Below are 57671 nucleotides of genomic sequence, written 5' to 3'. Positions count from 1 at the left end.
AATTTATTGACAAAATGAAAATAAATGCTACTATAAATATATAATACCGTGAAAACGATTACAAATAATTTTCATAAATCGATTTATATATAGGAGGACGAATTGATGGTAATGGAATTTGGATGCCAAGGATCGACATGGGTACTAAATTACGATATTGAAGCGGATATAATGGATAAAATTATGGACGATGTAAAACAAGGCGGTTTTACTGGTCTAGATATGCAAGTTGCACTATTAGGTAGATATAAAAATGAACCAAACCGCTTCAAAGAGGAATTGGATAAAAGAGGTTTGAAACTAGCAGCTTTAACATTGCCACATGCATTTGATGGTGGAAAATCCTCTGAAAAGGAAAGAGAATTACAAGATTATTACTTTGATTATATTAAGCACTTCCCAGGTGCAATTTTAAATATACCTTCTCGTGTAGGACAGAACCGTGACAATCTCTTGCAAAGACAAAAAGAGATTATTAAGGGTGCTAATGAATTAGGGAAACGAGCATATGAAAATGGAATTGTGACTTCTTTCCACCCAATTTCCTATGAAACTTCTTATTGGAGATTCAAAGAAGACTATGATGTTTTATTTGACGGATTAGACCCTAAATATATGGGCTACACTCCGGATGTTGGTCATATTATTTTTGGAGGAATGGACCCTGTCGAAATTATTAAAGAATCACTTCCGCTAATTAAGCATGTTCATTTCAAAGATGCTTCGAAGCATCAAGAGTGGAAGAAGATGGGCGAAGGGGATATTGATATTCCTCAGTGTGTTCAAGTTCTAAAAGATTATGGCTATGATGGCTGGCTTGTTGTGGAAGAAGAAACACCAGAAGCCCAAACCCAAACGACTGAAACGATTGCAGAGATTGGTAAATATGTAGAAGAAAATCTATACCCAATCGTTAAAGGAGAGTAACGGTGACACATTTTATCCCTTCATTACTCGTTCCTGAAGTCTTTCATCCTATTAAAAGAGAAAGGAACTTCAATGCTAATTTACTAGAAAGCATTGTAGAAGCAAACTTTTACAAATCTGTTGAGCTAGGAGATGGATTTGATGAAAAAGAAAGAAAACGAATCCTAGCAGTTACAGAGAAAAATGGAATTGATGTTACACAATGGCTTACCTTTTTAATCGAGGAAAACAACCTAGATGTTTCTTCTTTGGATACTGCACTTCGGAAAAAAACGGTAAAGACAGTCAAAGAAAGCTTACCTTTAGCTGCTGAGATTGGGGCAAAAAATATTGCCCTTGTAACCGGTGATGACCCTGGTCCTGAACGCTGGGCTGAAGGAATCGAAGGGCTTTACGAGAGTTTATGTGAAATTGCCGAGGCAGCGAAAGAATATAATATGAATCTATTAATTGAACCACTTGACCGTTTTGCTCATAAAAAGCGAATCATTGGAAAAACCTATGAAACAGTAGATTTACTAACAAGGGTTCAAAAAGATTATGGAAATGTAGGGATTGCTTTTGATACAGCCCATGCAGCATTAAATGGGGAAGATATTTTCGAAGCGTTGGAAAAAGGGAAAGACCTCATTCATCAGATTCACTTTTCCAATGCGGTTCTAGATACGACAAGTAAATTGTATGGTGATTTTCATATGGAAATCGGCGAACCAGGATTTTTAACAGGGGAGAAAATCAGTGCAATTTTACAAAAGGCGGACGAGCTTGGTATTCAAGCAGAAAATGGGCTACGTGTTACAGCTGAGGTCCGTGGGAAAGTCGACAAAGAAAACTGTATAAAAAATGAATTGAACTTAAGGATCATCCTTGCTGAGGCATTACAAGGTCTGGCTGTTCGGTAGTTTTTATAAATAAAATTTACTTAAGGTGGCGAACACAATGAAAGTTGTAATTACAGATCATGAATATCCAAATTTAACATACGAAAAGAAAGTACTCGCTCACGATGGGATTGAATTAGAAATTCATCAATGTAAAACAGAAGATGAAGTTATCGAGGTTTGTCGTGAAGCAGATGGAATCATCAATCTATATGCACCAATTTCCCGTCGAGTAATCGAATCATTAGAAAAATGTAAAATCATCACTAGATATGGTGTTGGTCTAGACACCATTGATTTAGATGCTGCAACAGAAAAAGGAATTTGTATAGGGAACGTACCAGACTATGGAATAAATGAAGTATCAGACCATGCACTTGCATTAATCATGAGTCTTCTACGTAAAATTCCATTTGCCAATCAAACAGTAAAAAATGATGTTTGGGATGTTAATACAACAAAGCCAATTCGACGATTAAGTAAGTTGACAATAGGGTTGGTTGGATTTGGTAACATACCAAGAAGATTAGCAGAAAAAGTAAAAATACTTGGATTGAAGATTGTCGTTGCGGATCCTTTCTTACCAGAAGAAGTGGCCAAAGACCATGAAGTTGAGCTTGTATCATTAGAAGAATTATGCGAAAGAGCAGATGTTATTTCTGTTCATGCTCCTCTTACAAATTCAACGAAAGGCATGATTGGTAAAGAACAATTCAACTTGATGAAAAAAGGCGTCTACCTTGTGAATACTGCGAGAGGACCTGTAGTAGATGAAGAAGCATTACTAGAAGCATTACATAATGGTACCGTATCTGCAGTAGGACTTGACGTAGTTGAAAACGAACCCATTGATCGCAATCATCCTTTCTTGTCTATGGATAATGTCATACTTACACCTCATATGGCTGGGTATTCCGAAGAATCTGCTGAAGAAATGCGTTCAAAAACTGCTCTTGGAATAATTGACGTACTCGTATATGGACAATATCCAAAATACTTAGTAAATAAAGGTCTACAAGAGAAAGTAGATTTAAAAGCCTTTGAAATGAGAGAAGAATATAAATTCTAACAGGAGAATGGGGAGAGTTTATAATGATCAAAACAAATTTTCATGGGATCATTCCACCTGTATCAATCATTCTTGATACGGATGGAAATCTAGATGAAAAAGGGATGGCGACGGTAATCGACTTTTTAATTGATGCAAAAGTGGATGGACTATTTTCCCTTGGTAGTGGTGGGGAATTTTCACAAATGTCAGTGGAACTTCGCAAGGAAATTGCCGAATTTACGACCAATTATGTTGCTGGAAGAGTTCCTGTTTTGATTGGTACGGGAAGTTCAAGTACAAAAGAAGCTGTAAGTTTGAGCCAACATGCAGAAAAAGTCGGTGCAGATGGTGTCGTTGTAATTAATCCGTATTACTGGACACTAACGGAAGAGAATTTATTTGCTCATTACGCAGAAATTGCAGAATCTATTGAACTACCAATTTTGCTTTATAATTTCCCTACTTTAACAGGCCAAGATTTATCTCCTGAATTTGTGTTGAAATTAGTGGATAAATATGAAAATATTATTGGAATTAAAGAAACGATTGATTCCATTGCTCATATCGAAAGCATGATTTCTACGGTGAAAAGTAAGTACCCAGACTTTACTGTTTTCGCAGGATTTGATAACCATCTATTCAATACATTAACCCTTGGTGGGGATGGGGCAATCTGTGCAAGTGTAAACTTCGCTCCAGAAATTGCCGTCGAACTCTATAAGGCTTTCCGGGAAAATGATTTAGAACAAGCTGTAAAGTTGCACCGTAAAATAGCAGGTCTGCCAAAAGTGTACAACTTGGACTCACCATTTATTGGGGTAATCAAAGAAGCGATGAAGTTGAGAGGTCTAGATATCTCCACATACGTGTTACCTCCAACCCGTGAGTTGAGCACTGAAAAAAAAGAGCAATTAATAGAAATTTTAAAAACAGCAGATTTACTTTAAGAGAAGCGAAAGTACTGGAGCTTGACACTTAATTAATACTATCACAAGGAGTGTGCCTGAATGAAAAAGCTGATCAATGATAAGAAAAATGTCGTTGAAGAAATGATTGATGGTTATGTAAAAGCCCATCCAGAATATATAAAGCGTTTGGAAGAAAATGATCGTGCATTAGTTTCAGCAAAACCGAAAGAAGAAGGAAAAGTTGCTATTTTAATTGGTGGTGGTTCAGGTCATGAGCCAGCATTCATGGGTTATGTTGGAGAAGGGATGGCCGACGGTGTAGCTGTTGGGAATATTTTTGCTTCTCCACCCCCAGCGCCAATTTTAGAAGTGACAAAAGCGATAGATAAAGGTGCGGGTGTCGTTTACCTATACGGGAACTATGCAGGTGACGTGATGAACTTCGGAATGGCTGCAGAGATGGCGGAAATGGAAGATATTGAAGTAGAAATGGCGCTTGCTTCTGATGATGTTGCATCTGCACCAAAAGAAGAAAAAGAAAAACGCCGTGGGATTGCTGGAGAATTTTTCGTTTATAAAATGGCTGGAGCAGCAGCTGACTTAGGATATAAATTAAAAGAAGTGGCAGATGTCGCACGTAAAACAAACGATAATACTCGTTCCATGGGTGTTGGTTTAACTCCTTGTTCCTTGCCACAAACAGGGGAACCAAGTTTTGAAATAGGTGACGATGAAATGGAAATTGGTTTAGGACACCACGGAGAACCGGGAATTCGAAAAGCTCCTTTAGACACAGCCGATAATGTTACAGATCAACTATTGGAACCAATTTTCGAAGATATGGAAATAAATGAAGGAGACGAAGTAGCTGTTCTTGTCAATGGGTTAGGATCCACTCCTCGAATGGAACTTTATATAATGTTCCGTCGTGTGGAGCAAGTGCTAAGTGAAAAAGGTATTAAAATATACCGTTCCTATGTAGGAGATTACATCACCTCCCTTGAAATGGGTGGAGCATCCATTACGTTAACGAAACTTGATGATGAAACAAAAAAATTAGTCGACCATCCAGTTAATACACCAATGTTCGTACAGAAATAAAGGAGAATTTCTATGAATATAACTGCAAAAGAATTAATTAATTATTTTAAAGAAGTTGTAGAAATAATGGAAAAGGAAAAAGATTATCTTTGTGACCTTGATCGAAAATTAGGCGACGGGGACCATGGGGTTACCATGTCTATTGGTTGGCAAGCGGTAAACGAACAGCTGAACGGAAAACTTGCAGAAGAAACAGACTGTGGGAAAATTAGTTCTACTGTTGGAATGACATTCTTGAATGCAGTTGGGTCTTCTGTTGGTCCACTTTATGCAACTGGTTTCATGCGCGGAGGAAAAGCCGTAAAAGGTAAATCTGTGTTAAACAATGTAGACCTAGTTGCATATTGGATTGCATTTATTAATGGTGTGCAAGAACGTGGTAATGCAAAAGTAGGGGATAAAACAATGATGGATACATTAATCCCGGCTTTAGAAGCATTAGTAGAAAATTTTGATCAAGAATTTATTCCTGCATTTGAATCGGCAGTAGAAGCTGGAGAAAAAGGAATGAAATCAACAACTGATTTAGTATCAAAAATTGGCCGTTCTAGCCGTCTTGGTGAACGCTCGAAAGGTGCTCAAGACCCAGGAGCAACTTCTGCTCACATGATCTTAAAAGCATTCTTAGATTTTGCAAAAGTACATGCATAAAATAAATACGAATGAAAGAAGCTGTTCCTAATGGTGATATGATACCCTTTGGAACAGCTTCTTTTTTCCTGTTTATCGGAATATACTTTTCGGGGTATTTTATCGTGGCAAAATATAGTAATGATTTAATGATAAAAGTAGCTAAGGAATATCAACATGGATATTTAGGAATTAGACAAATAGCTAAGAAACAGGGTATAAAATCTAAATCGTAAGTCGGTAGATAAATACAACTATATGAGAAATTGGGTGCTGATAGTTTAATAAGTACAAATTGTAAGCAAACTTACTCTGTTCAATTTAAGCTAGATGTATTAAGCTTTATAGAGTGAACAGGTTTTCAGAGATGGAAACAGCCCTTCGGCATGAAGTATCCCCCTCTCGAACTCAAAGAAAAATTCAAATTAAAAGATGTTTACACGTAGTCGGTATCCCTGGAATGCTCTTACCATTATCATCTAAAAATGATGAAGGAAGATAACACAGATCAAGTACTGGAAGGCTTATCCAAACCATTTTCGATGAAAATAACGGAAGTCATGGTTACCGTCGTATTCATCTAGAATTGAGAAACCAGTTCTTACAAAGGTACTGTTGGTATAGTTGCGAAAATAGAACCCTTAGAAGAAGCACTGGTAATCGTAAAAGACTCAAAGTACAGACCAACTATACATTCTGATCAAGGATGGCATTATCAACATAAAAAATAGATAAAAACCCTTAAACAAAATAAAGTATTTAAAAAGTATGTATAGAAAAGGAAATTGTTTAGATAATTCACCAATAGAAAACTTCTTTGGCTTACTAAAACAAAAGATGTATTACGGAGAGGCATGTGTTCTTTTGAAGAACTAAAAGGCAAGATTAAGAGAAATATAAATTACTATAATAACAAACGCATTAAGCAATAATTGACTGGTATGAGTTCAGTTCAATACCGCAATCACACCAGCCAACTAGCTAAAAAAGGCATAATTCTCTTTTTATTGAGAACTATGCCTTTTTTCATGAGGACTTTCAGTGGCTTCATAGTCACTGGTCCTCTTTTAATAAAAAGTTTATCGAGATAACTCTCGAAATTTATTTAGTTATGGGGGAATTTATACTACCCTATTACTCTACTCTATTATTGTGCATCTTCAACTGCTTGATTTATTTCTTCTACTAAGTCTTTACCAATTGTCTCTGAAAATTCTTCGATTACTGGTTGTACTGCTTCACGCATTTCAGCTATTGCTTCGTCAGACATCTCTGTGAACTCAACGCCTTCATCGATTAAACCTTGCTTGTAATCTTCGTTTGCTTCACGGTTAATTTCTCTTTGGTATTGACCAGCTTCAACTGCTGCACTTCTTAAAATTTCTTGGTATTCTGCTGGTAGACCATCATAGAATGGTTTACTTACTAAGAATACAAACGGTGTATAAATATGGTGTGTGTTAGATACATAATCTTGTACTTCATGGAACCCTTCTAAATAAATAGTAGAAAGTGGGTTCTCTTGTCCATCAACAGTTCCTTGTTGTAATGCTGTGAAAAGTTCTGTAAATGCCATTGGTGTTGGGTTTGCTCCTAATTCACGGAATGCTGCTAAGTGCAAATCATTTTCCATTGTGCGGATTTTTAAACCATCAAAATCAGCAATGGATTCGATAGGACGAGTACTATTGGACATATCACGGAATCCATTTTCCCAATATGCTAGCCCTACAAGGTTTTGCTCATCTAACATTTCTAAAAGTTTCGTACCAACTTCTCCATCAAGAACCGCGTCTGCTACTTGTTCATTGGGGAATAAGAATGGAATATCAAATACTGCATATTCAGGAATAAAGTTTGCAACAGGTGCTGTAGAAGGAACCGTTACTTCTTGTGAACCAAGTTGTAAAGCTTCCATCGCTGTACGGTCATCACCTAATTGACCACTATGATATGTTTCTACTGCAACTGCCCCATCTGTTTCTGCTTCTACAATTTCTTTAAATTTCAACAAACCTTTATATTGTGGATGCTCAGAGTTAAGTCCAATACTTGCGCGGATTGTATATTCCGCATCACCCGCTGCTACATTGCTAGAAGCTTCCTCTGCTGCTTCCTCACCAGTTGCTTCACTATCATCGCTACCTTCACTATCAGATGAAGCGTTATCTCCACCACATGCTGCAAGTAATAATACTAGAAATAAAGTTGTTAAAAGAAATGCTAATTTCTTCATAATGTTCCTCCTAGAAAATGTTTTTATTTTAAAAAATTATCTTTCAATAAATTCCTTTTCACCAAGTTTTTCTAGTACTTCTTCATAACTTGGTAATCCCTCATTGTCTCCAACAACACTTACAACCATCGAGCCAATAGCGTTGGCAAATGTAAGTGTTTTTTCCAATGACCAATTTTGAACAATTCCATACAAGACTCCAGCATCAAATCCATCACCAGCACCCACGGTATCGATTACATTGCTAGCTTTAATAGCAGGAGCTTCCACAATTTCACCATTGTAATATCCTACAGAACCTTTATCGCCCTGCTTGATCGCTATAAAGGAAACCCCCATGTCCTTCACTTCACTAATGATTCTTTTCGGGTCTTTTTCACCAATAATGATGTCCATTTCCTCGTCACCAGCTAGCAAAATATCAACCTTTGGAAGTAAGTTTCGAAGTACTTCCCTCGCTTCTTCCTTACTCCACATTCTTAGACGAATATTTGGATCGAGTGAGACTTTGACACCATGTTTTTTTGCTAAATCAATCGCTCGTTCTATTACTGGAATATTCACGGGATTTATTGCAGGGTAAATGCCCGTTAGATGAAGAAGTTTCGCTTGCTTAATATAGGACTCATCTAAATCCTCTGGCCTTAAAGTTAATATTGGTGACTTATCCCGATAGTATATCGTTTTTGTCGTCCCATCTGCCCTGATTTCTTTAAAGTTCAGTGATGTAGGATAATCATTGACTAAGCCTATTTGGGAAACATCCACCCCTTCACCGCGAGCGAAATTTAGAATATACTCACCAAAATCATCTTTTCCAAGTCTACTGATCCATCCTGTATGAAGACCTAGACGAGAACAACCAATCGCAACATTTAGTTCCGCACCACCTACCTTTTTTTCAAAGGTATTGGCAAACTTTAATCTTCCTTTAACACTGGGACTAAGTGTAACCATGGACTCGCCAATGGTAATCACGTCATGCAAGTTTACACCCCCTTTCAAGCAATCATTGGGTAAGCTAAAGCTACTTCGTTAAAACCTCTACTTCATCTTTTCTACCAATGATCACCTTATCAACCATATTGGTAAAAATACCTGTCTCAACAACACCTGTAAGCCGTTTCAATTTTTCATGCAGCTCTTCCGGTTCGGATATTTTGTCAAACTTACAATCCAAAATATAGTTCCCATTATCAGAAATAAATCGTTTTTCGTCTTTAATTCTTATAACAGGATCCCCACCTAATTCTGCAATCTTTTTGGCTGTGATTTCCCAGCCAAATTGTAATACCTCTATAGGTAAAGGGAATTCACCGAGTTCTTCAACTACCTTCGATTGATCGACAATAACAATGAACTGATCCGCATTTACATCGACTATCTTTTCTCTAACTAAAGATCCACCACCGCCTTTTAGTAAGTTTAGATTTCTATCTATTTCATCAGCTCCATCAATCGCTATATCAATACGATCAACGGAAGCAAAATCAGTCAATGGAACACCTACTTCCAGTGCAAGTCGCTCTGTTTTTTTCGATGAAGGAATTCCTTTAATATTAAAGCCTTCCTTTACCTTCTCACCTAATTTACGCACCATCCAGTTCACGGTGGAACCAGATCCTAAACCAACCACCATCCCATCTTTGATAAAATCAACGGATGCCTCAGCTGCTAATTTCTTTTCTAGATCTATTTGTTCCATTTGTAAACTCCTTTAGTTTTGTATGATTACCATTCAGCGACGCTACCGTCAGCATGGCGCCAAACTGGGTTTTTCCATGAATGTCCGACTTCAGCAAGTTGGCGAACAAAATCCTCGTCAATTTCTACACCAAGTCCTGCCTTCTCAGGAAGTTGCACATAACCATTTTCAAATTGGAAGACACTTTTATCTACAACGTAATCAAGGAGGTCATTTCCTTTGTTATAGTGAATTCCCATGCTTTGTTCTTGAATAAAGGCGTTATGTGAAACCGCATCCACTTGTAAGCATGCCGCTAATGCAATCGGACCTAATGGACAATGTGGAGCAAGGGCTACATCATAGGCCTCAGCCATAGCTGCTATTTTCATCGTTTCCGTAATTCCTCCTGCATGAGATAAATCCGGTTGAATGATGTCCACTGCACCTTCTTGCAATACCTGTTTAAAATCCCATCTTGAGTACATTCTTTCTCCTGTTGCAATTGGAACAGAAGAGACTTTTGCTAACTCTTTTAAGGCTTCATTGTTCTCTGGTAACACCGGTTCTTCTACAAACATCGGTCGGTAGGGCTCTAATTCTTTCATCAAAATCTTTGCCATTGGTTTATGAACGCGGCCATGAAAATCAATACCTATTCCGATATCAGCCCCTGCTTCATTCCGAATCGCATCTACCCTTGCAATAGTTTCATCAACCTTTTTATAAGAATCAATGTATTGGAGCTCTTCAGTCGCATTCATTTTTATTGCAGTAAATCCATTTTCTGCCGCCTGTTTTGCAGCTCCACCAACATCAGATGGACGATCCCCACCAATCCAAGTATAGACACGCATTTTATCTCTTACTTTACCGCCTAATAATTCATATACCGGTGCGTCATAATACTTTCCTTTAATATCCCAAAGTGCTTGGTCAATTCCAGCGATCGCACTCATAAGGATCGGACCACCCCGGTAGAAGCCGGCCCGATAGAGAACATTCCACGTATCCTGAATATGGAGTGGGTTCTTTCCTATAAGATAATCTTGCAAATCCATTACTGCTGCTTTTACAGTTTGTGCCCGTCCTTCGATAACGGGCTCACCCCAACCAATAATTCCTTCGTCTGTCTCAACTTTTAGAAAACACCATCTTGGCGGAACTAAAAAGCATTCCAACTTTGTTATTCTCACACAATCCCTCCTAGTTCGAATATTAAGCTATTACTTCCCTATCAATATGAGCGATAGTTGCGGGATATAGGTAATAATTAGTAATGTAATAATCATTACAAAGATAAATGGTATGATTCTCCTCACCAGTGATTCAAACGATACACCGGATATACCTTGTGCAACAAAAAGGTTTACTCCAACTGGTGGTGTAATGAAACCTACCGATAACCCGATAACCATGATGATACCGAAGTGAATTGGATCAAAGCCTAGGCTTGTCACAATTGGTAATAGAATTGGAGTCAGGATAATAATTGCTGCAAGCGTATCCATGAAACATCCAACAATTAAAAGTAAAATTAGAATTAAGAGCATGACAATAGTTGGGCTATCAGAGATAGATAGAATCCACTCGGCAATTTGATTTGGAATTTGTTCAACTGTAAGTAGTCTTCCAAATGCAGTCGCAGTTCCGACAATAATTAACACGGTTGCTGTTGTTAAAGCTGAGTCAATAAAAACGCGTGGCAAATGTTTCCATTTTAATTCTTTATAGATGAATAACCCTGCTATCAGTCCAACGAATACCGCTATAGCTGCAGCTTCAGTCGGTGTGAAAAATCCACCATAAATACCACCTAAAATAATAATTGGAATGGAAAGTGCCCATTTCGCATCCCAAATAGATTTAAGAATATTTTTGAAAGAGAACTTTTCACCGCTCCCTTTATATCCATTTTTCTTCGAGAAATAATATGCATAAGCACTTAAAGCAAAACAAATTATGAGACCAGGAATAATACCAGCCATAAACAGATCACCAATGGATGAAGCGGACGATGTTCCATAAATAACCATTGGAATACTAGGAGGAATAATTACACCTAGTGACCCTGCCGCCGCAACAACTGCCGCAGAAAAAGTACGATCATAACCTTGTTTTACCATTGCAGGAATCATGATACCTCCAATAGCAGCAACCGTTGCAGGAGCAGATCCTGAAATAGCTGCAAAAAACATACACGTAACAATGGTAGCGATTGCAAATCCACCGGTAATATTACCTACCATCGAGTTAGCAACTTTAAATAGTCGTTCAGAAATTCCACCTTTACTCATGATTCCACCAGCAAGAATAAAGAATGGAACAGCCATAATGGGGAAATTATCAACCGAAGTAACTAAACCTTGTACCAAAAATTCAATTGGTACAGATCCAGAGTAAACAATTGTTACTAAAGTAGATATTCCTAAAGCAATCCCAACTGGAACACTTAAAAGTAAAAATAAAACAAAGCTTCCAAATAAAACTGCAATTGTCATATGTATAACCTCCTTTGTTTATTTTTGATTTTTATCCTCTATTGTCTCTTCCATTACAAAATCTTGCTCCGTCTTCACTTCGAATTCCCGTTTACCCATAAGTGTTAATATTTGATAAAAAATTTGTTGGATAAGACGAATGGAAGTTAAAGCAAAGCCAACAGGTGTAGCCATATAAACAAACCCCATTGGAACATGTAATGCAGGAGAAGTCTGTCCCCAACCTAAAAGTTGTTGAGCAATGTCATATCCATATACGATAACTAATAGTGAAAAGGCCAAAAAGATTAAGTTAGCAATAAGGCCCAAAACAACCTTCTGTTTGTTTTTTATAAACTGCAATACAACATCCACTTTAATGTGTTTTTGCTTTTTCACACCATAGCTAATTCCGATATAAACTAACCATATGAAACAATAACGAGCTAATTCTTCGGACCATGATAGTGAGGAGTTCAACGCATATCGCATAAACACTTGTATAGTTATTGAAGCGGTCATTACAGTACTTAGAACAATTAATAACGATTCCTCTAAGTGTTCATCAAGCCATTTGATTATTTTCATGGTTATCCTCGCTTTCAAAAATAGTTTAATAGAACAAGCTTATTAGGGAAGGTAAACATTCTAGTACATCCTTTCTTCTTCAGAAAAGATTTCAAGAAAACTTCAGTAATAGCTATTTGCACTACATTTTCCATACAATTAATTTTTCACACAGTAATCCTTTACATTACACACCGTTATATTTTTTTCCGTTGCATCTTGTACATCAATTGTGTTGAAGCCAATTCCATATCGTGCAATTACCTTACAATCTGTTAAACTTTCAATAACCTTTCTACCTAGTGGTGCATATTGATTAATGATTGCATCAATATCTTTGGCAACTTCGATAACTTCTTCTGTCCGACATTGGGCATAAACAAACTCAACATCAGGAATTTGTTCTCTAATTAAGCTTTCTTCTATTTCGAGAGAGTCATACTCGAAATCAGAAAACAATACTTTAAACGCCATTTGAGACAATTCCTTTTTGTTTTAACTCAACAAACTTGTCGGCATAGAGTTTTGCTCGAGTTGTTAATTCCATTAATTCCTCAGGTGTAGCAGTCATATTTCCTTTCACCAAGGAACTACCTATACCAACACCAATAGCACCAGCACGGAAAAATTCGTTCATATTTTCAAGTTCAATTCCTCCAGTTGGAAGGATTGGGACTTGAGGTAATGGTCCACGTACATCCTTGATATAACTTGCTCCTAAGCTTCTTGCAGGGAAGAGTTTGATTACATCGGCCCCCGCTTCATAAGCAGTTAAAATTTCAGTCGGTGTCATTGCAGCAGGCATACTTAACACTCCGTAACGCTTCGTTAGACGAATTGTTTCAACATTTGTAGTCGGAGAAATGACGAATTTCGCACCACTGTTAATAACAAGCTTTGCAGTTTCAGGGTCTAGAACAGTTCCTGCACCAATATACATTTCATCGCCAAACTCTTTAACTGCTTCTTCAATAGCAAATGTTATTCCAGGCGTGTCAGCTGTAACTTCTACTGTACGAATGCCCCCTTTTAAAAGCGCTTCTAGAATATATACAATATTTTCACGTTTTTGCCCACGGATAATAGCAACAATCCCATTCTCTTTAATTCTGCTTATACCATCCATTGTTTCCCCTCCAATTTCAGCCTATCTACTAACATCTTCAATATGTGACTGGTATTTCGTTAGCTCACTTCGATCCGGTAATCCTTCGACATCCCCATCGACTTTTACAACAACGGAACCGATAAGATTACCACGAGCAACGCTTTTTTTTATCGATAATCCATCCAGTAGTCCAGAAAGTAGGCCTGCACAAAATCCATCTCCTGCACCAACCGGGTCACTTATTTCACTAGCTGCAACAACAGGTACATGTTCTGACTTTTCTTCTGTTACGTAGTAAGCGCCTTCTGAACCCGTTTTAATTACCGCTAATGATGCACCAGTTTCTAAAATACGTTTCCCAATTTCAATGGGATCTTTCGTACCGTAAAGAAACGCTCCTTCTTCCACCCCGGGTAGAACGATATCAGCGTATGAAACTAGTTCTTGAAGCACTTCTCTTGCTCTTTCTTCTGGCCACAAATTCTTTCTCAAATTCGGGTCAAATACTACCGTAACACCATTCTTTTTTGCTAATTTTATTGCATAAACGATCGCTTCATAACAAGATTCACTCAAAGCAGGGGTAATTCCTGTAACATGTAAATACTTAGCTCGTTTCAAGTAAGCCTCATTTATGTCGCCTGCACGCATTTTGCTTGCAGCGGAACCTTTACGATAATACTGAATTCGGAACTCAGATACTGTACGTTTTTCTTTAAAGTACAAGCCTGTCGGCGCCGCATCATCATATTGAACTTGACTGACATCAACACCTTCTCCCCTTAAAAAGGACAGAATTGCTTTTCCAAATTCATCATTCCCTACTCGGCTAATCCAACCAGCTTTATGTCCTAGCTTGGATAATCCGATAGCAACATTTGTTTCAGCTCCACCGAATCTCCTTGAAAAGTTAGATGCATATCGCATATGCCCTTGGGTATTTGGGGTGAATAGCACCATCGTCTCACCAATTGTAATCACATCCATGAATTGTCCCCCCTCCATGTGTTCTGCATGTTTCCATTATCTATACATCTAATTCGATTTTTACAGAAGAAAATCTTCTTATTAATTCTGGTTCAAACCGGTGAACATTCCCTTTATCAAGTTCTTTTCCATTTATTTTTTCAATTAATAATTCAGCTGCTCCTGCTCCAATTTCAAAGGTTGGCTGGGCAATCGTTGATAAAGAAGGAGTGTAAATATCAGCAAAGGAGATTTCATCAATTCCAATGAGGGCTAAATCCTCTGGTACTTTCAGATTGTTAACCCTTACATATTTTAGAATTTCCATCAATGTTAAGTCGTTGGTTGCAATCAACGCTTCTGGTCGATTTTGTGATTCCATTAAGTTTTCTAACCTTATCTGCATTTCCTTAATTGGAGAAGCAATAACATAATCTCCATTAGTATATACTCCATATTCCTCCACTGCTTTTTTATAACCAACGAGACGTTCCCTTCTTGGAGTACTCGTTGCAGGAGTCATTGTCATAATAGCGATTTTTTCATAACCATTACCCGCGAGCTCACCGACGCATAATTTAGTTGCTTTTTCATTATCTAATAGCATGGTACTAACTTTCATATCCGGTAGAATCCGGTCAATAAAAACAAGTGGAAAATTTCTCTTCCATAACTTTTGATATAGTTCAATATTACTACTGGTTGGCATCGCTATAATTCCATCAACTTGTTTGGATAGCAGCATTTCAATGTAACGTTTTTCTTTTTCTGGATTATCGTCTGCATTACAAATAATGACATGATAACCTGATTCGTTACATATATCCTCAATGGCCCTCATTACCTTTGTATTGAAGCTATACAAAATATTAGCTAAAATTACTCCAATCGTTGTCGTCTTTTTCTGTTTCAGACTTCTAGCAATTTTATTTGGATTGTAGTCTAGTTCTGCAATTATCTTTTTAATCCGTTCTTTCGTTTCTACGGCCATGTATTCATAGCGACCATTTAAATATTGAGAAACTGTACTTTTAGAAACTCCAGCACGTTTTGCTACATCACCAATAGTTACCGTCTTCATTGATTACCTCCAACTGGAAACGCTGTCACTTCCCAGAAACCAACTATTGAGAAACTGTTATCTAACACTCTCCCATACTTATTAAATAGACAATAGATTGATAGCTTACTAAACCGATTTACTAAAAAATCAAATTATTTTTTAAATCGAATTTCTATTAAATATAGTATAATTTCTTTGTAAGCGTTTTACAAGTCTTTTTTTTACTTTTTTTCACTTTTTATCACATTTTTGTATAAAATGACTGTTATTTATCTTATATAGTAACAAACACTAACAATAAAAAGGTAAAGGAAGGATTAGAAAATTAAATCGACAATATTTAAGTAACTTAAAAGTTTTGCTACTTTTAGAGGAGATACCTTTGCTGACCACGCTCGGTAGCTCAACAGGAGAATGATGTACCGAATGGAATGGAAATCTCTTCATTCGGTCACTCATGGGGGGTGAAGTACCGAACAAGGCAAACAACTCCCCATTCGGTAACTTATACCACTATCTGAAGGCTCATTTACCTCCCTAGCCAGCCACCATCAACAGATAATAGATGTCCATGTACATAGTTAGATGCATCAGAAGCTAGGTAAACAATCGTTCCTTTAAAATCATCTGGTGCACCCCACCTGGCCGCTGGGATTCGCTCCATAATTTGTCTGCTACGGGTATTATCATGAATTAACGCCTCATTCATATCCGTTGCTACGTATCCTGGAGCAATTGCATTCACATTCACATTGTGCTGTGCCCATTCATTAGCTAAGGCTTTCGTTAGTTGGGCTACCCCTCCTTTTGCCGATGCGTAAGCAGGAATCGTAATCCCACCTTGATATGAATTTAAAGAAGCGATGTTAATAATCTTTCCTTTCTTTCTCGGTACCATATGTTGACCAGCTTTTTGCGCTAACATCCAGACTGCTTTCAGGTTGACATTAATGACATCATCCCAATCTTCTTCTGAAAACTCTGTTGCAGGTGATCTCCGTTGAATCCCACCATTATTGACTAAGATATCTAATTTGCCCATTTTCTCAATTACTGTTGGAACAGCATTTTTTACTTGTTCCATATCCAATAAATCACATGGTATGATTTCACATTTTCTCCCGAGCAACTCAATATCTTCTTTTACATTGACTTGGGATGGATCTCTTTGCAGCAGCGCAATATCTGCACCCGCTTCAGCTAAACCGATAGCTAGCGAACGGCCAATCCCCCTAGTAGCACCCGTTATAGCCGCTACTTTTCCTTCTAACGAAAATAAATTTAGCATTTTCATCCTCCCTCTATATACTTTAAATTTCTTCAAAATACTACTCATGATATCTTATAATTACTCGTAAGTTTTTTTGTACCGTAATCATTTATTTTCATATTATATTTAACAAAAAAACTCCCGGGTAGATCTGTTATAACCTATAGGAGCTTTACAATATAAAATTATTTTTCTAACAAGTCCTCAACATGCTTCACAACATTCTCAACCGTGAAACCATATTCTTGCATCACGCGATTCCCTTCTCCGGATGCACCAAAGGTATTGATACCAAGAATGCTTCCTTCATCCCCAACATAACGATCCCAACCAAATGGAGAGGCCATTTCAACAGCTAGTCGTTTTTTCACGTTTGGTAAGAGAATGGAATCTTTGTATGCTTTGTCTTGTTCTTCATAGCGATCCCATGATGGCATGCTGACAACCCGCACATCCACACCTTTTTCTCGTAGAGTAGTCTGAGCTTTCACTGCCAATTGAACTTCTGAACCAGCCGCAAGAATTAATGCATCTGGCATTTCTTTTGCAGATTCACTTACAACATATGCACCTTTTTTCACACCGTCATATGCATTTTCTTTCGTACCTTCTAATGTAGGTAGGTTCTGACGGGTTAGAACCAATGCAGTTGGTTTATCTTTTGATTCGACAGCCAATCTCCATGCTGCTTGTGTTTCGTTCGCATCAGCAGGACGAATAAGTGATAATCCTGACATTACGCGATAGGATGCTAAATGTTCAACAGGCTCATGTGTTGGTCCATCTTCTCCAACCGCAATCGAATCATGTGTCCACACATATGTCACCGGTAACTTCATTAAAGCAGAAAGTCGAACAGCCGGACGGAGGTAGTCACTAAATACGAAGAATGTTCCTCCAAATACATTTACCCCGCCATGAAGCGCCATTCCGTTTAATGCTGCTGCCATCGCAAATTCACGAACACCGAACCAAATATTTCTACCAGCATAGTCTTCTTTTGAAAAATCAGCGACATCTTTAATTGTTGTTTTATTTGAACCAGCTAAATCTGCACTTCCGCCGATAAAATTCGGTACTGTTTTTGCAATCGCATTTAATACTTCACCAGAAGAAGCGCGTGTTGCAAGAGATGACCCAGCCTCATAAGTAGGAAGTTCTGAATCCCAGTTTAATGGCAATTCTCCATTAATTGCTAATTGCAATTCTTTGCCTTCTTCTGGGAATGCTGCTTTGTAATCTTCAAGCAACTTGTTCCAGTCGTTTTCAGCAAGTGTACCTTTTTTCACTACTTTTTCATTGAAGTCTGCATATACTTCATTTGGCACATGAAAAGTCTTATGCTCCCAGTTGTAATTTTCCTTTGTCAGTTTTACTTCCTCTTCACCAAGTGGTGCACCATGGGAATCAGAAGAACCTGATTTGTTTGGCGAACCAAAGCCAATCACCGTTTTCACTTCAATTAATGTTGGTCGCTCCAGGTTACCTTTTGCTTGCTTGATCGCAGCTTGTAAGTCATCGACATTATTCCCATCTTCCACACGAAGGACTTGCCAACCATATGAGCTAAAACGCTCTCCTATATTTTCTGAGAAGGATCTGTTCAAATCCCCATCAAGAGAAATGTCATTGGAGTCATAAAGAACAACAAGTTTCCCTAAGCCAAGATGTCCAGCAAGGGAAGCTGTTTCATGTGAGATTCCTTCCATTAAATCGCCATCACCAACGAGTGCATACGTAAAGTGATCAACTACTGGAAAGCCTTCTTTATTATACGTTGCACCTAGATGTGCTTCTGCCATCGCCATCCCAACAGCAGTCGCAATTCCTTGTCCAAGCGGTCCAGTCGTAGTTTCTACCCCATCTGTATGATGAACTTCTGGATGTCCTGGCGTTTTCGAACCCCACTGACGGAAATTCTTTAGGTCATCCATGGAAACATCGTAACCAGATAGATGAAGCAAACTATATAGAAGCATCGAGCCATGACCTGCTGAAAGGACAAATCGATCACGGTTAAACCATTTTGAATGTTTCGAATTATGAGTCATAAATTCCGTCCATAGTGTGTACGCCATTGGTGCTGCACCCATTGGTAAGCCAGGATGTCCTGAGTTTGCTTTTTCGATGGCATCAATGGAAAGTGTACGAATTGTATTAATTGACAATTGTTCTACAGAAGTCGTTGTTGGCATTTTTACCATACCTTTCTATTATAAAGTTTCAGCCTTTTTCGGAACCTTTTCCCAATCTGCTAAAACTATGTAATTCCGTTATCTGTTAACGGGTGCTTCCTTAACTTAGGTAAAAGCGATCCTGGAATTGTCGCAATATCCGCACCAGCTAATGCAGCTTTTTCTAAATGACCAATCGTTCTGATACTAGCAGTAATAATCTTTGCTTCTTATCCATAGTTTTGTAATGTTGTTTTAAGATTTTAGATCAGTTCAATCCCATCTTCCCCAATATCATCAACTCTTCCGACAAACGGACTAACATACGTTGCCCCAGCTTTTGCAGCCATTAACCCTTGTGCAACGGAGAAAACAAGTGTCACATTCGTTTTGGTTCGATACAAAATGCGAGGTACCATGGCATTAATCTATTGAAACTCAGGCGCCTTCTATGCTATTTTTGGGCTAAATGCCGATGTTCACAAGAAATTCGCTGAAGTTCACATTTTTTTTGCTGATGCTCATAAATATATCGCTGATGTTCACAATTAAAACGCCAAAGTTCACATCTACAGGAAAATACTGAAACCAATCTGGATAGAAAAGGCATAAGCTTCGAGAAAGTAGTGCTTACATTTCCCCAAAAACAACCTTTTTCTAGATAGTGGCCTTTGAAGAAGTAAGCTGCTTAACTGGATACGTACTTTTCACATATCTTACTTGCTTTTCTCTACCATTCACGAGAATTGAATGGGTGATGTAGTTGTTATATTGCGTTTCGATTCCATCAATTATAAGATTGTCTGTGATTCCTGTTGCAACAAATACACAATCATCTGTACGAACTAAATCCCTATGAAGTAAAACGCTCTCATGATTCGTTATTCCCATTTCCTTACATCTTCGTATTTCTTCATCATTCCTCGGCAAGAGTTTCGCTTGCATCTCTCCGCCAAGACAACGTACTGCAACCGCTCCTAATACCCCTTCTGGAGCACCGCCGATTCCTAGAAACATATCGACATTTAAACTTTCGATACAGGTAGCTGTTGCATAAATGACATCCCCATCATTAAACAATCGAACTTTAGCTCCTGTTTCTCGAATTCTATCAATATCATCTTTATGTCTAGGTCGATCTTGAATAAGGACATTTAATTCTGTTACGGCTTTTCCATTTGCTTTCGCCACAGCTTTTATGTTCTCTTCAATTGGTGCATCGATATCAATTTTCCCTTTCGCCTTAGGACCAACAGCAATTTTCTTCATGTACATATCAGGTGCATGTAATAACGTTCCTTTTGGTGCTGCAGCAATAACTGTGATGGCATTGCCCTGACCATTAACCGTTGGCGTTGTGCCTTCAATTGGATCAACTGCAATGTCCACTTCATGCGCTCCACCTGCACCTAATTTTTCTCCAATATAGAGCATTGGAGCTTCGTCAATTTCCCCTTCACCAATTACAATTGTGCTATCCATTTTCATCTTGTTTAAGTTTTCACGCATTGCATTCGTTGCAGCCCCGTCGGCAGCAATTTTATCTCCGCTACCAACCCAAGGCATTGCAGCAACTGCTGCTGATTCGGTTACTTTTAGAAAATCTAATAACAAGGATTGCATGACACCACTCCTCTTGGTTTAATTGACACTGCAATTACTTCCCGCTACTGCTTCTTTAAAATTTTGGCTAACAAATTCTTGTTCTTTTTCTACTATTTTATCAACCTTGCGTTTCGATCCTTCTGCCCAGGTTACGTTCAAGTATGCATTTACAACTTTTTTCGCAACTTCTGGTCCAATAATTTGTGAACCCAAAGTGATAATTTGTGCGTTATTACTTAACTGTGCTCTTTCTGCTGAATAAACATCATGTGCTAGCGCTGCACGGATACCAGGATATTTGTTTGCAGCAATACAAACACCAATACCTGTTCCACAAATTAATATCCCTCTGTCTATTTTCCCTTCGCTAATAGCCGCGGAAACGTCAAACGCCACATCCGGATAATCTACTGCATCTTTCGAGTGGCATCCATAATCTACTACTTCATGTTCTGTATCTGCTAAAAACTCTTTAATCACTTCTTTCAAATCAAAGGCATTGTGGTCACTACCGATAGCTATCTTCATTTTAAAAAATCCCCTTTCGTTTCACAAAAATGTGTTTTCGTTACCAATCTAATTCTATTATATTCCTTCGTTTTTTACAACCTTTTTATTCATTTACTTTCAAAACAAAAACAAACGATAAATTATACTTGTTGTTTATTCGTTAAAAACTTATTAAATATCTGTTTTCTTCAATAAAACAAAATTTAACTTTTAATTATTTTGTTTTATTTTCATTTACTGGTATGATATGATAGAAATATTAAACTCGATATCGGATATAAGAGGTGACAAGATGGGCAAAATGTTTGCCGAAGAGAGAAGGGGATTAATTTTAACCCAACTTCAAAAAGAAAAACGTATCACAGTAAAAGATCTAGCCAAAAATTTAAACGTATCAGAAGCTACTTTACGAACCGATTTAAAAATCATGGAACAAGATGGATTATTAACAAGAACCCACGGTGGAGCTGTTTTAAATGAAAGTTCTACCCCGATGAATAGCTTTTCTGAACGGGCAACGAAAAACATTGATTATAAAAAATCCATCACAAATAAGGCAATCAACTTAATTGAAAACAAAAATAGTATTTTACTAGACGCTAGTACAACTACCTTAGAATTAGCACGCCGACTAAAGGAAACAGATATGCGACTAACCGTTGTGACAAATGGATTAATGACCGCTATGGAGCTGAAAGAAAATCCAAATGTGAACGTCATTCTAATTGGTGGTATTGCCCGAATGGGGTCCATGGCATTGGAAGGTCTTCTTGGCAGTTCCATTTTAGATAAAATTAATATCGATGTTATGTTCACATCAGCCAATGGATTTACAATTGGCGAAGGTCTCACCGATTTTAACGTATACGAAGTAGAACTAAAAAAACAAATGGTACAAAAAGCAGACAAAGTCGTCGCGCTTATAGACCATACCAAAGTTGGAAATAGCTCCATTGCATCTTTCGCAACAATCGGTCAAATCGATACATTGATAACAGACAAAAAATTACCAACAGAAATAGCAGATGAGCTAGCTTCTTATGATATGAAGATAATTGTTGGAAAATAATATGTAAAAGGGATAGTAGAAACAAGTATATGTTTCACTATCCCTTTTTATTTTGGCTCTTATCGGTTAAAGGAATGGAAGGAAGATATTCTGTCTACTTACTGATAATTTAAAGTGTGGCACGACTTTTAAGAGTTCTCACCAAACTTTTTAGGGCTACCCCCACACATACACATCCGCCTGGTGCAATCCAAATGGGTATACTATTTGTTTTTATATTCATTACTTTCCTTATTTATTTCTGAAATCTTTCATATATATTTTTTTATTTTCGAAATGAAGGTATTTTATATACATTTAACAAGATTTGTTATAGAATGAAAGTGTAAGAAAACATTTTCATAGGGGTGGATTACATGAAAGTCGGATTTATTGGGTTAGGTATTATGGGGAAACCAATGGCAGGTCATCTTATTAAAAAGGGATATGAAACATATCTTTTTGATTTAAATACAGATGCTGTAAACGAATTAGAAGCAATAGGCGGACATTCTTGTGGATCAAACAAAGAACTTGCTGAAAATAGTGATGTTATTATTACGATGCTTCCAGCAGGAAAACATGTTTCACTCGTATTGTTCTCAGAAGAAGGTATTGCTGCAAACTGTAAACCAGGAACGATTATCATTGATATGAGCTCTGTTAAACCAGAAGAATCGAAAGAGTTTGCTACTAAACTAAAAGAATACGATGTACACTTAATTGATGCTCCTGTTAGTGGCGGAGAACCAAAGGCAATAGAAGGTGCACTATCCATCATGGCTGGTGGAGATCAAGAGCATTTCAATAAAGTACTACCTTTATTTGAAGTAATGGGCGAACATATTGTTCATATGGGGCAAACGGGAACTGGTTCAGCAACAAAATTAGCAAACCAAATTCTCGTAAGTAGTCACCTTGCTGCACTAGCAGAAGCTTCTGTATACGCTAGTAAAGCAGGAATTGACTTGAACAAACTTTATGAAGCAGTTCGGAGCGGACTAGCTGGTAGTGCAGTAATGGATGCAAAAATGCAACGTATCGTTGACCGTGATTTTGAACCAGGCGGTAAAATCGAAACAAACTTCAAAGATTTAGGAAACATTCAAGCATCTGCAAATTCGCTTGGAGTACCACTTCCAGTAACAAACTTAGTTAAAGAAATATTCGGTTCTGAGATCGCAAATGGTAACGGCGGAAAAGACCATTGCTACATTATTGATTTCTTTGAGAAAATGGCAAATCACCAAGTAAGCGGAAAATAAATTAGAATTACTTTAGTGCATGCCTTGGCTTGCACTTTTCTTTTTGTTTTAAAAGGAAATTTTTTACTGTTTTCTGATTTTGTTGTCTGTTATTCATGATAGACTGTTCCAATTCTATTCTTTTTTCTTTTGTCTATCATCCACCCCAAAAAGTTAGATTTTTACTCCAACTTTTTGGGGTGCATTACATTCCTGTCCCCCGCGTATCCCCTAATAAATGTACCAGTTCCATTAGTGAATGAGACTGGTACATTTTATTATTGTGCTGTTCATTATTCTCCAGAGATTTCAATCAAACTAACCTGACTCTGATTAAGAAAGCGTACCGGCGCAACACTTGTGCCAAGCCCACTATCAATATATAGAAACTGGTTTACAACAAATTCGTATGTTCCTTTCTCCAACTTGGGAAAGAAACCTTGATCTGGAGCAACTAACGCTCCGATGAATGGGATTCTCACTTGTCCACCATGGGTATGACCGCTCAAAAATATATCTGCTGGAATAGGCCTACTTTTTTCAAAGATAGTTGGTGTATGCGATAGTAGAATCGTATAGCTTTCTTGATCCACGTTATCAAACGCACGATCTAGATTATCATGATTGGTTGAAGCATTATCAATTCCAACGAGATTCACCTTTACATCGTCTATGACAAGTTCCGTATGTTGATTGTTTAAAATGGTTACATTCCTTTCTGCAAGACCATCTAAAAGGGATTCTCTAAAAGAGTTGTCCCATTCGTGGTTACCGGAGACAAAATAGACATGCTGATTTATTGCTTTTATTCGTTCCACTAACGAAAAAACGTGATCGAAATTATCTGTCCGTCTATCCACAAGGTCACCCGTCAATACAATGATGTCCGCATTTGTGCTTTCCACCGTTTCTATCAATTCTTCGTTGTTACTTCCAAAAACTTTATTATGTAAGTCACTAATTTGAAGTATTGTAAAACTAGAATCCCCTGGTATTTTATCCGAGTGAAACTGGACTGAATTTACTTTAAAACTATTGGTATCAACGTATATTTTTATGGAAATAGCAAAGATAAAAAGAACAGCAAAAAAGATCCTGAATCTTCCCCCTTTCTTACGCTTTCTATCATTTCCAGTCTTTTGTTTCTTTTGTTTCCATTTAAGTAACACGAAATGGATCATCTCCCTCGGGTAGTATATACTCTTTAATTTAATAGAAAGGCTAGATAATCACACTAAAAAGAAGAAATACGTGGCAGGAAACCCTAAATAATGAAAAACGGAATCATTAATAAAGTCGCTCGGTTTACCATATTCTTTACTATGCGGTTTATTGAAGGGGAAGATAAACATGAGGAAGCGATCGAATGTAAATTATATTTTTATCGCTGTTTTTGCCATCGTTGTGGGTATTGTAATCTTCGTTTTTCAATTAACATGGATTTCTCCAAGCCAGCAAGCAAAAAATGTAGTGAATGAGTTTTATGGCTATGAACAGGAAGCTGCTTTTACTGCATCCTGGGAGTTATTACATCCCCTTATGCAAGAGAGATGGAGTAAAACGGCATACATAACAGATCGCGCACATGTATTCATGGGACACTTCGGCGTGGAAACCTTTGAATTTGCAATTGAGGAAGTTGGAGAGATAGAAACTTGGAAAATGGCGGAGGATTCACCATCCTTAAAGGAAGTTTACCTCTTCAATGTGACCCAATCCTATCATGGAAAATATGGGAAATTCCATTTTTCACAGGTGGTGTATGTTGTAAACACAAAGGACACCTGGAAAATTCTCTAGGACTATAATGGCGGATAGGTAAATATTAATAGATAAAGTTACAGGAGAAATGCTGCTGCAACACTTCTCCTGTAGCAACCTCTACCGTCAGGGACGTGGTTGTCAATATATTTAATTCTTTTCTTAAAAAACCACCCTTTTGCTTGTGACGGCGTAGGGTGGTTTTCTTGTTTTCTAGTACAGTTTTTATATTCTTCCTGCATCACACTCCACGAAGATTCGACAGAACTCCAGGGAGTGACAGTACCTCCCCAAAGGAAGCAAAAGAACCGTCCCCATGCTTCCTATTCGACATAATTCGGGGAGTGACAGGCACCACTACGAAGCTTGAGTTACAGGAACTTCATTATTCTTCACTTTTTTCTGTTTGATCAATCTACTTACAAACCATATTGCAACAATAACCCAAAGGATCGAACCGAGTATCATGGAGATGCCATAATCCATATTAAATCCTTCTGGTGCGTAAAAGACATAGCTACATACAACTGCTGTCATAAATAATGCTGGTATACTACAAATCCAGTGGAACTTGTAATTTTTCACTAAATACATCGCACCTGTCCACAACATCACCGTCGCAACAACCTGGTTTGTCCACCCAACATAGCGCCACAAGAAATTATAATCAATCATGGAAAGAAACAGCACTGGCAATGCTACAGGAATGATAAGTAAAGCAACTGTCCCTTTCTTTTTCAAATCCTTTTTCGTGATTTGTGTTAATAAATCTGCAAGCATCATTCTCGATGATCGAAGTGCTGTATCACCTGTCGTGATTGGTAGAATGATGATTCCAAAGATTGCTAGAATTCCACCGAATGTGCCAAGGGTAGAGATGCTGATTTCACTTACAACCCCACCAGGACCACCTACAGCTAGGGCTTCTTGAAGACCACCTGTATTGCCAAAGAATGTCATACCTGCTGCAGCCCAAATTAATGCGATAACACCCTCAGCAACCATCGCACCGTAAAATACTTTCCTACCTTCACTTTCCTTTTTCAATGTACGTGCAATGATCGGACTTTGTGTAGAGTGAAATCCAGATATTGCACCACAGGAGATCGTAACCATCAACAACGGCCATATCGGCATATCCCCAGGATGTAGATTATTTAATGTTAAATTAGGTATCGGTGTTTCGAAAAAGAACATCCCAATCCCAATGGATACAGCCATAAAAATAAGAATTGCACCGAAAAACGGATAAAGCTTACCAATAATTTTATCAACTGGTAGTACTGCAGAAAGCAATAAATAAACAAAAACGAGAAGCAAACATGCCGTAAAACTAAGTGGCGTTATCGAAGAAACCAATTGAGCAGGTGCCGCTGTAAATGCTGCAGCCACTAAAATCATCAAGCAAATGGAAATAATCGTAATGAAAAATTTCGCATATTTCCCTAAATATTTCCCTACGAGTGTTGGGAATTGTGCCCCACCATGCCGGAGTGACATCATGCCAGAGAAGTAATCATGAACAGCTCCAGCAAAGATGCAACCAACAACAATCCAAATAAATGCGACCGGTCCGTATAGAGCACCTAATATGGCACCAAAGATTGGTCCAGTTCCAGCAATGTTTAATAGCTGGATCAAACTCCCCTTCCACCATTTCATTGGTACAAAGTCTAAACCGTCTTGTTTGGAATAGGCAGGTGTCTCCTGTTTATCATCAATTCCAAAAATTCGTTCGACTACCTTGCTATATATCGCATAACCAACAATTAAAAATAAGATAGACCCGATGAATGTTATCATTGCTGCAACCCCTTTGCCTATTAACTAATACGCAATATATTACACAATATTTCTACAAAAAGCAATGTATTTAATGAAAATTTTCTCATAATTTGTAATCAAGCGTTTTCATTCGTTTATTACTTACTATTAGTCAATTATTTATGAACAACAATCCTGTTACTAATTGGGATAACTTGACAAACATGGAATTACTATACGATATATTGCGTTTATATTTCATAAGATGCCCATAGTAGTATGGCCTACGAGGGACATAGGGACAGGCACACTGAACCAAATACATTTTTGATATTTTTATAAAAATAGACCAAGTGTCTTTAACACTCAGTCTAAACCAAGGAAATATTCTGGGAAGCACTACATACCTGTCCCCGTGTCTCCTCACATGTATTGTAAAAATAAACCTTATAAAAACAGAAGCTGCAAGAATCAATGGGATTAAGGACTTTTGAATAATAAATAATCGGAATATACTGTATTCAGTTTGGTTATATGGTGAATATAAGTCAAATCTTTCGAGTAACTCCTGTAATAAACGATAAATATATTTAGTCCATCCTATATAATTAACTTTACTCCACCAATAAAAAACTAAACGGTGTGAGTAAGAGTGCACGCACTCTCACTTCACCGTTTAGTTTACATTTTAAAAAAATATTGAAACAACAAAAGCCTTCTTCAAGTCAAACGCTTTTCATGTGCTCACAAATTATGCTCGCGGAAAGTTTTTCTTTAGTTGCTTCATCTTAAATGCATACTTAAATCCCTAGTTCCTTGCATTAGTAAAATTACAATACTGTCATAGCTGCATCTACTCCTGCACCTCGTTGTACCTTGAAACCTTCTGCTGTTAATGCTAGTTCAAGGGCAGAGAGTAAAGTAAGAACATTTTCAGAGCGGGCATTGTATCCCATGAGACCAATTCGCCACGTTTTCCCTTGGAGTGGACCAAAACCACCAGCAATTTCAATATTTTGTTCCAATAATCGAGAGCGTACTGTAGCTTCATTTATACCCTCTGGAGCATTGACAACATGTAACATGGGCAAACGGTGTCCAGCTGGGGTGAACAAAGATAGGCCCATAGCTTCTAAACCAGCAACAAAAGCACGATGCATCTTACTATGTCTTTCGTAACGCGCTTCTAAGCCTTCTTTCAAACAAAGACGCACTGCCTCGTGTAACGAATACACTGAAAGAATAGGAGCTGTATGATGAAACGCTCGCTGTTGCAAGCCTTCATCCCAATATTGTAAGAGCGTCGAAAGATCCAAATACCATGATGGAACGGGTGTCTTACGTTTTTTTATACGCTCCCAAGCATTGTTGTTAATCGTTATAGGCCCTAATCCTGGTGGAGCTGCAAGGCATTTTTGCGTACAAGATCCAGCTGCATCTACACCAGTTTTATCAATGTCTACAGGCATACCCCCAAGAGACGTGACACAGTCAGCCACGAGCAACGCTCCATAACGATGAGCGACGTCTGCCATTTCTTTTAAAGGCTGGCATGCTCCAGTTGAAGTTTCTGCGTGGACCAGCGCCACTACATCTGCAGGTTTGCGTTTCAGTTCCTCCTCCAATTGATCTGGAGATAATATTTCACCTAATGGAGCTTCAATTATACGTACGTTTGCCCCAGTACGCTTGGCCATGTCAACCAACCGCTGTCCAAAATAACCAATAACTCCAACAACACATTCATCTCCAGGTTCCAATAAGTTAGTTATAAGTGCTTCGAGACCAGAGCTTCCAGTTCCAGAAATAGGAACTGTATGCACATTTGTTGTGCCATATACTTGCCGTAAACCGTCCATTGATTCGTTCATAATCTCAAGAAACTGAGGATCTAAGTGACCAACCAAAGGAGCTGATACCACCGATTGAACTTGTGGGTCTAAATTTGACGGTCCTGGTCCCAATAATAACCGAGGGATTGGTGCTAATCTTGTCATTACCAACTACAACCACTCCTGACATCTATTTTTTATACAATACAGATATATCCACAATTCCTGCATGCTTCCTAAGTAGCATTATGTAACGTACCAATTAAAATAAGATAGTTTCATTAATTCTTACGATTGCCAACGTACCACTTTATTTAAGTTTAGGAAGCCTTTTCTACATTCAAAGGGATTATTCTGTCTATTGTTATTTGTATCATAATTTAAAAACTTTTCAATATAAAACATGCATTCTTTAATATTACTTAGAAGGATTTAATTCTAGGGAAAAAGACAAAAGATTTATATTCTCCTTTGAGAACAGTTGATGTGCTTGTACCTCCCTAAAATTTATTTAGAATTCCATGCTGTCTTTTCAGCATCGCTCACAAATTATAATTCAATAATTAATTAACAGTATAGTTGATATCTATCGCAAAAAGAATAATAATGTATCATAGTTAAGCATATAAAATCAAGACCATAGAAAATACCCCTTTCAAGTAACGATGGCATTGTTTAACCCTACCAGTCTACTTGAAAGGGGCGCATTATATCTTCCTTATTTTCTTTATTCAACCCTCTAGCTTATTCCCTTCTGCAGGTATTGTATCTTCCTTCAATATATTAGCCAAAGCACCCTTCACCCTCGAGTAAACTGAATCCGCATGATGAAAACAATCCCCATCACACAACTCCACTCTACTATTCTAATTTCCGAGTAAGATCAATCATCTGATTACGGATCATAAAGTTAAAGTAGGTTGCTAGCGCCCCTTGATCCAGTTGGTAATTTTCGTATTCACTCCACATAGCTACAAGTCCTTCCTAATAAAATTCCTGATGCGGATCTCTAATGTTCAGTCTCTATATCTGATAATGAATTATCCGCTCATTTTCCTAAAAAATCTCCTCAAATGTCACTTTCTCCCTATCCACATGTCCTCTCCCTTACCATCTAAAAAGCAAAGCTTTTTAGATGGCTTTATCTTTATAGTCACAATCGAAATGACATCGCATTTGGTGGCATAAAATTAATTAAAATTAATCCACTTAAAAACACCCCCTCTTTCAACTCATTTCGATTGTAGTTATAGAAATCAATTTCATTCCAGTTTCAAACCAAAACAAACCCATCACCACCCCGATACTCCACCAGCCGCCTCTCCACACGCTCCCTCAACATTGCCAAATCCCCCTGTCTATCAACACCACGCTCCCGAAACCAATCCGGAACCACCTCCGCAGCACCCTTACTACCATCGCTATAACTTACCGCCCCAAGCGACTTCGGACGATGTTCCCTGCGACGTCGATACTCCACTTCCTCTGCCTTCGCATCTTCCACACACAAAATCCCCTTTTTCACCCATGCATCAAGAATCGCCTTCACATAACCCCAGTTCGCTCTTCCGCGTTCCAGTGCACGTTTCATGGCATACAAAAAGAGCGACTCACCTACGTCGTTAATCCAATGAATCATATCTTCCGCAACATACGGGCTCACCACACCGAAATTCTCCTGGGAAAATTGAATCGCATCGGTTGGATTTGTTGTAACGTTTTGTTTTGTTTTCTTTTGTTTAATTAATGGGTCAGCTTTCCCGCTCACAATGTGGTTCATCTTGTGGTCCACATTGCGGTCCATAGATTGGTCCATATGGGATGTTGCATGATCGGATGCACTGCTTCCCTCACGCTCGTTCATCCCGAAAACCGTCGCATTCGCATCCTCATTCCCCATCCGATCTAACGAAATAATTTGATAAGATGCTGCTCGATTTCCACCTCGTGACGTCACACGAATATATCCCTTCTCCTGCAATTCCCTCCGTGCCCGTTTAAATGTGCTATCTGTCAAGTTTGCTTTATAACAAAGCATTGGCATTGCAGCGGTAAACTCCTGCCTCCATCCTGCACGATTATTGACATGTATCAGCACATGCCAAAGATTCGCTGCCGAAGCTGACAGCGGATTTGTTTCCAAATGATTATAAAAAGCATTGACTTGTTTGATGTAATTCATCTTTTCCACCCTTTCAAATTAAATCATTCTCTATCATTCCGAGCCCGCTAGAAAAATGCTTCCAAAAACGCCACATTCTTTCTAACAAACTCTATGAACCTATTAACTATTCCTCCAAGGAAGCAAAAGAACCGTCCCCGTGCTTCCTTTTTAGTTTTTTTCTGGCTTGTTTTCCCCAGCTTTTGACAGCTTCAGGGGTAGTGTTTTCTTGGATGCGATGTCTTTGATGGACATGTCTCCTAGGATGTGAAAGTAGATCCACTTCCACTAATTTTCGGTTAGTTGCGATTTAAGTTGCCTCCATTGAATGGGGTCGTCAACTACGATGTCGGGTACATTCGGATGCGGGTAGGACGCATGACTTTTGCGGATATAATTGCCGTCCTGTAATTGCGTCTTCGCTTGTTCGCGGCTTTTCTCTTCTCTTGGAGTGTTCTTGATTTCTTGCGTAGTACATCGATGAATCGATTGCGGATGGTGTAGTTTAAGTAGGTAGCGAGGGGGCCTTTGTCTGGTTGGGTACTTCTTATAAGCCATCCACATGGCAAAATGCGATTTTCCCTGGGGATTTTTAAAAAAACACAAACAACCCCCACCCAAAATTCAATTTTCAGCGGGGGTTCTCGAAATTAGACACTTTTTTATTTAAAATAAAGTTGCATTCATCCACTAAAAGGGCTCTATAGCACGTGGCTCCTTCCCTGTTCTACCTAGATATAATAGGCCTAAAAAGGGAGAAATACATTGAAAAAATCCGAGCTATTCAATCAGTTACTAGCTAAACAATGAAGAATCAAGCGACGTCAACAGATGAAAATGTTGCAGAGATTAGCGGAAGATGCGGACGTAGATGATAAGCATTTAGGACGTCTGGAACGGGGGGAAGTTCCTAATGACAAAATTTCCTCCCATACCATTCTTGTCCCGCTTTCAAAAGCTATCCACACACCTACTACATAGCTCTTAGACTTCTGCTTTTCTGTTCCATCATCCCCATAAAGGAGTGCCCGATCCATGAATGAAGTTTTATCCGACTATCGCATTAACGAAAAAACGATGGCCTTGTTACCTGCCTATAACGTAGCATACGATACGATTGTATTCGAGCAGGGCAAACGGTACTTTATTCGAAAAACAGCCATCCAACTCATCAACCGAGCCTGTATGGAGAACAATTCCTCCTATGAAGAAGGAGGGAATCCGTCATCCATCTAACTGGATTCAAACGAAAGGTCCCCATTCCTATCCATCCTGGCAAAAACATCTACACCTTTCCAACCCACGCAACAACCGATTACGATTGCAGCTGGCTATTCTACCATCATCTTCTCCACAGTAAAAAAAATCACATAAAAACTGAATCACATATGGGATCAATCATTACCTTCTTAAATGGTGAAAAAGTGTCCATAGACATTTCTTGTTATACCGTGGAAAAGCAAATGGAGCGGACATTAGCATGCATCTTAGCATTTTATTCTCATAGTGGGAACGCTGTATATGGCATGTAAATCGATGTATGGATTGACTATTGGCCTCGCATCAATCGACTTAATATAGTGTTATTTTTTTCTCCGAAGTCATAACTGGCAGTCCATATTTATAATCAACCGTATAACTTTGATTATTATTTTTGATTATTACCTTTTTCGCTTTAATCCTATTACTATTAGTAATCACTTTAAAATCCACTTTCTCCAAAACATAATCAAAGAGCTCTAAAAAGTTAGCATTCAACCCATGTCCAGTCGAATAGAACTTTTTATTATCCACCTTTTCCTCGTCAATAAGATTAAAAATAGTATTATTAACACCGTGACAGAATTCTTCCTTTTCTTTAAAATCAACCAAATTATCTGTTACACCCTGAAATGACCAAATTAATGACTTATTGTCAAATTCATCATATAATTTACGCAAACTCAAAATATCTTTATTATAATCAAATTTCTTAGCAAAATAATCGAATTGCGTTTGCATCATCATCTTATCAATAGTTTGATTTAAATAGCGCGAAGATGTCAGATATACAGGTTTTAGCCAAGCTGAATTATCAATGATCAAGGAAAAATCATTCGGTGCTAATCTATTACACAAATATGCTAAATAAGCCCCGTGCGAATGCCCATATGCAATAACCTTATTTCTATTAAAGACAAGTTTATTATCGTCTAATATTAATTTAACCGCATAAAGTGCTGTTAATAAATCTAATGCTTGCATAAAACCCATATCATTAAACAATTCCTCATCTTCATTCAATAACTCGGTAACCTGTAACACACTTGAGTAATTTGATAACACCTTAATAATAGTATTAAAATTCTTGGAATCATTCTGTAAAATATTAAAGTCATCATTTGAAAGCAAATTTTTATAATCTTTAACATCCATAGATAGATTTATTTTATTAGAAGTCTGCATAAACTCGCTACCAAAATAATCACATTGTATTACAATTAAATTATATTTATCTGCAAATTCTAATCGCATTTTTTTATAAACTTTTGATTGTGAATTCCCACCAAATCCTGGAATTAATAACAATATACTAGTTTCTTCAGTAACGCCGTTCTCAGGTTCTGAAAAATAAATATCTAAATTGCGATTATTATTTTCACCTGTATATATATTATGATGTGCTGGTATCGTGAAATGGTTTTCCTTTGCCAAAATTATGTATCCCCCTTAACTATTTATCAGACACATCCGTTAAACTAGAATCTATTAACTGCTTTAATTCTCTACTCCCTTGTACACAATGTCTAACAAAATTCCCAAACAGTTGCACAATCCTCTCTCCACGTACAAGCGGATCTTTTTCTTTCACAGCTTGCGTTAACTCATTCACCATAAATTCCACCTGTACACGAGTATAAAAAGATAAAAAGTTTGTATAGTACGTATTTTTATTTAACTCTGCATATAATTTATCGAACTGAACAAATAAATTTTCTATAGATGATTTATTCCTCATTTTCACAGTATTTTCCATCGATTTTAATAAAGATTCAATTTGAGTTACTAATTGATCATACTTAATAATACTTTGCGTCAACTGTTCTTTTTGATGTTCAAATTTGCTCTTATCATAAGCATTACTTTCATTCCACCATTCTTCCTTTTCAATCGGCTGGGTTAATAGACTTTCAATAACCTCTTCAATAGGCAGAAATGGAACACCCTCTATTGCCGCTCCACCCTTTGTTGTATTAATATAATTTCCAGCATATAACTTAGCATAGCTTTCAATTCCAACACGCATATTATTAAAACCTAAATTGGTTTTAATTTCATTTCCGAAAACATCTATTGTTGTAATTGCGTTTTCCATTTCATTCACAGAAACCTCAGATTGAACAAAGTCATATTCGATTCCCTCTGAATATCTCCTATCATATAGATAGCCCAGGTTCTGCCCTGCAAAAATTATTGGGCCAGTACCTAATTTATTTAATAATTGGAATGTCATGACGGCAATTGACGGTGAATCGATGATAAGATCCTGATTTGTATCCAGTTGCTCGTCTAAAAAATATGTTGCAGTCTTATCCTGTGATGTAATAAAGTGAACTTTTGGACCTTCATAGTTCCTTAACGTTTCATATCCAACACTAGATCCAAACAGCATAGGAATATGATCAATATTGTTTTCGATCATATTTTTAAAGACTAAATGGTTTTTCTTTCCTGGGTCATAAGTGCACACCGCATCTGGCAATACATCATACGCTATCAAACTATTAATCGCCGAGCCAACTGAAAAAAGATATGCCAGATTATTTTCCTTAATATACCTTAGATGCTCTATATCTTCTGCGAGCGACGGACCTGCCGAAACAATAATTGCTGGTTTACCAGCAAATCGGGACCGCTCTATATCTCGCAACATATTAGGTGTATGTAAAACTTCCTTAAAATTAAGCAAGCTATTGATTACCCACAACTTTTGGAAGCTAGTGTTTGTTCCTAAAGAAGTGCGTCTGCTTTGTACAGCATTCTTGATTTTTCCATTAAATCGCTTGATCTTTTCGCCTATAATATTTTCATAGCTAGGTAAAATAATAATTTGTATACTTTTATTATATGTATTAAATTCTTCTAGATAAGCTTCAGACTCCGTACCATGCGTATCCATATAAAGCCTTCTAGTTTTTTTACCTATGACTGAACCAAGCAATATGTGCTGTGACATTGCTAAAAAAACCTCAGGAACTGGCTCGTATACTGAATACGTATTATTTGGAAACAATTGCTGGAACTTCTTAATATGATATCCCATGCCTATCCCATAAAAGAATACATGTGTATCCTCTTTTATACTTTCTATATGAGAAGAAATAATCCTTTCCGCTTCTCGTATCGGATCATACTTGCTATGCACCATTAATTGTTTCTGATCGTCAGTTTCAAATTGCATTGTTTTGACTCCAGCTTTAGAATCGATGGTAGTTACTCTTTCCGTTTTTATCGCGTTCTCATATTCACGGAAATACTTACGAGCCTCTGGATAATGTTCTCTTAAAAACAATGTATTATCAATTAACATCTTCCAAAAACCCCTTATCTCTAAGCGATACCGCTAACTCCTTTTCTAAGGATACAAATGATGGAGTTACTTCGTATGACAAAATATCAGAAATTAAAATGGTATCTTTCACTTCAACTGCTTCTAACAATTGGGCGAAGCTTGTTTCACATTGTTGCAAACTCTTTTCTATTGCTTCCCAATTAGCGGGTTGTTGTGGTGCTGTTTTGGTAACAGCCGTAAACTGTAAGACCCATTGCATTCCCTCTGCCAATTGATTGATCCCTTCCCAAGATTTACTTGAAAAGTTCTCATAGCTTTCATCAACAAGCTCCGTTAAAGCAGGGACTGCACGTTGCAAATAGGAATGAATCGACTCCATTGTTTCCCAGATCATTTCCTTTATCTTTCGTGTCACAATTTCTATCGTTTCGATTTCAATCAAATGCTCTTTCATGTATTCCTCATGATTTTCATATACTTCCACATCATCTATTAATAGATGGCTGAAAACAATATTTTTATCTCCTAATAATTTATTAATTTTTATATAGACTTCATTTATCGAAGTTTCGACATTATCTATATTTATTTGCTCATTTTTATGTATTAATTGCATAGTAACCTCCAAAAAGATACGAACTAGTATTTATAACTTACTATTATTATCGGTTGAATAGTGTCGGTTTTCAAGTAGATAATTTTCAACATATGATATACTTTGAATTAAACTCATAGTTCTTCATGCATTTGGACTACGATTAAATAAACAATTGTAACGCGAGGAGTTGATTTAATGAAAATATCAATCATCGAAACGAAAACAGTTCCTACAATTAAAATTGATGATAATGACAAAAGTATAATATTTCATAGTAAATATGACCCAATTCGTGAAGTGAGTGCATGGTGTAATAATGCACTTAAAGAAATAAATGATGAGGCGGAGATAGTTATCATTGGCCTTGGCACAGGTTATCATATAAAACAACTTGCACGATCCATACCTGAGAGAAAAATAACTGTAATTGAATTTAATAATACCTTCCACAGTTGGTTTCATGATAGTCTTTTCTACAAAAACATAGAAAGCATTAAAAATGTAAGTATCAACCTATTTAGTAATCTTTCATCTGTTGAGCAACAAGAAATGTTGACATCTATCAAATCATCGAATTTATTAATACATAAGAGTGGTTTAGATACTCTACCCTTAACATACAGCAATATCAGATTTATTCTAGAAGATATGCAGTTCAAAAAAAATTCCATAGCTAATCAGATTGATAATATGAATACGAACTTTTCAAAAAATCTACAATTGAAGGATACAGGTATTGGAAATCTTAAAAATAAATATGAAGGAAAACCGATGATATTAATCTCAGCCGGACCTTCTCTAGATAAACAAATGACATTATTAAAAAAGATTTATGACGAGGATGAAGTTATATTGGGTGCAGTAGGAACTGCTATAAAACCTTTGTTAAAGAATAAGATTATCCCACATTTCTTTTCCATTATCGATCCTAATCCTGAAACATATAGTCAGTTGACAGAGACTAGTTTATCGAATACAACATTATTCTATTTGAGCACGGCTTATCATGAAACGGTATTACTACATAAAGGTCCAAGACGGATTTTGTGGCAAGAAGGTTTTGCAGATGCAGAAAAGGAGGCCAAAGAGTTAGGTGATCCCTTAATTCAATCTGGTGGTTCTGTTGCCACGGCGCTCCTTGACCTTATGATTTATCTAGGAGCTGGAAAGGTAGCCCTCGTGGGGCAGGATTTAGCATATACTGATGGACGTAGTCATGCTAGCCATGCACACGCACAAAAAAACATTAACCAATCTACCGCAGAATACAAAACATTGAATTATTATCAAAAAGGGGAAGTTGCAACGGCAAGAAATTTAACCATTTATAGAAAATGGTTTGAAGAGTATGCTAGGATTCATCCAGATTTGGAGCTTTATAATTGTACAGAAGGCGGGGCGTTTATTAAGAATTGGAGACATATTAGCTTAAATAATTTTTATGAAATGGTTAACTAGCATTTAACAGATATAAAAAAACGCGTCCGAATTCTCGGATCGCGTTTTTTAGGTTAATTATTGAAGAAGTTGTAGAACTCCTTGTGGCTGTTGGTTAGCTTGAGCTAGCATCGATTGTGCAGCTTGAGAAAGTATGTTATTCTTCGTGAACTCCATCATTTCTTTGGCCATATCAACGTCACGGATACGTGATTCAGCAGCAGTAATGTTTTCCGAAGCCGTTCCTAAATTATTAATAGTGTGATCCAAACGGTTTTGTACAGCACCTAATTTTGAACGTTCAGCAGAAACACTATCAATTGCAGTTTGAATAGTTGTAATTGCAGCATCTGCTCCAGATTGACTTGAGATATCAACTCCACTACCAGTAGTAGTTCCAACACCTAATCCACTAGCATCCATTTGAGAGATCTCAACTGATAGATTTTGTCCAGTATTTGCACCAACATGGAAAGTTAAAGCACCTGAACCACTTAGAGATCCATTTAATAATTTTTTCTCATTGAATTCTGTATCATCTGAAATGTCATTTATTGCTTGTGCTAATTGATCTACCTCTTTTTGTAATTCGGCGCGATCTGAACTAGTGTTTGTATCATTAGAGCTTTGAACAGCTAACTCACGCATACGTTGTAAAATTGAATGTGTCTCATTCAATGCACCTTCAGCAGTTTGAATTAAAGAAATACCATCTTGCGCATTCTTTGAAGCCATTTCCAAGCCATTAATTTGTCCACGCATTTTCTCGGAAATTGCTAGACCTGCAGCGTCATCTCCCGCTTTGTTAATAGCTAGACCTGAAGAAAGTTTCTCTAAAGACCCTTGTGTTGCGTTTTGGTTTGCACCTAGTTGACGATGTGCGTTGATTGCTGAAATATTGTGATTAATAATCATTTTTCCTTACCTCCATGTTTTTGTTTTCTAGCAAGTCACGTCCATTTGGCTTGCTGATATATAATAACTCCAATTACTTGGAATCACTACCATTGTAAATCTCTCCACGAATTATTTGAAATTCTTGCGGAGCATTAATTCGTAACTGTGTATAGTTACTCAGCTTCTCTTCCCGTCTTACTACTTCAATTTCAATCTCTCGTCCCTGATCGTCTATTAAATAGACTTTTTCACCGGGCTTTCTTCCTAACGTTAGGGCCATGGCTCTCATCCTCCTTGATGATCTATTATTTATATCGGTAGTAGTTTATGATTGTTTAATGTTTTTTGAAAAAGTTTTTAAAAGAATTAATTCTTTCCTTTTACAATTTACTCCTTTACTCCAGAATACTATAGTATAATGGCTGTTGTTATCGTTATTAAAACAGTTTATAATTTATAATAGAGGATATTCATAGACACCTACTATGAGAGCCTAGTAAAACAATTGACTTCTAAGAAGATTATTAACCACTATGAATATTTATTCCATTAATAATAACTAGAACACACAGAAGGAAATGATATCCTAATGAACATATGCTTTCGAGCTGACGCCTCTACCATTATAGGAACAGGTCATGTAATGCGCTGTCTAACCTTAGCTGAAGAATTAAGAAAAAATGGCCACAATGTATATTTTATTTGCAGATTACATAATGGTCATCTAAGCGAACTAATATCAGAAAAGGGATTCCATTTATATAATCTTGACGAGCCTACTCAAAATATGAATTTAAATGATACTAAACATGCTCCATGGCTTGGTGTTACTCAAAAACAAGATGCATTGGATACGCAGAAAGTACTATTTTCCAATAAAATACAATTTGATTGGATGATAATAGATCATTATGCCATTGACAAGTCATGGGAACAAAATATAAAACGCTATGTTCCAAATATAATGGTTATTGATGATATCGCAGATCGAGAACATGATTGTAGTATATTATTGGATCAAAATTATTACCAAAATGCAAATGATCGCTATACAGATCTAGTTCCTTCTACTTGTAAGTTATTATTAGGACCTCAATATGCATTATTACGAGATGAGTTTATTGAATTTCATAACACACCTAAGAATATTAATAATAATAAAGTAGCTTTAATTTTTTATGGAGGCAGTGATCCTACTAATGAAACATTGAAGGCAATTGACGCCATAAAAGATAAAGATATTCTTGCACAAGTTGTAGTTGGCCCATCTAACCCAAATAAAGAAACCGTAAAAGAAAACTGTGATAATGAAAATATCATTTTCCACTATAATATAAATTACATGGCAAAATTAATACATGAAGTAGATTTCGCTTTATGTGCAGGGGGAAGTACTACCTGGGAGAGATATTGTGTTGGCACTCCAGCAATAGTAACAGCAGTTGCATATAACCAAGTAGAACTTTGTGAGAACGCGAAGCATTTGGGGGTTGACCATTATATTGGAATTCATGATTCTATAACTCAAAATGTAATTGAAAATGAATTAGAATCATTTCTAGCGAAAAATGACATACCACAATTAAATAACAGAGCTAAAGAGATTGTTGATGGTCATGGAAAAAATCGCATTTTAGAATTGCTAAATAATATATAAACATCAAGCCCTATTGAATTCAATTCAATAGGGCTTGATGTTATAACAAGCTTATGGGATCCCCAAAATTAAAATCTCTTCCCGCTTCCTTACCTAAAAGACCCTTAAAGTATTTCGGTTTCAATCCATATCCGGGTCGAACAATCCGTATATTCTCAGGAGTATATTTTTCTCCTTTTTTAATATCCTTAGCAGCATAGATAGAACGTCTAAACTGTAATGAGTTCTCTTCAGCTTTTGTCGGTCCATATTTTACTGTCCCTATTGCCTTCCATGCTCTTTCAGTTTCTTCAACTAATGCTTTCATTTCGTGAGGTTCCATTGAAAATGCGGAATCGACTCCACCTTCTGTACGATCTAGTACGAAATGTTTTTCAATCACAGTTGCCCCCAATGCAACACTTGCTACGGATACACCCGTTCCCATTGTATGATCAGATAACCCCACCTGACAATCAAAAAGATCCCTCATATGGGTTATGGTAGAAACATTTGTATTTTCAGGTGATGCAGGGTATGTACTAGTACATTTTAAAAGAACAATATTATCACAACCTGCTGCTCTTGCTGCACGAACCGTTTCATCTAATTCAGCAACTGTAGCCATACCGGTTGATATAATCATGGGTTTTCCAGTAGAAGCTACTTTTTCAATTAACGGTATATCATTATTTTCAAATGAAGCGATTTTGTAAAATGGTATATCTAACTCTTCTAAAAAATCCACTGCTGTTTCATCAAAAGGGGTACTAAAAGGAATTAACCCCAGTTCTCTAGCCCTTGTGAATATAGGTTCATGCCATTCCCACGGAGTATAGGCTTTACTATATAAGTCATATAGTGACTCTCCATTCCACAAACTTTTTGGATCATTGATTACAAAATCTCCACTTTTTATATTCAGTGTTAATGTATCTGCAGTGTATGTTTGTATTTTTAAAGCATCGGCTCCAGTTTTAGCGGCAGCTTCAACTATTTCTAATGCTGTTTCTAAAGATTGATTATGATTACCAGACATTTCAGCGATTATAAATGGTTTATGGTTTCCACCAATTAATCTATCACCAATCTGTATATCCTTATACATTAGTAAAACCCTCCATTAGTAGTACTTTATTATGCTCCCAATTTTGCTTAAATTGTGCATACAAATGAACATCTATAAACTTCTCGTTTCTTAGAATTTGCTGTTTCAAGAGACCTTCTTGTAAAAAGCCTACTTTCCGATGAAATCTAAGTGATTTTTCATTAATACTTAACACCTGAGCAGATAATTTTCTAATACTTAATTCATTAAATATATAATTTAATGAATGATAAGCCAGTAAGATTCCTAGTCCTTTTTTATAAGAATCTCCGATATAGAAGCCCCATTCTGCAGTCTGATAATCCGTATTAATCTGATTAACTTGAACAATTCCTCTCGGTACATTATCTTCCATAAATACCTTAATCTCATTTTTCATATCACTATTTATTGAATTAAACCAATTTACATGTCTATCCCATTCAATCACATTATCACTAAACATAAGCTTACGTATTTCTGATTTATTTCTCCAGGTATATATTAATTGAAGATCATCATTTGTAACTGGACGTAAGTAACTATTAAAATCATTCATTACGACCACACCTTTAAACGTTTTTCTGACTTACATTTGCATTAATTTTTTGCCACTCTTTATTTTTATCCAACAGCTCCATCACATCATTATGTGAAAAGGTATTATTTACCTTATATAGAGATGTAAGTATTTTTTCTATTAGCAAAAAATCCTCTTTTGTATCAACTGTAAAACGACAATTGCTATTATCTGATTCATTCAACACCTGATCTATTCTAAACAAATTAGTTTGTTGATATATATACGGTGTTACGTGTTCTCGCTCGAATATTTCCCTTGCATTTATATATGCATTTTCCAAAGTTCTAAAAGAGAATACTTCTGTATCATACCCTCTAGGGTAGGTTCTTTTCAGCGTATTTGATACATAATCATAATCACTATTGTTGTTCTTGTAATATCCTATAACCGAATCAATAACAGCGGGGTCAATTATTGGGCAATCTGATGTTAAACGCACTACAACATCTGCACTATATTCTTTTGCCGCTTCAAAATATCTTGATAATACATCGTCTTCGGATCCGCGATAATATAGTATAGAGAACTCATTACAAAAGTCTACAATTGGTTGCTCTATTTCATTAGTAGTAGTAGCAATAACAATTTCATCAATTAGTTTTGATCGTTTTACCCGCTCTATCTGATACTCCAACAATGGTTTGTCTAATACTTTTTTTAATATTTTCCCTGGCAACCTTGTCGATCCCATTCGCGCTTGTATAATTGCAACAACTTTCATATACTCACCTACTTTACCTGGGTTTTATAGCTATATTTTTTACTGTATCAATTACATACTCAACATCTTCATCTGTCATTGCTGGGAAAAGTGGCAACGTGATAATTTGTTCATACAATTCTTCAGCATAAGGATAATCCCCTTTTTTATATCCAAGCTCCTGATAATAAGGTTGTAAATGCACTGGAATATAATGAACGTTTACACCGATACTAGCTTGTCTTAATTCTTCAAAAAAGTGCTTTCTATCAATAGAAAGTAAATCTTTATTTAATTTAATCACATATAAATGCCAACTAGAATTTCCATCAGTTTCTTGATAAGGGTTTATTACTTCGTTCATATTACTAAACCCCTTATTATATTGATCAACTATATTCCTACGTCTTTCAATAAACTTATCTAATTTATCAATCTGACTTGCTCCTAATGCAGCTTGTATATCCGTCATGCGATAGTTGTATCCTAAAAACTGCATTTCATAATACCAAGGACCATGGTTTTCTTTTAATAATGATTTATCTCTAGTAATTCCATGCGTACGAAACTGTGTTAATTTTTCATATAAATCTTTGTTATTCGTAGTTATAATACCACCTTCACCAGTTGTAATATGCTTTACTGGATGAAAGCTAAACATTGTCATATCAGCAATAGATCCAACCCTTGATTCTTTGTAAGTTGCTCCAATTGCATGAGCAGCATCTTCAATTACAACTAGATTAAACTCTTCGGCAATTTTTATAATTTCATCTAATTTTACAGGTTGCCCTGTGAAATCTACCGGAATAATCGCCTTTGTTCTATCTGTAATTTTTTCTTTTATTTTATTTGGATCAATATTGTATGTCTGTGGATCAATATCGGCAAAAACAGGCTTTGCACCTTGATACAGGATACAGTTTGCACTTGCCACAAAAGTCATAGGTGTTGTTATTACTTCATCCCCAACCCCAATATCTGCAGCGAAGCAGGCACTATGTAATGCTGCTGTTCCATTCGAGAACGCAACAGCGTACTTAACCCCAACATAGTTAGCAACCTTTTTTTCAAAATTATCTACGGCTGGCCCTGTTGTTAGATAATCACTCTTTAAAACATCAACAACTGCCTGAATATCTTCATCATCAATTGATTGGCGGCCATATGGAATAAAGTGATGTTTCGAGTCTGTCATATTAGTTCACACCTTTACTTGTTTTAACTAATTCACGTAACTCCTCTACAGATAACCAATCTTCATTAGTATTGCTTACATAACTAAAACCATCTTCCAATTTTTTTCCGCCATGGGAATACTCAGCTTTCCACCATGGGAATTCAGGTTGGATAACATAATAGTCCCCCATATCCAATGTTCTACGTGCATCATCTTCCGTGATCATTGCTTCGTGAAGTTTTTCACCAGGTCTAATTCCAACAAATTCCATTTGGCATTCTGGAGCAATTGCTTCTGCCAAATCAGTTACTTTCATACTTGGAATTTTAGGAATGAATATTTCACCTCCATGCATCCTCTCAAAATTATCAATTACGAACTGTACACCTTGTTCTAAGGTAATCCAAAAACGAGTCATGCGCTCGTCTGTAATTGGAATTTTTCCTGTTTCTTTAATCTTTTCAAAAAAGGGTACAACACTTCCACGGCTACCAACTACATTTCCATAACGAACAACTGCAAATGAAGTGTCTTTATCCCCTGCGTATGAATTGGCTGCAACAAATAGTTTATCTGAAGCTAACTTCGTGGCACCGTATAGATTTATTGGACTAGCAGCTTTATCTGTACTTAACGCTATTACTTTCTTTACACCTCTATCAATTGCTGCTTCAACAATATTTTGTGCTCCATTGATATTTGTTTTTACAGCTTCAAACGGATTATATTCACATGCTCCTACGTGCTTTAAAGCTGCTGCATGTACTACATAGTCTACACCATCAAATGCTCTATATAACCGATCTTTGTCACGAACATCGCCAATGAAGAAACGCATACGACTATCAGTGAATTCTTTTCCCATTTCATATTGTTTTAATTCATCGCGGCTAAATACGATTACTTTGCTTATATTTGTTTTTAATATTTTCCTAATAAATTTCTTTCCGAAAGAACCTGTTCCACCTGTCACTAATATTGTTTTATTTTCTAAGTTTATCATTTTAGTTATCCTCTTTCTTTATTTGAATATTTACATGGTATTTAGTGTACTATTCATATCCATATCAGTATATATGAAACCAAAAATGCTATTGCAGTCAACAGGCTTGCTCCTACTGCATACTTTTTCCTATTGGGGGTTCTGACCCCAGAATAAACCTTAAGTATAATTTTAATTAACGCTGACAGTTCCCTTAATTGGAGTTGAAAGCAAATTTCCTTGCGTTAAAACACGGTGAGCTTATTAATGTCTGTGCTGTCTCTATGAATCTATACTTATTTTATCGGCTAGATCTAATAAAAAGTGTTCTTCTTTTTACCTCATTAATAAGTAAACCTTCCCAACTTCCAAAATTGGTGGTATTTTCTTTTGCTTTTCTTCTGTTTTGAATATTGATATCACAATTGTATCCGTATCTTCATATAATTCTTTTAAGGTATTTGAGTTTATAAATTAATTCACACAATTCAACTGAGTGAAACATTATAGCTGAGCGATAACTCTCATTAATGTAAGACTGGAGAACTTTTTTAAAGGCTCTCCTTTGTTTTGGGATGATAAATTTGTTCAGCGCCTTGCTCAATAAAATACAATAACATACCGTTTACTACTCCAAAAATCTATGTTGAAATGATAAAACATATACTTTAGCAATTCTATCTGCTACAAAACCTATCATTTCTTCAGTAATTATTGGGTTTTCTTCCTTTGGGTATTTTTCAGACATTCTCCTAATTGCATTTGTTGTAATTTCACTTATTCTTTAAGTAACTATATTTATCCACCCTCTGCAGAAGATGCTGCAACCATTTTTGAAACTTTTTAGCGTCAATAATTTAGTCTTGTAACGCTTAATTGCTACAGTAGAATCTTCACTGGTTCATCATATTCTACCACATTATTAGTAACAACATTATTATGATAGCTTTTATAAATTGGCTCTCCTTTATATTCCTTATTTATAAAAATATCATAAGCCCATTAATGAAAATTTTTGCCGCTGCACAATTGGATAAGTGGGAATCTTATGAGGATATGGAAGAAAGGCTTCGAGTCAATTCGGAATTTTGTGAATCTATTAATCTGCCAAGTAACAAGACATTTCCTTTGTTGTCCGAATTACCTAGAATATTAGAGCCGCACCTATTGAAACATACGAGGGCGACAGAAAGTCCCTCTACCCAAGAAAAAGGAGTCGAAATTTGAAGGAAATATAGCCATTATCAAGCCACAGAAGAAGAAGTAACGCTTATTTTTTTTTGATAATTTAATATGAAAAAAATGGGTACTAGGTCTATATAAGACCATGTTCCCATTTTTTAATTTTAAAACTGAAACAAAGTGGTAAAATTTAAATCATTTGGAATCTGGTTCCATTAATGCAAGGCCAAAGGGTCTGACCCCAAAATCCCTACCTGTTAAGGTAATAAGCTTGATGAAATGCATTTCTTCTATTAGATAGTAATCCTAGTAAAGCAAGCCTTGAATCGGGTACACTTAGTTAGACAATAAAAATAAGGGCAAGTAGAATAATAGATAACGAGTGAGGAGAATCTACTTTGTCCAGAAAAAGAAGAACGTTTACAACAGAGTTTAAAAAGCAAGTGGTTGCTTTATATGAAAATGATAAAAGCCGCCAAGATATTGTCAGTGAGTACGAATTAACTGCATCTTCTTTAGACAGATGGATTAAGCAATTCCAACAGTCTGGGTCTTTTAAAGAGAAAGATAATCGAAGCCCTGAAGAACAAGAATTGATGCAGATACGAAAAAGAAATAAGCAGTTAGAAATGGAAGTTGATATTTTAAAGCAAGCCGCGCTGATCATGGGACGAAAATAGAAGTGATTGAAAAGAATCGTCACAACTATTCGGTATCAGTAATGTGCGAAGTCCTACAAATAGCTCGAAGTACTTTTTACTATGAAACAGAAATAGCAGCTCAAAAAGAACAAGAAAAAGTTGCGGAAGAACAAAACTTAAAAGAAGAAATACTAAGATTTTCAACAAAAACCGCAAATTATATGGAACACGTAAAATTAAAGATGGCCTTTTAAAAGAGGATTACACGACCTCCAGACGGCGCATAGGTAGACTTATGAGTGAACTTGGAATCCAATCAAAATATGCACAGCCATCCTATAAACCAATGACAACTCGACCAAATGAAGAAGCAGTTGAAAACCTGTTAAATTAGGACTTTGACGTCGATGAAGCAATGTCTGTGTTGGTCAGTGATTTAACGTATGTCAGAGTAGGCAAACATTGGAACTATGTCTGTTTTTTACTAGATTTATATGGTTATAGTGCTGGAAAGCGCAAGGAAGCAGCCTTAGTTCAACGTGCCTTCGCAACGGTCAAACAACCATTAGAAACGGCGAAAGTATTTCATACAGATCGCGGTTCTGAATTTAAGAAACGTTGGGATCGATGAACTATTAAGTGAACATAACATTGAACGCTCTCTAAGCGATAAAGGAAACCCTTATGATAATGCGGTGTCCGAAACGACATTTAAGATACTAAAAACCAAATTAATAAATGACATGCACTTTGACACCCTTGAACAGCTATCTCTTGAACTTTTTGATTATGTCAATTGGTAAAATAATATCCGAACGCACAGCACTCTTGGTTACTTAAGTCCAGTAACATACCGAAACTTTCCTCTTAAAAAAATTGTTTGATTTAGTGTTGACATACCATTCATTATTGGATCGATTTCACACGATAAAAGTTATGAGGCGCAACTTCATAAATCTTTAGAACAAAATGAAAGTCTGACCACTGATTATGATACGTTAACATCAGAAAACAACGTTCTCATACAAGATGTTTCAACGCTTGAGTCCGATATAGAAGAAGTGACCTCAAATGTTACGGAATACGAAAGAAATATAGATCATTAGAGGAAGAAAAAGCTGGATTTAACACGGAAAACGCGTTGAACGAAGAAATTACTGATTTGACAGATACAAATACCAATTTAAAAGATGAAGTTGTCTGGAATCAAAATTAGCAAGCGCAGAGGCAGAAGCTCAACGTGCAAGCGCCAGCAGTTCTACTAGTAGTAACTCAAATGGTTCAGGTTCAAGTGATCAGGCTGCATCAACTCGAATGTATATTCTAAATAAGTTGTCAAAAAAATGCTCCCCCTCAGAAGTTTTTCTGGGAAGAAGCAAATGGGGAAATATGGTATTTGTCTAGGATGAATGACTACAGTCATAAGAATGTACCACTTCTGCCATGTTTTTTACCAGCCATTGCGTAAGACTTATCATTCGTTGCCAATGAGCTTACCAATGGAATAACGTCAAGAATGTGCAAATTTACAACGTTAAGGATTTTGAAAGATAAAAAAGCCTAACCCCGCCGTATCTCGAACGAGGAATTAGGCTTATGATCTTAAACTTAAATAATCGCACCGGTAATGGAACATCTATTTAGTATTTACCAAGAAATATAGTTTCTCGCTTAAATTGACAAATCAAATGATAAAAACTCAGGCAGTGCCTGTTCATGCTTGTCGAGCTTAATCTGTTCGGACTTGATGCCTTGCTCACGCAGTACTTTAATGTTCTGCACGAGGAATTCATCGCTGCCGACAACATAGAAGAGTCCATCCTTGTCTGCAGCAAGATTCTTCACTTCTTCATAGTAGTCTTTACGGTTATCGACGAACTGTGATGTGAACTTCTTGTCAGGTGCGGATTCAAAAATAGTAGTGAATAAGAAATCTTTTGATGAGTCGATGTTCAGGGAATGAATTTGATTGACGTTGTCAGCACGTTCAAAATAATCAAGTACAAGCGGTCTGAAAGTTGCCAGGCCGACACCTGATGACAGCAGGTAAACATTTTTGTCTTCTCTTTTAAGCGGTATATTCGAATGCGTTTTAAATATTGCAACTTCATTGCCGACCTCATGATTTCTTAAAAACGTTTTAAACTCAGAGCACTGCTCTCTGATGCGTGTTGTGATACCGATTGAATTTTCATGCGGTAACGTGGAGATTGACATGTGACGGATCAGGCCGCGGTTTGGTTTATCTCCGGCATTAAAACCTTCCAGTGCGAAGTGGGTGTGGGAACCTTCTTCCCATGTAAAGTGTTTCGGACAGTCGAGCAAGTACGTTTTAACCTCAGGCGTTTCTTCAATAATCTTATTTATTTTAGTCCAGTATATTTGCATGATATATTCTCCTTACTCCATTATATTTATCTGATACGAATCTAGTATACAATGATTGATAACAGTTCTCAATTAAATGGCCCTTATATATAATAGGGGTGCCAAATCTTAGTGCCGAATGGCTCCCTATTGGGGAGTGCCAATATTTATATGTAAATGACAATCCAACCTTTTAGTGACTGTCACTTTCATCTTTTAATATTCTCACTTACTTATATCTACTTACTATTTCTTCTGGAATATGACAATAATCATTTGGACATCTAGCTAACCTATCTTGATGTTCTTCTGCACTTCTCACATAGTTTGTAAGAGGTAAAACTTCAACAACTATCAGGTCATCATCATTTCTCTCACTAAGAAACGTCTTCGCCTCTTTTACGTGTTCCGGCTTTTCACTATATACTCCTGTTCTGTATTTCTCGCCAACATCTTGTCCTTGTTTATTCAAACTGTATGGATCAATGATTTCAAATAAATATCCCATTAATTCCTTGATCGTTACAACTGTCGGATCAAATCCTGTTTTTACACATTCGGCGTACCCATCATAATAACCCTCAAGTGTATGACTTGTTCCATTAGCTCTTCCTGCTTCGGTAAAATTAACTCCAGGTAAAGTTTTTATAAAAGTTTGTACTCCCCATAAACATCCACCTGCAAAATATACTACTTCCATATTGAATCTCCCCTTTGTTTAAAAAACAAAAAAATTCATTCCAAGTAAATAGGAGGAAAAAACTGTAGTCACTAAGTCTACTACACATTAAAATAATGAGAAATTTTCTTATTCCACATTATGGACCGTTTGCAGAAGATTGATCTTATTGCAAATTAGTCAAGTTTGTATAGCAAGTATAACATTCCCATTTCTGAAAAGTATATTTTTAATCTTTGATTATCCAGAAGGTATGAAGTGGTAAAAAACATGTCATGAGTGATACATTTCGTTGGCTGTAATCAAGGATGAATGCTTAACTTGATGGCTATGGGATTTGATCCAATGTCTTCTTCTTATTTTTTATCCCTATTTATTTATACGAGTATCGAAAGTTATAGCATAAATCTACCAGTTACAGGATAATAGTATCAAATTAGTGATCAGGAGGTTGGTAAAGGTGAGAAAATACCTAATACTATTATTACCTGTTTTATTTTTAGTAGCATGTTCAGAAGAAACTGTAGACATTGAAGGGGAAGCAGTCAATTATGAAGAATTACAAGCTAAAACGGAAGAGGCTGAACAAGAATTAGAATCTGTCCATGACGAATTGATAGAAAAAGAGAATGAATTATCAGATGTTAAAAATACTATTGTTGAAAATAACGAAAAGTATGAAGGATTGGAAGAATTAGCGAGTAATAGAGATAATATGACTGACGAAGTTGAAGATGCAGAGGATAAATTAGAGTCGCTTCAAGCTGAAATCAATAAACGAGAAGATGAACTTGTCGTAGCAGCAGAAAAGCCCGAAACGGGAGAAGTCATTGTAGAAACGGTAGAGGAAGAAAAAGCAGAAGCTCCGGCTACAGAGAAGACTGTAGAAAAATCTGGTGAAACACCATCACAAAAAAATGCAGTGAATATGGCTAATAATTATTTAGACTATACGGCTTTTTCTAAAAGCGGCTTAATAGAACAATTAAAATATGAAGGTTTTAATGATGGTGACGCTACTTATGCAGTAAATCAATTAAGTGTAAATTGGAAAGAGCAAGCGGTAAAAACGGCTGAAAGTTACTTGGAATATATTCGCTGCATAAGTGCAACTAAGGCATCGCCACAAAGGCTTGGCTAAGCCCAAGTTTTCTAAGAACGTGGTAAAAAAAGAAGGAGGAATAGGTTATTTGTCTCTCCTTCCTCCTAATTATTAAAGAAGTGCTGTTTTCGAAACAATCACACCGTCTTCATCGGCATAGACATAATCTCCTGGAGTCCAATGTACATTACCAAAAGTAAAACTTACATCTCGTTCTCCTATTCCATTCTTTTTACTTTTTAATGGGTTTGTCCCTAGAGCAAAGATACCAATATCCATCGATGCAAGATCCGCTGAGTCACGAACACAGCCATTAATGATGACTCCAGCAAGGTCCCTGGAAACTGCAATACCGGCAAGACGATCCCCCATTAAGGCACGGTTTTTTGAACCGCCTCCATTAACAACGATGACAGAACCTGTAGGCACAGAATCAAGTGCTTCCAAAAATAGAACATTATCTTCGTATGCACGAACAGTTTCAATTTTACCTGAAAAACGTTTTCTGTTTCCGTACGAATGGAAATTTAGATCACAAACCTGAACCTTGCTTGCATGCTCATCACATAAATCTGCTGTTTTAAAGTTTGCCATTTTATTTCACCCGACTTAATATTCAAAATACTTATCTTTATTATGAAGGAAATTAATAGAATTGCAAGACGAACCTGGCACTTTGCTTCATCTATACTAAAAAATGAAAGATCCAACCCTTACATCATGCATAAATAATAATAATTAATCCACTTAAAAACACCCCCTCCTTCAACCTCATTTCGATTGTAGTTATAGAAATCATTTCTACACCAGTTTCTAAACAAAACAAACCCATCATCCACTATAAAATGCATTGACTTGTTTGATGTAATTCATATATTCCACCCCTTCATTGATCTCTATACTTTGTGAATAGAAGCTTACTAGAAAAATGCTAAAGAATAGTCAGCACATTCCCTAACAGTCTCTCTAACCCCCTTAACCTCTCGACAAAATTTGCCAATTTCGGGGATTGACAGTACTCCCGAGGCACCCGCACCGATAGCAGGCAGGCACCACGCAGATACCTCTATTCCTCCAAGGAAGCAAAAGAACCGTCCCCATGCTTCCTCTTCATATGCCATCCTTTCAGTTTCTTCCGCGCTTCTTTCCCCCAGCTTTTTACTGCTTCTGTAGTTGCATTTTCCTGTTCCGCAATTTTCTTTAAGGGCATGTCTAAAATCACGTAATAATACACCCACTTCCATTGCTTCTCGGTGAGCATATCCTTGATTTCCTGCCAGTAGGCTTCATCAACCAACTCCATTCCACTATTTTTTGTAGCGAGAGACTTCCCGCCACCGTAATGATTTCCAGTGAGCCCCTTGAGCATATGAGCTTGTTGGAGTTTTTCCTCCTGCTGATCGTCATTTGTCTTTTTGCGAACCAAGTCGATGAGACGATTGCGAATCATATAGTTGAAATAGGTAGATAGCGGACCTTTATCTGGCTCGTATTTCTTATAAGCCATCCACATCGCGTACAATCCCTCCACATAAAATTCCCGATGAACATCATGAATGCCTAATCGTTGAATGTGAAAATATATTCGCCGCTCATTCTGCTTAAAAATCTCCTCAAACGAAAAATCCCGATCCTTATCCATCTTCATTTCCCCTTTCCGGGACAAAATACTGTCCCCACGTCTCCCCCTTGAGGGATAAAGCAAGTAAAAAAATCCGGACAATAACTAAACTGAATTAGCTACTGTCCGGCTATTAGGTAGTTCGCGCTTCAACGACTCCATTGCTCGGTACCGAATATCGTATTGTTAAACATAAGAAAAGCGCAGGCGACTGCTTAGAAATGGACGCATAAGCAAGGCATCGAAGTGTAGGTGAACCTTCCTGTACGGAGTGTGAATTGCTTATGCGTCTATTTCTATAACGCAGCTAGACAACACAAAAAACCAGATAACCCTTCAAAAAGAGGTCATTATCCGGCCTGGGTAATTCTTAAGATTCCTCGCTCGGTATAATTGGACTCCTGCATTTTTACATACAATAAAAGGGCTAAATAATGGTTATCCGGGCTTTAAGGTAGCCTTAAAAGCCTTAAGAATCGTAACACGCTAACTTACTGACTCCTGATCGTCACGGTATAATTTTCCATGTATTAACTTAAAATTGAGTTTACTTAGTTCAACTTCCCATACATGCTTACTTTTCATACACTTTACCTGAACCGCTCCAAATGCTCCTTCCTTTTTGTCCATTAGCCTGTGCCCACATGCAGGACACTCGATTCTTCTCGCATTCTTCATCATTTGCTTTCCTCCCACTTTATTTTTGAAGCTTCATTCATTAAAGCGAATGCCTCATAATGATATGTATACAAGAACAATAGTTCTGTATAAATGAAATTAGTAGCCATCAGTAAAAATAAGCTTTCCATCGTTCCATTTGACAGCTGAAGTTGAAAAAGTTCGGTGCTGGATGTCTAAGGAGGTTAATAGTAGCTTGTTGTGTTTTGCGTTATGCTTATCTAGCTATTTTTCATTGTTGTTAACTATATGTAGCTCATTGCATTTCCGTCTTATAAAAAAGAAATGAGTAACTATTCTTATCTCTAATACAGTTCTATAGTACTATGTTAATGTTAAAATTATATGAAAATAATGTTAATTCTTATTTAAAAAACTATTTATCTCCTCTTGTTTGAGAAGCATAAAAGATAATTAATGTTTAATACCTGTATAAGCATATTGACAGAGTTTCATAAAAACGAATCTAAAGTCCTGCTGGATAGGCGTTGGAAGAGATATAATGTATAATCTCCAACAGTGAACTTACCCTATATGATTAGGTATGCATAGTTGAAATTCATTTTCATAAGTGCAACAAAAGTGGTTTATAAGATGTTTTTATTCCCTTTTCCACACCAGATAATGACACCGAAAGGAAGTTAAACCTATGACTTTTGATGAATTACTTGGGGAGTATCTGCGAATAGCGAGAAAAAGAAAGCGTAAAATAATAGCTGAAATAGCAACAGAAGCAAATGTTGACGAGAAGCATTTAGGGAAAATTGAACGCGGGATGTCTTTGCCGACTTCATATACCCTTTTCAAAATCTACAAGGTATTAGATATCGATATAAATCGTATGTTTGACGAAATTAGCGAAAAAATGAACTCTGAAAAAGCAGAATAGACTCGAATAGATAATGGCTCCTTTTTTTATTACAGGGAACCATTTATTATTTTTTAAATAAACGTAAGAATTGAAGGAAAAAATCTACTATAGCTTCCTAAGCTTTCCAACTGCACGAACATCCTTTGTCTTCACAAACACCCGATAATTCTCCTTCTCAGGCGCCGGAAAATAAGATAATATCTTCTTTGTTCTCACATGCGGGTTACCTTCCCTTGTCACATAGGCTCGGTAACTGCTCCAACGATAGTCTTCCGGGCGGCTCACCATTTCCGCTTCGACTGGGTTCAAATGAATATACCTGCTCACTTCCAGTTGATAGTCTTTCGTTTCGATAAGCTCTGCTCCGTATCTTCCTTGGAAAACATGTCCGACGAGATGATGGCGTTTATTGAAATACAGTGCATATCTAGAGTTCAACATTTTCATGATGTGTTTTATATGATGTGTGGTAGTTTCTAATTGAAGATGGATATGATTTGTCATGAGGCAGTAGGCATGAAGGTGGAATGGATGATAGAAGCGGACCTCTTCCAGTAATTCTAAATACGTTTTTCGATCAATATCATCATAGAAAAGTGCGGATCTTCGGTTGCCACGGCTCGTAATATGATATATGGCACCCGGGTACCACGCGCGAAGTTTTCTGGACATATTATTTCACCATTCCTTTCTGTCCTTTCCCTGTTGGAATGCGCCTCATCGTTACCGCTTCCCAAATTGCTTCATTCGTTATGGATTCTTCCCATTGGTCTTGCATCAATGGAACCATAGTCCAATTTAGTTAAATTTTACCAATTGATTTCAGTTTTAAAATTTAAAAACGGGAACCCGGCCCTATATAGACCTTGTTCCCATTTTTCCCCATATTAAATTATCAAAAAAAAATAAGCATTACTTCTTCTTCCGTGGCTTGATGATGGCTATATTCCCTTCGAACTTTGTTTCCTTTTTCTTAGGTATTGGTATTTTCTGCCGTCCTCGTGTTGTTTTACTTTTTGAACGATGTAATTCTTTGTAACTGCTAGAATAAAGTGAACAGATTCTGCCAGATAGAATTGAACACTTTCTGCCCAAATAACCTCCAATCAGTTAAAATAATAAAGTATGAAATAACTGGTTTTGGGGGATTCAGAAGGTGATTAAATTAGAGTTAATTGTAGAAGTTCATCAATTAAAAAAGCAAGGTTTTAAAGTCGCAGCTATTGCGAGAAAATGCAACTTATCAAGAACTACTGTTTATGAGTATTTGGAAAAAGATTTTGAAGAAGCTTGTAGGTGGGTGGAAGAATTGAAGACAAGAAAAAGAATACTGGATCCTTATCAGAATCATATTCTTGCATGGCTAAAGGAACATCCAGATTTGTCAGCTTCGCAAATTTCAGATTGGCTTGAAGAACGGTGCTCTTTTACAAATGTTGGTGATAGCACCGTTCGCAGCTATGTGTATGAGTTAAGGGAAAAGTATCATATACCTAAAACACTTTCCTTTCGGAGTTATGAAGCATTGGTAGAACTTCCAAAAGGAAAACAAATGCAAGTGGATTTTGGAGAAATGAAAGTCAAAACAGTTGAAGGTAAGTGGAAAAAGATATATGCGATTGCCTTCGTCTTGTCTCACTCACGTTATAAGTACTCAGAGTGGCAAGATCGTCCTTTTACAACTCGTGATGTTATACGCAGTCATGAAAATGCCTTTGTATATTATGGTGGTATAACAGAAGAGATTGTTTATGATCAAGATAAATTAATGATAGTTAGTGAAAATGGAGGAGATATCGTATATACAGAAGAATTTCAGGCTTATAAGCAACAAAGAGGATTTTCCATTTATTTATGTAGAGCAGCAGATCCGGAGTCTAAAGGGAAGATTGAAAATGTAGTGAAATTCATTAAGAGAAACTTTGCAAAGAATCGTGTCTTTTATCAAATAGAAACTTGGAATGAGCAATGCTTAGCATGGCTTAAAAGAAAAGGAAACTATCAAGTACACAATACAATAAAAAAGAGACCTGTCGAAGTGTTTGCCCTGGAAAAGCCGCACTTACGAAAAGTCTCCTCTCTACTCTCTTTCGAGAGTAACCATGGTTCAAGTATAACAAGAACTGTCCATAAGGACAATATTATTAAATACAAATCGAATCGTTATTCCGTTCCACTTGGAACATATAAACCTCATGGTGATAATACTGTCTATATTAAAGTTGAGCAGGGTGAACTTATTATCGAGAAGACACCAGGAGGTGTATCAATAGCTATTCATCTTCTTTCCAAAGAAAAGGTACAACTGATTAAAGATACAGACCATACCAGGGATAAAACAAAAGGAATCAAAGCATATATGGATACCGTAAAAGGTTCCTTTGACAATAAGGAAAAGATCGAAGTATTCCTTGAAGAAATTAATAAACGCTACCCGCGGTATATAAGAGATCAATTACAAATCCTGCAAAGAACTGTGAAAGAGTTTCAACCCTTTATTCAGCAAGCGCTGGATACATGTATTGATCAACGATTGTGGAGTGCGAATGATTTACATGATGTCGCAATACATTTAGCAAAATTGAAACGATCAAAAAGTCCAAATTTACCAAGTGATAGTGATATTCCAGTCGCAGAAATACCCTCCGCGCTGATTAAAGAAAAAGCATCCTTAAGAGAATTGGATGGCTATCTTAAGATTTTAGGGGGTGCCTGAATTGGAATACTCCGTTGAAAGTTTACAAAGGCAGCTTCATCATCTTAGAATGGCCGAAACATCAAAAGAACTACCATCTTTTTTAAGGAAAGCAGAGCTACATTCATGGACCTATCAGGAATTTCTTCGAGAAATGCTTACATATGAAGAAAAACGTCGAGAAGAAAAGTTGATAGAAAAGTATTTAAAATGGGCAGCATTTCCATATCAAAAGAGCTTAGCCGAATTTAATATTAAGGAACTCCCATCACTTAGTGAGAGACAGTTGAGACAACTCCAAGAGCTGAATTGGCTTGATGAATCATTTAATTTAGTATTTTTAGGTCCACCGGGAGTCGGCAAGACACATATAGCAATTGGATTAGGTTTAGAAGCGATTAATAAAGGACAGCGTGTTTCCTTCGTATCGATGGGTGAATTAGTTCCTTTATTAAAGTCGGAAGAATACCTCCGGAAATCTCAGCTTAAGATGAAACGTATTCGAGAATCTGATTTAGTCATCATTGATGACCTCATGTATATGGCTATGGATCAAAATGAAGCAAATCTGTTTTTTCATCTAATCAATCATTTATATGAACGAAGTTCAATCATCCTGACATCGAATAAAGGGCCAGAAGAATGGGGAGAGTTACTTGGAGACCAAGGAATAACAACGGCGATTTTAGATCGCCTTCTCCACCGATCGGAAGTTATTCATTTTGATGGAGCTAGTCATAGAATTAAATATCGAGAATCTCTATTTCAAGAGAAAAGTGTTCAAAGTTAATTAGCAAAAAGTGTTCAAAACTACTTGACGGTTACATTCTTCAATAAATTCGTCGTATGACTTGTACATGTACGTTCTCATCAACCTTAAAAACGGCCAAAGTTTCTTTTTCGATTTGGTCTGTAATTGTAGTATCAAAGCCAAGCCATATGCAGCTAGGGCAAGAAACATTTGATTCCACATTCCCTGTGGTTTCGTACTCCAGATCTTGACTAATTTTAAATGTTGCTTGATCCACTTAAAGAAGGTCTCAATCATCCATCGATACCGATAGAGATCCATGATTTGCTCTGCAGATAAATCCCATCTTGTTGTCATTAATCGATAGAGTCTGTGCTCTTCATCTTCAAATTCTACTAGACGAATCGGTTCATCCGCATAGCTATATTTGACTTTTGCGTCTCTGAGAATAGCTGGATGAC

The 57671-nt window shown here is 36.8% G+C and carries 54 protein-coding genes and 3 pseudogenes; 20 read left to right on the top strand and 37 right to left on the bottom strand.

Features of this window, described 5'->3' with window-relative positions; translation table 11 throughout:
* The first annotated feature begins 105 nt into the window (after positions 1 to 105).
* The 7 genes from ACHABU_RS14940 to ACHABU_RS14910 are packed head-to-tail and all read left to right on the top strand — an operon-like array spanning position 106 to position 5734.
* Positions 106 to 927: a sugar phosphate isomerase/epimerase family protein gene (locus tag ACHABU_RS14940; RefSeq protein ID WP_435765737.1), complete on the top strand. Its 822-nt coding sequence runs from the start codon at positions 106 to 108 to the stop codon at positions 925 to 927.
* Between the two features lie 2 nt (positions 928 to 929).
* Positions 930 to 1829 carry a sugar phosphate isomerase/epimerase family protein gene (locus ACHABU_RS14935; RefSeq protein ID WP_435765736.1) on the top strand — a complete coding sequence of 300 codons (900 nt, stop codon included), beginning with the start codon at positions 930 to 932 and terminating at the stop codon, positions 1827 to 1829.
* A 37-nt stretch (positions 1830 to 1866) separates the two neighbouring features.
* The gene (locus ACHABU_RS14930) at positions 1867 to 2877 is read left to right on the top strand and encodes a C-terminal binding protein (RefSeq protein WP_435765735.1); all 1011 of its coding nucleotides are present in this window, start codon (positions 1867 to 1869) and stop codon (positions 2875 to 2877) included.
* A gap of 23 nt (positions 2878 to 2900) precedes the next feature.
* Complete coding sequence (locus tag ACHABU_RS14925; protein WP_435765734.1) at positions 2901 to 3806, top strand: dihydrodipicolinate synthase family protein; 906 nt, start codon at positions 2901 to 2903, stop codon at positions 3804 to 3806.
* Positions 3807 to 3866: 60 nt separating this feature from the next.
* The gene (dhaK, locus tag ACHABU_RS14920; RefSeq protein ID WP_435765733.1) at positions 3867 to 4868 is read left to right on the top strand and encodes a dihydroxyacetone kinase subunit DhaK; all 1002 of its coding nucleotides are present in this window, start codon (positions 3867 to 3869) and stop codon (positions 4866 to 4868) included.
* A gap of 12 nt (positions 4869 to 4880) precedes the next feature.
* Positions 4881 to 5519, top strand: a complete 639-nt coding sequence (gene dhaL, locus ACHABU_RS14915; protein ID WP_435765732.1) for a dihydroxyacetone kinase subunit DhaL — start codon at positions 4881 to 4883, stop codon at positions 5517 to 5519.
* Positions 5520 to 5530: 11 nt separating this feature from the next.
* Entirely contained in the window at positions 5531 to 5734 is a 204-nt protein-coding gene (locus ACHABU_RS14910; RefSeq protein ID WP_435765731.1) for a hypothetical protein, read from the top strand.
* Between the two features lie 911 nt (positions 5735 to 6645).
* Here the strand turns inward: ACHABU_RS14910 and ACHABU_RS14905 are convergent.
* The 15 genes and pseudogenes from ACHABU_RS14905 to rpiB all read right to left on the bottom strand — a co-directional run bounded on the left by ACHABU_RS14905 (position 6646) and on the right by rpiB (position 21179).
* Entirely contained in the window at positions 6646 to 7734 is a 1089-nt protein-coding gene (locus ACHABU_RS14905; protein WP_435765730.1) for a TRAP transporter substrate-binding protein, read from the bottom strand.
* Positions 7735 to 7770: 36 nt separating this feature from the next.
* A complete protein-coding gene (locus ACHABU_RS14900; RefSeq protein WP_435765729.1) occupies positions 7771 to 8721 on the bottom strand; it encodes a sugar kinase in 951 nt (316 codons plus the stop codon).
* Positions 8722 to 8761: 40 nt separating this feature from the next.
* A complete protein-coding gene (rpiA, locus tag ACHABU_RS14895) occupies positions 8762 to 9439 on the bottom strand; it encodes a ribose-5-phosphate isomerase RpiA (RefSeq protein WP_435765728.1) in 678 nt (225 codons plus the stop codon).
* A 26-nt stretch (positions 9440 to 9465) separates the two neighbouring features.
* Positions 9466 to 10614, bottom strand: a complete 1149-nt coding sequence (dgoD, locus tag ACHABU_RS14890) for a galactonate dehydratase (RefSeq protein ID WP_435765727.1) — start codon at positions 10612 to 10614, stop codon at positions 9466 to 9468.
* Positions 10615 to 10644: 30 nt separating this feature from the next.
* Entirely contained in the window at positions 10645 to 11919 is a 1275-nt protein-coding gene (locus ACHABU_RS14885; RefSeq protein ID WP_435765726.1) for a TRAP transporter large permease, read from the bottom strand.
* An 18-nt stretch (positions 11920 to 11937) separates the two neighbouring features.
* Complete coding sequence (locus ACHABU_RS14880; RefSeq protein WP_435765725.1) at positions 11938 to 12486, bottom strand: TRAP transporter small permease; 549 nt, start codon at positions 12484 to 12486, stop codon at positions 11938 to 11940.
* Positions 12487 to 12624: 138 nt separating this feature from the next.
* Positions 12625 to 12939, bottom strand: coding sequence for a hypothetical protein (locus tag ACHABU_RS14875; RefSeq protein ID WP_435765724.1), 315 nt, complete (start codon positions 12937 to 12939; stop codon positions 12625 to 12627).
* Entirely contained in the window at positions 12929 to 13591 is a 663-nt protein-coding gene (locus ACHABU_RS14870) for a bifunctional 4-hydroxy-2-oxoglutarate aldolase/2-dehydro-3-deoxy-phosphogluconate aldolase (protein ID WP_435765723.1), read from the bottom strand. The genes ACHABU_RS14875 and ACHABU_RS14870 overlap by 11 nt, the downstream gene beginning before the upstream one ends.
* Before the next feature lie 21 nt (positions 13592 to 13612).
* Positions 13613 to 14560, bottom strand: coding sequence for a sugar kinase (locus ACHABU_RS14865; protein ID WP_435765722.1), 948 nt, complete (start codon positions 14558 to 14560; stop codon positions 13613 to 13615).
* A 40-nt stretch (positions 14561 to 14600) separates the two neighbouring features.
* Positions 14601 to 15620, bottom strand: a complete 1020-nt coding sequence (locus tag ACHABU_RS14860) for a LacI family DNA-binding transcriptional regulator (RefSeq protein WP_435765721.1) — start codon at positions 15618 to 15620, stop codon at positions 14601 to 14603.
* 511 nt (positions 15621 to 16131) lie between these two features.
* Positions 16132 to 16890, bottom strand: coding sequence for an SDR family oxidoreductase (locus ACHABU_RS14855; RefSeq protein WP_435765720.1), 759 nt, complete (start codon positions 16888 to 16890; stop codon positions 16132 to 16134).
* A 167-nt stretch (positions 16891 to 17057) separates the two neighbouring features.
* Complete coding sequence (gene tkt, locus ACHABU_RS14850; RefSeq protein WP_435765719.1) at positions 17058 to 19067, bottom strand: transketolase; 2010 nt, start codon at positions 19065 to 19067, stop codon at positions 17058 to 17060.
* Between the two features lie 18 nt (positions 19068 to 19085).
* Positions 19086 to 19438, bottom strand: a pseudogene (locus ACHABU_RS14845) (transaldolase family protein); the annotation flags it as partial.
* A gap of 265 nt (positions 19439 to 19703) precedes the next feature.
* The gene (glpX, locus tag ACHABU_RS14840) at positions 19704 to 20669 is read right to left on the bottom strand and encodes a class II fructose-bisphosphatase (RefSeq protein WP_435765718.1); all 966 of its coding nucleotides are present in this window, start codon (positions 20667 to 20669) and stop codon (positions 19704 to 19706) included.
* Between the two features lie 18 nt (positions 20670 to 20687).
* A complete protein-coding gene (gene rpiB / locus ACHABU_RS14835) occupies positions 20688 to 21179 on the bottom strand; it encodes a ribose 5-phosphate isomerase B (RefSeq protein ID WP_435765717.1) in 492 nt (163 codons plus the stop codon).
* 274 nt (positions 21180 to 21453) lie between these two features.
* On the opposite strand from rpiB, the gene ACHABU_RS14830 reads away from it, so the two are divergent.
* Both ACHABU_RS14830 and ACHABU_RS14825 read left to right on the top strand, forming a co-directional pair.
* Positions 21454 to 22230 (top strand): DeoR/GlpR family DNA-binding transcription regulator, encoded by a 777-nt coding sequence (locus tag ACHABU_RS14830; RefSeq protein ID WP_435765716.1) that lies wholly within the window; start codon positions 21454 to 21456, stop codon positions 22228 to 22230.
* Between the two features lie 356 nt (positions 22231 to 22586).
* The gene (locus tag ACHABU_RS14825) at positions 22587 to 23474 is read left to right on the top strand and encodes a 2-hydroxy-3-oxopropionate reductase (RefSeq protein WP_435765715.1); all 888 of its coding nucleotides are present in this window, start codon (positions 22587 to 22589) and stop codon (positions 23472 to 23474) included.
* 272 nt (positions 23475 to 23746) lie between these two features.
* Here ACHABU_RS14825 and ACHABU_RS14820 read toward each other — a convergent pair whose 3' ends face one another.
* Positions 23747 to 24622: a metallophosphoesterase gene (locus tag ACHABU_RS14820; RefSeq protein ID WP_435765714.1), complete on the bottom strand. Its 876-nt coding sequence runs from the start codon at positions 24620 to 24622 to the stop codon at positions 23747 to 23749.
* A 181-nt stretch (positions 24623 to 24803) separates the two neighbouring features.
* Here ACHABU_RS14820 and ACHABU_RS14815 point away from each other — a divergent pair, with 181 nt between their 5' ends.
* Positions 24804 to 25253: a hypothetical protein gene (locus ACHABU_RS14815; protein ID WP_435765713.1), complete on the top strand. Its 450-nt coding sequence runs from the start codon at positions 24804 to 24806 to the stop codon at positions 25251 to 25253.
* Positions 25254 to 25571: 318 nt separating this feature from the next.
* Here the strand turns inward: ACHABU_RS14815 and ACHABU_RS14810 are convergent, their stop codons facing one another.
* The 4 genes and pseudogenes from ACHABU_RS14810 to ACHABU_RS14795 all read right to left on the bottom strand — a co-directional run bounded on the left by ACHABU_RS14810 (position 25572) and on the right by ACHABU_RS14795 (position 30992).
* Entirely contained in the window at positions 25572 to 27017 is a 1446-nt protein-coding gene (locus ACHABU_RS14810; protein WP_435765712.1) for a carbon starvation CstA family protein, read from the bottom strand.
* A 791-nt stretch (positions 27018 to 27808) separates the two neighbouring features.
* A complete protein-coding gene (locus ACHABU_RS14805) occupies positions 27809 to 28975 on the bottom strand; it encodes a pyridoxal-phosphate-dependent aminotransferase family protein (RefSeq protein WP_435765711.1) in 1167 nt (388 codons plus the stop codon).
* 696 nt (positions 28976 to 29671) lie between these two features.
* Positions 29672 to 29782: pseudogene (locus tag ACHABU_RS14800) on the bottom strand (sigma-70 family RNA polymerase sigma factor); the annotation flags it as partial.
* A 301-nt stretch (positions 29783 to 30083) separates the two neighbouring features.
* Positions 30084 to 30992: a DnaD domain-containing protein gene (locus ACHABU_RS14795; protein ID WP_435765710.1), complete on the bottom strand. Its 909-nt coding sequence runs from the start codon at positions 30990 to 30992 to the stop codon at positions 30084 to 30086.
* Positions 30993 to 31802: 810 nt separating this feature from the next.
* On the opposite strand from ACHABU_RS14795, the gene ACHABU_RS14790 reads away from it, so the two are divergent.
* Genes ACHABU_RS14790 through ACHABU_RS14780 form a run of 3 tightly spaced genes read left to right on the top strand, consistent with a single transcriptional unit; the run spans position 31803 to position 32503 of the window.
* A complete protein-coding gene (locus tag ACHABU_RS14790; protein WP_435765709.1) occupies positions 31803 to 31952 on the top strand; it encodes a hypothetical protein in 150 nt (49 codons plus the stop codon).
* 54 nt (positions 31953 to 32006) lie between these two features.
* Complete coding sequence (locus ACHABU_RS14785; protein ID WP_435765708.1) at positions 32007 to 32207, top strand: competence protein ComK; 201 nt, start codon at positions 32007 to 32009, stop codon at positions 32205 to 32207.
* Positions 32198 to 32503, top strand: a complete 306-nt coding sequence (locus ACHABU_RS14780) for a competence protein ComK (RefSeq protein WP_435765816.1) — start codon at positions 32198 to 32200, stop codon at positions 32501 to 32503. The genes ACHABU_RS14785 and ACHABU_RS14780 overlap by 10 nt, the downstream gene beginning before the upstream one ends.
* Positions 32504 to 32543: 40 nt before the next feature.
* On the opposite strand, the gene ACHABU_RS14775 is transcribed toward ACHABU_RS14780, so the two are convergent.
* The 3 genes from ACHABU_RS14775 to ACHABU_RS14765 are packed head-to-tail and all read right to left on the bottom strand — an operon-like array spanning position 32544 to position 36139.
* On the bottom strand, positions 32544 to 33665 hold the full coding sequence (locus tag ACHABU_RS14775) for a DUF2920 family protein (RefSeq protein WP_435765707.1): 1122 nt from the start codon (positions 33663 to 33665) through the stop codon (positions 32544 to 32546).
* A 19-nt stretch (positions 33666 to 33684) separates the two neighbouring features.
* Positions 33685 to 35541 (bottom strand): motility associated factor glycosyltransferase family protein, encoded by a 1857-nt coding sequence (locus ACHABU_RS14770; protein WP_435765706.1) that lies wholly within the window; start codon positions 35539 to 35541, stop codon positions 33685 to 33687.
* Entirely contained in the window at positions 35531 to 36139 is a 609-nt protein-coding gene (locus ACHABU_RS14765; protein WP_435765705.1) for a hypothetical protein, read from the bottom strand. Before ACHABU_RS14765 ends, ACHABU_RS14770 begins: the two co-directional genes overlap by 11 nt.
* 177 nt (positions 36140 to 36316) lie before the next feature.
* Between ACHABU_RS14765 and ACHABU_RS14760 the strand changes: the two genes are divergently transcribed.
* Entirely contained in the window at positions 36317 to 37579 is a 1263-nt protein-coding gene (locus ACHABU_RS14760) for a motility associated factor glycosyltransferase family protein (protein WP_435765704.1), read from the top strand.
* Positions 37580 to 37636: 57 nt separating this feature from the next.
* On the opposite strand, the gene hag is transcribed toward ACHABU_RS14760, so the two are convergent.
* Positions 37637 to 38473 (bottom strand): flagellin Hag, encoded by an 837-nt coding sequence (gene hag / locus ACHABU_RS14755; protein WP_435765703.1) that lies wholly within the window; start codon positions 38471 to 38473, stop codon positions 37637 to 37639.
* Positions 38474 to 38546: 73 nt separating this feature from the next.
* Positions 38547 to 38735 (bottom strand): carbon storage regulator, encoded by a 189-nt coding sequence (locus tag ACHABU_RS14750; RefSeq protein ID WP_435765702.1) that lies wholly within the window; start codon positions 38733 to 38735, stop codon positions 38547 to 38549.
* A gap of 309 nt (positions 38736 to 39044) precedes the next feature.
* On the opposite strand from ACHABU_RS14750, the gene pseG reads away from it, so the two are divergent.
* A complete protein-coding gene (pseG, locus tag ACHABU_RS14745; RefSeq protein WP_435765701.1) occupies positions 39045 to 40112 on the top strand; it encodes a UDP-2,4-diacetamido-2,4,6-trideoxy-beta-L-altropyranose hydrolase in 1068 nt (355 codons plus the stop codon).
* A 40-nt stretch (positions 40113 to 40152) separates the two neighbouring features.
* Here pseG and pseI read toward each other — a convergent pair whose 3' ends face one another.
* The 5 genes from pseI to pseB are packed head-to-tail and all read right to left on the bottom strand — an operon-like array spanning position 40153 to position 44644.
* Positions 40153 to 41199, bottom strand: a complete 1047-nt coding sequence (pseI, locus tag ACHABU_RS14740) for a pseudaminic acid synthase (protein ID WP_435765700.1) — start codon at positions 41197 to 41199, stop codon at positions 40153 to 40155.
* Positions 41192 to 41737 (bottom strand): UDP-4-amino-4,6-dideoxy-N-acetyl-beta-L-altrosamine N-acetyltransferase, encoded by a 546-nt coding sequence (gene pseH, locus ACHABU_RS14735; RefSeq protein ID WP_435765699.1) that lies wholly within the window; start codon positions 41735 to 41737, stop codon positions 41192 to 41194. The genes pseI and pseH overlap by 8 nt, the downstream gene beginning before the upstream one ends.
* A 13-nt stretch (positions 41738 to 41750) precedes the next feature.
* The gene (locus ACHABU_RS14730) at positions 41751 to 42482 is read right to left on the bottom strand and encodes a cytidylyltransferase domain-containing protein (RefSeq protein WP_435765698.1); all 732 of its coding nucleotides are present in this window, start codon (positions 42480 to 42482) and stop codon (positions 41751 to 41753) included.
* Positions 42483 to 42495: 13 nt separating this feature from the next.
* Positions 42496 to 43659: a UDP-4-amino-4,6-dideoxy-N-acetyl-beta-L-altrosamine transaminase gene (gene pseC / locus ACHABU_RS14725; RefSeq protein WP_435765697.1), complete on the bottom strand. Its 1164-nt coding sequence runs from the start codon at positions 43657 to 43659 to the stop codon at positions 42496 to 42498.
* Position 43660: 1 nt separating this feature from the next.
* Positions 43661 to 44644 (bottom strand): UDP-N-acetylglucosamine 4,6-dehydratase (inverting), encoded by a 984-nt coding sequence (gene pseB, locus ACHABU_RS14720; RefSeq protein ID WP_435765696.1) that lies wholly within the window; start codon positions 44642 to 44644, stop codon positions 43661 to 43663.
* 1559 nt (positions 44645 to 46203) lie between these two features.
* Between pseB and ACHABU_RS14715 the strand changes: the two are divergent.
* Positions 46204 to 47330 (top strand): annotated as a pseudogene (locus tag ACHABU_RS14715) (IS3 family transposase).
* Between the two features lie 787 nt (positions 47331 to 48117).
* Here ACHABU_RS14715 and ACHABU_RS14710 read toward each other — a convergent pair.
* Entirely contained in the window at positions 48118 to 48834 is a 717-nt protein-coding gene (locus tag ACHABU_RS14710; protein ID WP_435765694.1) for a dihydropteridine reductase, read from the bottom strand.
* Between the two features lie 208 nt (positions 48835 to 49042).
* A complete protein-coding gene (locus ACHABU_RS14705; protein WP_435765693.1) occupies positions 49043 to 49513 on the bottom strand; it encodes a peptide-methionine (S)-S-oxide reductase in 471 nt (156 codons plus the stop codon).
* A 439-nt stretch (positions 49514 to 49952) separates the two neighbouring features.
* Between ACHABU_RS14705 and ACHABU_RS14700 the strand changes: the two genes are divergently transcribed.
* Complete coding sequence (locus tag ACHABU_RS14700; protein WP_435765691.1) at positions 49953 to 50633, top strand: Ltp family lipoprotein; 681 nt, start codon at positions 49953 to 49955, stop codon at positions 50631 to 50633.
* A gap of 72 nt (positions 50634 to 50705) precedes the next feature.
* On the opposite strand, the gene rraA is transcribed toward ACHABU_RS14700, so the two are convergent.
* The 3 genes from rraA to ACHABU_RS14685 form a co-directional block, all read right to left on the bottom strand.
* On the bottom strand, positions 50706 to 51188 hold the full coding sequence (gene rraA, locus ACHABU_RS14695; protein WP_435765690.1) for a ribonuclease E activity regulator RraA: 483 nt from the start codon (positions 51186 to 51188) through the stop codon (positions 50706 to 50708).
* A 472-nt stretch (positions 51189 to 51660) separates the two neighbouring features.
* Positions 51661 to 52236, bottom strand: a complete 576-nt coding sequence (locus ACHABU_RS14690) for a sigma-70 family RNA polymerase sigma factor (RefSeq protein WP_435765688.1) — start codon at positions 52234 to 52236, stop codon at positions 51661 to 51663.
* 465 nt (positions 52237 to 52701) lie between these two features.
* On the bottom strand, positions 52702 to 52896 hold the full coding sequence (locus ACHABU_RS14685; protein ID WP_435765686.1) for a hypothetical protein: 195 nt from the start codon (positions 52894 to 52896) through the stop codon (positions 52702 to 52704).
* Between the two features lie 646 nt (positions 52897 to 53542).
* Here ACHABU_RS14685 and ACHABU_RS14680 point away from each other — a divergent pair.
* Entirely contained in the window at positions 53543 to 53782 is a 240-nt protein-coding gene (locus tag ACHABU_RS14680) for a helix-turn-helix domain-containing protein (RefSeq protein ID WP_435765684.1), read from the top strand.
* An 87-nt stretch (positions 53783 to 53869) separates the two neighbouring features.
* Here ACHABU_RS14680 and ACHABU_RS14675 read toward each other — a convergent pair whose 3' ends face one another.
* Complete coding sequence (locus ACHABU_RS14675; protein ID WP_435765682.1) at positions 53870 to 54436, bottom strand: transposase; 567 nt, start codon at positions 54434 to 54436, stop codon at positions 53870 to 53872.
* Between the two features lie 484 nt (positions 54437 to 54920).
* Here ACHABU_RS14675 and istA point away from each other — a divergent pair, with 484 nt between their 5' ends.
* Both istA and istB read left to right on the top strand, forming a co-directional pair.
* Positions 54921 to 56480, top strand: coding sequence for an IS21 family transposase (gene istA / locus ACHABU_RS14670; RefSeq protein ID WP_435765680.1), 1560 nt, complete (start codon positions 54921 to 54923; stop codon positions 56478 to 56480).
* Position 56481: 1 nt separating this feature from the next.
* A complete protein-coding gene (gene istB, locus ACHABU_RS14665) occupies positions 56482 to 57249 on the top strand; it encodes an IS21-like element helper ATPase IstB (protein WP_435765678.1) in 768 nt (255 codons plus the stop codon).
* Here istB and ACHABU_RS14660 read toward each other — a convergent pair.
* On the bottom strand, positions 57250 to 57671 hold a 422-nt coding region (locus tag ACHABU_RS14660; protein ID WP_435765677.1), incomplete at its 5' end, for a transposase.

Origin of the sequence: Oceanobacillus sp. CF4.6 (assembly GCF_051262635.1) — a bacterium.
Classification (GTDB): Bacteria; Bacillota; Bacilli; order Bacillales; family Amphibacillaceae; genus Oceanobacillus.
Note: the sequence above shows the minus strand (reverse complement) of the source record. Positions and strands in the feature narration are given on the sequence as shown.

Bases quoted from the DNA above. Each gene is read 5' to 3' on its own strand.
- ACHABU_RS14680 (WP_435765684.1), top strand. From the start codon at position 53,543: ATGACTTTTGATGAATTACTTGGGGAGTATCTGCGAATAGCGAGAAAA.
- dhaK (WP_435765733.1), top strand. From the start codon at position 3,867: ATGAAAAAGCTGATCAATGATAAGAAAAATGTCGTTGAAGAAATGATT.
- ACHABU_RS14830 (WP_435765716.1), top strand. From the start codon at position 21,454: ATGGGCAAAATGTTTGCCGAAGAGAGAAGGGGATTAATTTTAACCCAA.
- ACHABU_RS14825 (WP_435765715.1), top strand. From the start codon at position 22,587: ATGAAAGTCGGATTTATTGGGTTAGGTATTATGGGGAAACCAATGGCA.
- ACHABU_RS14855 (WP_435765720.1), bottom strand. From the start codon at position 16,890: ATGCTAAATTTATTTTCGTTAGAAGGAAAAGTAGCGGCTATAACGGGT.
- pseC (WP_435765697.1), bottom strand. From the start codon at position 43,659: ATGACAGACTCGAAACATCACTTTATTCCATATGGCCGCCAATCAATT.
- ACHABU_RS14790 (WP_435765709.1), top strand. From the start codon at position 31,803: ATGAAAATGTTGCAGAGATTAGCGGAAGATGCGGACGTAGATGATAAG.
- ACHABU_RS14925 (WP_435765734.1), top strand. From the start codon at position 2,901: ATGATCAAAACAAATTTTCATGGGATCATTCCACCTGTATCAATCATT.
- pseH (WP_435765699.1), bottom strand. From the start codon at position 41,737: ATGAATGATTTTAATAGTTACTTACGTCCAGTTACAAATGATGATCTT.
- ACHABU_RS14940 (WP_435765737.1), top strand. From the start codon at position 106: ATGGTAATGGAATTTGGATGCCAAGGATCGACATGGGTACTAAATTAC.
- ACHABU_RS14690 (WP_435765688.1), bottom strand. From the start codon at position 52,236: ATGGATAAGGATCGGGATTTTTCGTTTGAGGAGATTTTTAAGCAGAAT.
- ACHABU_RS14880 (WP_435765725.1), bottom strand. From the start codon at position 12,486: ATGAAAATAATCAAATGGCTTGATGAACACTTAGAGGAATCGTTATTA.
- rraA (WP_435765690.1), bottom strand. From the start codon at position 51,188: ATGGCAAACTTTAAAACAGCAGATTTATGTGATGAGCATGCAAGCAAG.
- ACHABU_RS14785 (WP_435765708.1), top strand. From the start codon at position 32,007: ATGAATGAAGTTTTATCCGACTATCGCATTAACGAAAAAACGATGGCC.
- ACHABU_RS14910 (WP_435765731.1), top strand. From the start codon at position 5,531: ATGAAAGAAGCTGTTCCTAATGGTGATATGATACCCTTTGGAACAGCT.
- ACHABU_RS14770 (WP_435765706.1), bottom strand. From the start codon at position 35,541: ATGTTAATTGATAATACATTGTTTTTAAGAGAACATTATCCAGAGGCT.
- ACHABU_RS14805 (WP_435765711.1), bottom strand. From the start codon at position 28,975: ATGACAAGATTAGCACCAATCCCTCGGTTATTATTGGGACCAGGACCG.
- pseG (WP_435765701.1), top strand. From the start codon at position 39,045: ATGAACATATGCTTTCGAGCTGACGCCTCTACCATTATAGGAACAGGT.
- ACHABU_RS14675 (WP_435765682.1), bottom strand. From the start codon at position 54,436: ATGTCCAGAAAACTTCGCGCGTGGTACCCGGGTGCCATATATCATATT.
- tkt (WP_435765719.1), bottom strand. From the start codon at position 19,067: ATGCCAACAACGACTTCTGTAGAACAATTGTCAATTAATACAATTCGT.
- dhaL (WP_435765732.1), top strand. From the start codon at position 4,881: ATGAATATAACTGCAAAAGAATTAATTAATTATTTTAAAGAAGTTGTA.
- ACHABU_RS14810 (WP_435765712.1), bottom strand. From the start codon at position 27,017: ATGATAACATTCATCGGGTCTATCTTATTTTTAATTGTTGGTTATGCG.
- ACHABU_RS14885 (WP_435765726.1), bottom strand. From the start codon at position 11,919: ATGACAATTGCAGTTTTATTTGGAAGCTTTGTTTTATTTTTACTTTTA.
- hag (WP_435765703.1), bottom strand. From the start codon at position 38,473: ATGATTATTAATCACAATATTTCAGCAATCAACGCACATCGTCAACTA.
- rpiA (WP_435765728.1), bottom strand. From the start codon at position 9,439: ATGGAACAAATAGATCTAGAAAAGAAATTAGCAGCTGAGGCATCCGTT.
- ACHABU_RS14815 (WP_435765713.1), top strand. From the start codon at position 24,804: ATGAGGAAGCGATCGAATGTAAATTATATTTTTATCGCTGTTTTTGCC.
- ACHABU_RS14730 (WP_435765698.1), bottom strand. From the start codon at position 42,482: ATGAAAGTTGTTGCAATTATACAAGCGCGAATGGGATCGACAAGGTTG.
- pseB (WP_435765696.1), bottom strand. From the start codon at position 44,644: ATGATAAACTTAGAAAATAAAACAATATTAGTGACAGGTGGAACAGGT.
- ACHABU_RS14710 (WP_435765694.1), bottom strand. From the start codon at position 48,834: ATGCAAATATACTGGACTAAAATAAATAAGATTATTGAAGAAACGCCT.
- ACHABU_RS14865 (WP_435765722.1), bottom strand. From the start codon at position 14,560: ATGGATGTGATTACAATTGGTGAGACGATGGTGCTATTCACCCCAAAT.
- ACHABU_RS14860 (WP_435765721.1), bottom strand. From the start codon at position 15,620: ATGAAGACGGTAACTATTGGTGATGTAGCAAAACGTGCTGGAGTTTCT.
- rpiB (WP_435765717.1), bottom strand. From the start codon at position 21,179: ATGAAGATAGCTATCGGTAGTGACCACAATGCCTTTGATTTGAAAGAA.
- ACHABU_RS14760 (WP_435765704.1), top strand. From the start codon at position 36,317: ATGAAAATATCAATCATCGAAACGAAAACAGTTCCTACAATTAAAATT.
- ACHABU_RS14905 (WP_435765730.1), bottom strand. From the start codon at position 7,734: ATGAAGAAATTAGCATTTCTTTTAACAACTTTATTTCTAGTATTATTA.
- ACHABU_RS14705 (WP_435765693.1), bottom strand. From the start codon at position 49,513: ATGGAAGTAGTATATTTTGCAGGTGGATGTTTATGGGGAGTACAAACT.
- ACHABU_RS14870 (WP_435765723.1), bottom strand. From the start codon at position 13,591: ATGGATGGTATAAGCAGAATTAAAGAGAATGGGATTGTTGCTATTATC.
- ACHABU_RS14930 (WP_435765735.1), top strand. From the start codon at position 1,867: ATGAAAGTTGTAATTACAGATCATGAATATCCAAATTTAACATACGAA.
- ACHABU_RS14750 (WP_435765702.1), bottom strand. From the start codon at position 38,735: ATGGCCCTAACGTTAGGAAGAAAGCCCGGTGAAAAAGTCTATTTAATA.
- ACHABU_RS14795 (WP_435765710.1), bottom strand. From the start codon at position 30,992: ATGAATTACATCAAACAAGTCAATGCTTTTTATAATCATTTGGAAACA.
- glpX (WP_435765718.1), bottom strand. From the start codon at position 20,669: ATGCAATCCTTGTTATTAGATTTTCTAAAAGTAACCGAATCAGCAGCA.
- ACHABU_RS14875 (WP_435765724.1), bottom strand. From the start codon at position 12,939: ATGGCGTTTAAAGTATTGTTTTCTGATTTCGAGTATGACTCTCTCGAA.
- pseI (WP_435765700.1), bottom strand. From the start codon at position 41,199: ATGTATAAGGATATACAGATTGGTGATAGATTAATTGGTGGAAACCAT.
- ACHABU_RS14765 (WP_435765705.1), bottom strand. From the start codon at position 36,139: ATGCAATTAATACATAAAAATGAGCAAATAAATATAGATAATGTCGAA.
- ACHABU_RS14685 (WP_435765686.1), bottom strand. From the start codon at position 52,896: ATGATGAAGAATGCGAGAAGAATCGAGTGTCCTGCATGTGGGCACAGG.